Origin of the sequence: uncultured Prevotella sp., from assembly GCF_946407605.1 — a bacterium.
Classification (GTDB): Bacteria; Bacteroidota; Bacteroidia; order Bacteroidales; family Bacteroidaceae; genus Prevotella.
This window is the reverse complement of record NZ_CAMJOS010000021.1, coordinates 1-57,671: the sequence shown is the minus strand read 5'-3', so window position 1 is coordinate 57,671 and position 57,671 is coordinate 1. Positions and strand designations below refer to the sequence as shown.

Genomic DNA, 57,671 nt, shown 5'->3' with positions numbered 1-57,671 from the left:
TCCGCAATGGTTTCGCCTGTCTGTTTTATGGCGGACCAGGCACGGGTAAGACCGAGACCGTCTATCAGTTGGCACGTCAGACTGGACGCAGCATCATGGTGGTGGATGTGCCTCGCATCAAGAGCAAGTGGGTGGGGGAGAGCGAAAAGAATATCAAGGCGCTCTTTGACCGCTATCGTGAACAGGTGAAGCGAGCCCAGGTGACGCCTATCCTGTTGTTCAACGAGGCTGACGCCATTATCGGCATTCGTAAGAACGGGGCACAGAGTGCTGTCGACAAGATGGAGAACAGTATCCAGAATATTATCCTGCAGGAAATGGAGACACTCGACGGCATCATGATTGCCACCACCAACCTGCAACAGAATCTGGACAAGGCCTTCGAGCGCAGGTTCCTCTATAAGATTAAGTTTGACAAGCCAACGGAGGAGGCTCGCGCCAGTATCTGGCAGACGATGATTCCAGAACTCAGCGAACTGGATGTGCACACATTAGCCTCAAAATATGACTTCAGTGGTGGTCAGATAGAGAACATCGCCCGTCACTTTGCCATCGACACCATTCTTCACGGCCATGATGAGGATGTGCTGTCTATGCTCATCAGTCATTGTGACAACGAACGGCTGGATGAGAAAAACACGCGTAGGATAGGTTTTTAGTTATCATCATAATAAAAGAGGTGGCCATCGTGACCACCTCTTTTATATTATAGGGAAAATACTGTCTATTTCGCCTCTTCCATATCACCTTCGATATAGAGACGGGTCATTTCAACGACGCCGTTGGTTCTCACGGTGATGGACTTCTTGAAGTGTCCGGGCAGCTTACCTGTACCGTTGTAGGTCACCTTGATCTCACCTTTTGCACCTGGGGCAATAGGGTCTTTGGTGTATTCGGGTACGGTACATCCGCAAGAGGCAATAGCCTGATTGATAATCAGCGGCGTCTCGCCTGCATTCTGGAATGTAAAGGTGCAACTCACTACCGGTTCCTTCTCTGAGAATTTGCCAAAATCGTGAGTCAGCTTGTCAAACTTGATCTCTGCCTGTTTCTGTGCTGTAGCGAAGGTCAGTCCGCAAATCAGCATCATGGCCATCAATAATACTTTCTTCATACGCAATATTTGGTTTTATATTTTTGACGCAAAAATACTAAAAAGTTCTAAGTGGACGTACTTAAATTAAAGGTTTTTATAATTAGTTAGAAGTTTATAATACTCGGTGGCGCCTAACAGGAAGCACCCTGTGCCGTAGTCTTCGAAGTCAGGAATGCGGGTGTAGCTCAGTGGCTGACCTGCCGACGGGTCCTTGCCAGTGCCCTGCATCCAGCCCAGGAAGCCATCTGTGTGGACGGCCTCTTTTACCATAGCCAGCCAGGCTTTTTCGGCTATAGGACGATAAACGCTCTCCTTCAGATAACCCTGACGCATGCCCCAGCAGATGCCATAGAGGAACAGGGCGGTGCCGCTGGTCTCGGGCATCGCATAGTTGGTGCTCACGAGGCTGGGATTCCAGAAGCCGTCCTCGCGCTGACATTTCCTAAGACCTTCGCTCATCAGGAGGAAGTCCTTCTTCAACTCTTTATAAGTTTTCTCTTTGGGCGACAGTTCATCCATGCATCGTACCAAAGCGGCATATACCCAGCCGTTGCCGCGACTCCAGTAGCACTGCTGTCCGTCGGGCTCTTTGTAGGGAGGCACGTAGTCGGCATCGCGCCACCACAGTCCGTCCTTCGTGTTGAACAGTCCGCCGCCACATTCATTGCGACTCCAGCGGTACATCTTCATGGCGTGGTCGCGATACTTCTCGTCGCCTGTAATCTTATAGACCTGCATATAGACCGGCATCGCCATCTGTATGGCGTCAATCCAAGTCCACCAGCCGTAGAGTGAGGGCTGTGTGCCTTTCGTCTTTGCGGTAGCGTTTTTCTTGTCGTTGGGCGTCTGCATCTGGTGATCCAGGTTTTCCTCCGCCCTCTCCAGAATCTCCTCCTTGTGGTTCTTGAGGTAGCGCATCAGGTAGGTCTGCATGCAGCACTGGTCGTCGGCGTCGCAGGTGTTGATGCCGTTTCGTGGTGTCCAGTGGTGAAACTCTGCCCAGCGGTCTGTGTAGTCCAAATAGCGCTCTTGTGGGTCAATGTCGCAGAGGGCCATCAGTCCTTCGTAGTAGACGGCACGCGTCCAAAGGCTCGACGGCCTCACCTTCTTAACGTTGGTAGGTAGGGTGGGGTCGGCATATTTCGCCATGAAGTAGTCGTTGACTTTCTGCGTGATGCTCAGCACGTCCTGAGCGGTGGTCTGTGCCATGAGGTTGGCAGCCATCAGTATGGTTCCCAGTAGGGTCGTTAGTTTTTTCATGCTGTTAATATTTTCTGCAAAGGTAGTGCAAATCGAGCGAAATACAAAATAAATCAGTATTTATTTTTATTTCCGAGATGCCGCCTACTTTCGAGGCAAAGCCTCAAAGTACGAATAAGTGAGCGAAAATGCAAAGAAAATCTGTTTTCTTTTTGTATTTCCGAATAAAACATATAATTTTGCACGCTGTGAGAAACAAAGAGATATATAAGGTGACGCTTGTAGGCGGTGCAGTCAACGTGCTGCTGCTGGTCTTCAAGTTCGTGGCAGGCATCCTGGGACATAGTGCTGCTATGGTGGCCGATGCCGTTCACTCTTTGTCAGATTTCGTCACCGATATCATCGTGCTGTTGTTTGTCCACATCAGCGGAAAACCCAAGGATAAGTCGCACGACTATGGTCACGGCAAGTACGAGACGCTGGCCATGACCCTGATTGGCGTGGCCTTGTTGGCTGCGGCAATAGGTATCGTCTATAGCGGCGTCATCAAGATTATCGACTGGTTCAACGGACAGTCGTTGGAAGCGCCTGGCATGTTAGCATTATGGGCAGCGTTGTTATCGGTCGTCCTGAAAGAGGCGGTCTATCGCTATTCTATGGTGAAGGCCCGTCAACTGAACTCGCAGGCCGTGGAGGCCAACGCCTGGCATCACCGTAGCGATGCCCTGTCGTCGCTGGGCACGTCCCTCGGTATCGGCGGTGCCATCTTCCTGGGACAGCGGTGGACGGTGCTCGACCCTGTGGCTTCTGTCGTTGTTGGCGCGTTTATCACGAAGGTCGCTATCGACCTGCTGCGCAATGGCATTGGCGACCTGATGGAACAGTCGTTGCCCGATGCCGTTGAGGATGAGATACTCCGCCTGGTGGGTGAGTTGCCAGGAAACGTGATGCCTCACGACCTGTGTACCCGTCGAATAGGTAACCATTATGCCATCGAACTGCATATCCTGATGGATGGCGACATCACCCTTCGTGAGGCTCATGATAAGGCCTCAGAGGTGGAGGATTTGCTGCGCAGTCACTATGGTGAAGAAACCCATGTGGCGGTGCATGTGGAGCCGAAATAGCGTCTTTTTCTTATTTTTGCCGTAAAACATGAGGCTTTTTGGCGAAAAAGATGTAACTTTGCAGCTCGAAAGTAAAAACATATATATAAAGATGTATAGAACAAAGACTTGTGGTGAGCTTCGTCTCACCGATGCCGGCCTTGAGGTAACCCTGGCCGGATGGGTTCAGCGCACGAGAAAGATGGGAGGTATGACCTTCGTCGACCTGCGCGACCGTTATGGATTGACACAGTTGGTTTTTGATGAGTCTAAGGACGCAGCCCTTTGCGACCGTGCCAACAAACTGGGACGTGAGTTCTGTATCCAGATCAAGGGTGTGGTGAGCGAGCGCCAGTCAAAGAACCCCAAGATGCCTACGGGCGATATCGAGATTCTTGTCTCAGAATTGAATATCCTGAGCGAGAGTCTCACACCACCGTTTACCATTGAGGATCAGACCGATGGTGGCGATGATATCCGCATGAAGTACCGTTATCTGGACCTGCGCCGTTCGGCTGTTCGCAAGAACCTCGAGCTGCGTCATAAGATGACCATCCTGATTCGTAACTTCCTCGACGCTCAGAACTTTATCGAGGTCGAGACACCAATCCTGATTGGTTCTACCCCCGAGGGTGCACGTGACTTCGTGGTGCCCAGCCGTATGAATCCTGGTCAGTTCTATGCGCTGCCTCAGTCTCCCCAGACCTTGAAGCAGCTGTTAATGGTCAGCGGTTTCGACCGTTATTTCCAGATTGCCAAGTGCTTCCGCGATGAGGACCTGCGTGCTGACCGTCAGCCCGAGTTCACCCAGATTGACTGCGAGATGTCGTTCGTTGAGCAGGAGGATGTGCTGCAGATCTTCGAGGACCTGGCCCGTCATCTGTTCAAGGAGATTCGTGGCGTGGAGTTGCCCGCTCTGCAGCGTATGACTTGGCACGAGGCCATGCGTCGCTTCGGTTCTGACAAGCCCGACCTCCGTTTCGGTATGGAGTTCGTCGAACTGATGGACGTGCTGAAGGGCACTGGTACCTTCCCCGTGTTCAACGAGGCCAACTATATCGGTGGTATCTGCGTGCCTGGTGCTGCCGACTATACCCGCAAGCAGCTCGACCAGCTCACCGACTTCGTGAAGCGTCCTCAGGTGGGTGCCAAGGGCTTGGTTTACGTGAAGTTCAATACCGATGGCACTGTGAAGTCATCTATCGATAAGTTCTACGAGCCCGAGGTTTGGCAGAAAGTCAAGGAGGCTATGGGCGCCAAGGATGGCGACCTCGTGCTGATCCTCTCTGGCGACAATGCCAACAAGACCCGTGTGCAGCTCTGCACCCTGCGTCTGGAGATGGGCGACCGTCTTGGTCTGCGCGACAAGGATAAGTTCGTGTGTCTGTGGATTGTCGACTTCCCCTTGTTCGAGTGGAGCGACGAGGAGCAGCGCCTCATGGCTACGCACCATCCGTTTACGATGCCCAACCCCGACGATATCCCTCTGCTCGACAGCGCTCCTGAGAAGGTGCGTGCCGTGGCCTACGACTTCGTTTGCAATGGCGTCGAGGTAGGCGGTGGCTCTCTGCGTATCCACGATGGCAAGCTTCAGGAGAAGATGTTCCAGATTCTGGGCTTCACCCCCGAGCGTGCTATGGCTCAGTTCGGCTTCCTCATCAACGCCTTCAAGTACGGAGCACCCCCTCATGCTGGTCTGGCCTTCGGTCTCGATCGTTTCGTCAGCCTTATGGCAGGTCTCGACAGCATCCGCGACTGTATCGCCTTCCCCAAGAACAACAGCGGACGTGATGTCATGCTCGATGCTCCTGGTGAACTGGATCCCAAACAGTTGGAGGAATTGCAGCTGAAAATTGATTTATCGCAAGACAGTGAAAAGTGAGTTTTTCACTGTCCTTGCCACTTCAGTCAGTTGACATACGTCAAGAATAGTTAAAGATTTAAAAGGAATTGTTATAAATCAGTGAGTTTCCTTAACAAAAAGTGGTACTTTTGTCAGCGAATTGATATAATCAACTTCAAGAAGTATTAATTTTTTTAAGCATTATGGCAGAAAAGAAAGCAACGACTAAGAAGGCTGCTGAGGTAAAGGAGACAAAGGTAGCAGCTAAGAAGTCAACAACCGCTAAGAAGGCCGCTCCCAAGGCCGCCGCTAAGGCAACGGTTGCAGTGAACGCTGAGAACATTGGTTTCAAGGCAGGAGATGTTTATCAGGTACTGGCAGCAGCCGAGAAGGCTCTCGCAGTAAAGGAGATTGCAAAGGCTGCAAAGATTTCAGAGGAAGAGACTTTGCTGGGTCTTGGTTGGCTGTTCAAGGAGGGTAAGCTCCTGAGCACTGAGGACAACAAGGTTGTTCTGGCCTAAGAGATTAGCATTAGAGACGATAAGAAAAGGTCGGTAAGCACAGTATTACCGACCTTTTTTAGTGAGATATGATTAACGAGCAACAGATATTGCATATCCTGTCGGAAGTAGGCGAGCGTGGCATCAGCGTTTCTATGTTGACCAAGCATGTCTATAACCTGAACTGCACGCTGTTCTCTCAGCCCGATGTTCAGGATGTCCATCGTCAGGTGCAGCAGTATCTGCTAAAGAATTCCAAGTCGCCCCAGTCGCTTATCGAGAGCACAGGGCGTCGCGGCTATTATCGGCTGAACACGCAGAACAATGCCGATGCCCGTCAGCTCATGTTGGAATTCCAGGAAGAGGTCCTTGAGGAGGAAACAGAAAGCGAGAAACCGCAGGTCGATCTCTCGCTTAGTCTCTTTGATGATTTTTAATCTCTTTCCACTTTGACCTTTGGTCTAGTCTGCTCACGCTCGACCATGTTCAAGCAAGCTTGTCATGGTTCTCGCTTACTCGCAGCCTTCACCCTTCACCTTTCACCTTTCACCTCTTGATATAGCTCCAGCAACTGTTCTGCCGTGAATTTCCATGAGAACAGTGTTGCTCTGGCCAATCCCCATTCTTTTTGTTGCTGATAGAACGTTGCGTCTTGCTCCAGTTTGATGAGCATATCCGCAATCTCGTCTGCCCGTTCTGGATTCACCAGAATGGCATTGATGCCGCCAATCTCTGGCATTGATGAGGTGTTGCTGGTCACCACGGGTGTGCCGCAGGCCATGGCTTCAAGCAGGGGGATGCCGAAGCTTTCACGGAGCGAGGTGTAGAGGAAGGCAAATGCACTATTATAAATATAAGGTAGGTCCTTGTTCTGGATATAGCCGGGCATGAATATCTTCTCGCGGATATTCTCTATGTGGTTGCGGCTGATGATGCCGTTCAGGTATTCCTGATCTAGGTCGGCCATCAATAGCGGCCGCTTCACCTCCGACCGCTCCAGGTATTTCGAATAGGCCACCAGCGTCCGCTCTGTGTTTTTCTTTGGGTCTGTGTTGCCCAGGAAAAACAGGAATCCCTTTTCCGGCATGTATTTTTTGTACACCTCCTGGTCGTCGCTGAGGGGACGGAACCACTCGTTGTAGCCGTTATAAATCATCTTGATCCGCCGTTCGGGTATGTCCAGCTTCTTGATGATATTGTTTCTCTCGAATTCGCTGACGGTAATGATGCGCTCACATTTGTTCAGGATGCGAGGCACCACCAGACGGCGGTATAGCCATCCCATGTTCTGATAGAGCGAACGGTTCTGCTTGTCGCGGGGTTCCAGGAAGATGATGTCATGAAGGGTCAACACAAGGGGAATGTCGCAAAAGATGGGGGCCGTGTTACTGGTGCAGTGCAGTATGTCCACTCCCACTTGTTTGGCGGCTCTCGGTAGTGCAAATTGTTCCCAGAGAGGATACGATGGCGTGTTGATTTCAATGATGTGCACCCTGCTGGAGTCTTCCACACAACGGTCTGGTCCGGGCTTCACAAAGACATAATATTCGTTCTGATGGTCTATCTGTTGTAGCTGCAGTATCTCTTGCAGCACCACATAGTCCATGCCGTGTTTGTTCTTCCGAAATATCCGTTGTGCCTCAATTCCTATCTTCATTTACCAATAACCTTTAACCGATAATCGTTAACCATGAACCATCAAAGTTGCTTGATGACTTTTGCTGGCACTCCTCCAACTAGTGTGTTGTCAGGAACGTCTTTCGTGACTACTGCACCAGCCGCAACAACACAATGGCGACCTATGGTCACACCAGGCAGGATCACCGCATTAGCACCTATCCAGACATCATCTTTTATAATGACTTGTTTAGTTGTAATTCCCTGTTCGCCAATATATTTCGTATTGTCTGTGAAGTTGTGGTTTAGTGCTGTCACAGTGATGCCCTGAGCTAGGTTTACATGACTGCCGATGGTCACCGGACCGATAATCGTATTATGGATTCCGATGCGAGTATGGTCACCAATAATCACATCGCCCACCGCATTGTTGATGCACGAAAACGACTCCACCACGCTCCGTTCACCCAGCGAGAATTTTCTGTAGGGTGGGGTGTCCATCCTCACCGAACCGTATATCTTTGAGTGCCGTCCCCTATGCTGATATAGCGGTGCTAGCATCCGGATATACCATCGCGGTCTCGCATCCCGTTGGTTCATGATGAGATAGTCCAACAGACGCTTCATCTTTGGACTCGATTTCAGTCCTTCTCGCAGTTGTTCTTTATCTTTCATTGATAATACTTTTCCATTGTGAAATAATCGTGTCTATATTAAATCGCTCCGCAATCTTAAGCGCTTTCTCAGATTTAGTTTTCCAATCCAGTCGAGTCGCAGCGTCCAATTGCTGCGCCAATTGCTTGATATCTCCATTCTCGAAATATAATGCAAAGTCCCCCATAATTTCCTTGCTTGTAGGCAAATCCGAGGAGATAATAGGCAAACCATGAGCCATGGCCTCTACCAAAACAAGTCCGAACCCCTCCCATCGAGAGCTTAATACGTAAACCTGAGCCTCAGAGTAATACTTCTGAATATTGTTTGTGAATGGATGTAGATGGACTCTACTTTCCAAATCATAATCGGCAATGAGTTTTTTATAGAGATTCTCTTCAGGGCCTTCTCCCACTATGTCAAGTGTCCATTCGCTATTATCCTTGGCAAATTGCGCAAAGGCTTTAATGAGTAGGTCGAATCCTTTGTGCTGATGTGAAAAACGTCCTACGGCTAAGAATTTCTTAGATGTTCCTAAAGATGGGATTCCTGGAACTAATGTCAGAGGGTTGTAGATGACTTGTGTTGGAAAGTGGAATTGTTTGGCGTCATATTGACAAAGCACAATCGTAGAATCCAACTTCTCAAATTGATACTCATAAAAATTCTTCAGTTCAGGTCCTATGTATAAAGAGTCTTCGCCGAAAAGAGCTTTGTATGAGTTGTGTACCCATCCTAACAGTTTCGCCTTTTTTAATTGACTTTTGCATGTTGCCAGTCTTGCTGCCAAAGGAGCATGTACTCCTATGATGACATCGTAATCTCCATGCTTAAGTTCTTTCGCTAATGCGTTTCTTTTTTCAGAAGGAAATGAACTATGGCTATACAACCTTGATAACAGTTTTGTCTGTGGCAGTAGCTTGCGGTATAGAAAGCTATATGATTTGCAGCAGTAGTTTTTCCAGTGTGGAGTTGAAGGATAATCAAAGAACTGATATTGAATATGTGCTTCTTCTAATCCGTATAGAGTTGTATCTTCTTCCTCTTTTTTGTCGAATGTCACAATGGTCACATCATAATCTTTTGCCAATTCCTTGGCAATAACCGCCGTAACTCGTTGCACCCCGCCAAACGAGAAAATGGAGTCGGTAATAAAGCAGATTCTCTTCTTCATCAACTACAAAGCTACCTTGTACTTCAAATATTTTTCGCAAAATTAGTATTTTTCTCTCGAATTGCAAAGCTGTTTGCATTTTATTTTGTATTTTTGCATCAGAAAACCCTATTCAATGGAAGATAAACGCTATAAGATAGTCTATCTGACGCCTGCACTCTATATGGCAGGCGGCGTGGAGCGTGTCCTGACATTGAAGGCCAATTACTTTGCTGAGCATTTCGGCTATGACATCACCATCATCCTCACTGATGGAAAAGATAAACCGTTGTTCTATCCCCTTTCCGACAAGGTGAAGGTTATCAACTTTGACATTAATTTCGAGGAGCTCTGGACTTGTTCTTTCCTTAAGAAGATCTTTGTATATCTCAAGAAACAGCGTCAGTACAAAAAGCGTGTCAAAGAGGAACTCATGCGTCTCCGTCCTGATATCACCATCAGTCTGTTAAGACGTGAAATCAACTTCATCAATGACATTAAGGATGGCAGTCGGAAGATAGGTGAACTACACATTAATCGTGCCAACTATCGGAATTTCTCAGAAAAAGATAGTAATCCAATAAAAGCTCTTTTCTCAAAATTCTGGATGCATAGCCTTGTTGGTCATTTACGTCAGTTAGACCATTTGGTTGTTCTTACAGAAGATGACAAAAAGTCGTGGGTTGAATTGAATAATGTAGAAGTTATCCCCGATCCTTTGTCTTTTCAACCTACACGACATAGTCAACAGTCAGAAAAACGCGTATTGGCCGTTGGTCGTTATTCTCATGAAAAAGGTTTTGATCTATTGCTTCAAGCATGGAGTAAGGTTGAGAAATCATGTATAGACTGGCGATTAGATGTCTTTGGAGATGGAGATAGGACACCATACGAACAATTGATGTCCGACTTGGGAATTGATAGAAATCGTTGCACACTTCATGGCAGGACAGAGAATGTGGAAGTTGAATATGTAAATAGTAGTCTATTTGTTTGCAGTTCTCGTTTTGAAGGTTTTGGCTTGGTGATGGTTGAGTCGATGGCATGTGGGCTACCAGTTGTTTCTTTTGATTGTCCTTGGGGGCCGCGGTCTATCATTACAAATCATGAAGATGGTGTGTTGGTTGAGTCTGGGAATATAGATAAGCTTGCAGAGGCTATGACGAAGTTGATTCGTGATGATAACCAACGGGTCTCTATGTCTCAGTCGGCTCTGAGAAATGTGGAGCGTTTCTGTATAGAACGCATTGCCCAGCAATGGAAACAGTTGTTTACTTCATTATAATTGCTTATGTCTCATTGGTACGATAAATATCTCTCCATCTACGGAAAACCATTTAAAGAGGTTCCGCAAAGTGTGATTGACGAGACTCATAATCGCTTGGCTGCTTTGCAGAGTCCTGAGCCGTTGGCCTCAATAGTTGTAATTGCCTATAACGAAGAAACTCATCTTCAGGCTTGTTTGTGGGCTATTAGCGAGATCCAGTGCAAATATCCTGTGGAAATTATTGGCGTAGATAACGACTCCAAAGACAGAACAGCAGAGATTTTTGAGAAATCGGGAATACCTTGGTATACTGAGTATCAACATTCCTGTGGCTATGCCCGACGTTGTGGCTTGCAGCATGCTAAAGGTCGCTTCTATTTCGATGTCGATAGTGATACACTCTATCCTCCCCATTACTATGAAATCATGCTTGAGCACTTGCTCAAACCAGGTGTGTCTTGTGTATCTGCCACATGGAGTTATTTCCCGGATGAAAATCACTCAAAGTTAGGACTGAAACTCTTTGAAATGGCTCGTGATCTTTTCCTTTGGATACAGCATTTTAAGAGACCGGAATTGTCGGTTCGTGGTTTGGTCTTTGCCTACAACGCGGATTATGGTCGACAGGAGCCGTATCGAGTAGATATTATAAGAGGTGAGGATGGATCTATGGCATTGGCCTTAAAGAAATATGGTAAGATAAAGTTTGTACGAGACAAAAGGTGTAGGGCTATTACAGGTTATGGAACTATTGGTAATCAGTCTATGTGGAAAAGTTTCATTAATCATGTGAAAGTACAGATGAAAGGTATCACCCGTATTTTCCATAAGACCGACCATTATGAGGATTCAGAGGATAATATTGTGAAACAATAGCATAATATTATAGACTTTCAAAGAGCTCAATCCATTGACTCATAATCTCATTTGGGTAGAATTTTTGAGCTTTTTGATAGGCTTGTTTTCCCATTTTCTGTCTAATACTTTGATTTTCAATCATATAACATATGCCTTCTGCCAATTTTTGTATATTCCCATTTTCTATTAGAAGACCATCTTTCTCATGAGTTATAATATCGGAAGGTCCACATGGACAGGCAAATGAAACGACAGGCAAACCTACAGACATGGCTTCCGCTATGACCAATCCAAAACCTTCGTGTCTTGAACTAAAAACAAATAAGGAGCTTTCTCTATATTTCTCATTAATTTGATGAGTTGGAGGATTACATATGATTTGTTTTTCTAATCCTTTCTTGAGAATAGACTCTTCATATGTTCTTTTCTCTCCTGGACCGAAAATGTTCAAAGTCCAATCCGGATGGCTCTTTGCAACAATTGACCATGCTTCTATTAGTAGGTCATATCCTTTTACCCATGTGTAACTTCCTGCAGCTATGGCAATTTTGTTTTCTAGTGTTGCAGTTTCTCCATGGTATTCATCAATGAAGTTAGGAATGACCATCTTGTTCTTTATTTCAGGCCATTTGTTGTAGTCTTCATGAGTTAAAACGATGAATCGATCTAATTTCTGTATGTTACTAATAAGTGAGTCTGTCCATTTCTTTGTTATATAATGATTAATAAAATTGGGCAGATATTTGTTATGATATTTTCTGTAAAATGTTCTTTCAAAATGAAGCTCACCAATTTTCTTGCTTCCGTCTTTTATGTTGTTAATGAAGTTTATTTCACGACGTAATGCTGATACAGTAATGTCTGGACGGATCTTCATCAGATATTCAGTGAAACGACGTTTATATTTTCGCTGTTTGAGATAGTAGAAAAAGACTTTTTTCAGTGTAGGCATTGTATCTAATTCATCGAAATTGATATCAAAGTTAATCCATTTTACCTTAGGGTTAACATCAAGACTCCATGGGACTCCTGCTTTTTCCGTTAGAATCATATAGATATCATAGTTGGCATGGCAAGCTAAATAATTGATCTTCTGGCACAGGATTTTACTCATGCCAGAAATTCCAACTAGACCTCCAACTACATAAACAATCTTTTTCATATTTTTTCTGCAAAAATATAATAATTAATTGATAGTTGCAAATATATGAAGGAAAATTTTCCATTTTCATTTTTTTTTTGTAAGTTTGCAACAATTATTTGATATTGCAATACATTTTATAATGAAAATATTTTATGTATATACTGCACTTTTAACTAAGGGCGGAGCAGATAGGGTTATTACCGATAAAGCAAATTGGTTAGTGGAACATGGATATAATGTCGCAATTGTGACGGATACCCAATTAGGTCGCCCTCCTGTTTTTCCGCTGTCTCCAAAAGTCAGATTGATTGATTTGGCTATAGATTTTAGTAAGGAGTATGGTCATATTTTTTTTGTGAGAACGATTCTTTACTATTATCTGATGTTCCATTACAAAAGAAAGATGAAAAAACTGTTGTATGAGGAACGTCCTGATATTGTTGTGACTACGTTGGGTCGTGATATTAGTTTCTTACCCAATCTAAAAGATGGTAGTGTGAAAATGGGTGAGGTTCATACTACAAAATATTTTCTGAGAAATTTTCACTTGTTGGAGAGACGTAATGTTTTTTTTAAGTATCTAACGAAATATTTTCGATGGAAGATGGAACGTCAAGTGAAAAAACTTGATGCGTTAGTTTTGTTGGCAGAACAGCATAAAGAAGACTGGAAGAATATGAAATCTTTATTTGTGGTTCCAAATTCGTATCCTTTTTATCCTGATGAGCCAAGTAAATGTACAAATAAAAAAGTTATCATGGTTGGCAGATATAACGATGCAAAAGGCTATGACTATTTGATACCTGCTTGGTCTATTGTACATCAACGTCATCCTGATTGGGTCTTAAATGTATATGGTTCTGGCGAATATTATGAACAAGTGGTATCGTGGATAAAAGAAAAACGTTTAGAGGATTCTATACACCTTCATGAACCTACAGGCCAGATAATGGATAAATATCTGGAGAGTTCAATATGTGTAATGAGTTCTCGATATGAGGGTTTTCCTATGGTTTTGTTGGAAGCCATGGCATGTGGTGTGCCTTGTGTCGCTTTTGATTGTCCTTATGGACCTCGAAATATCATACGCCATGAAGAAGACGGATTATTGGTCGAGTATTTGAATTCTCAGGCATTGGCAGATGGATTATGTCGTCTCATTGAAGATGAAGATGTCAGGAAATACATGGGACATCAAGCGAGATTTAATGTCAAACGCTTTTCTAAAGAATCTGTTATGAACCAATGGAAAAGTATATTTGCAACCATCAATAATAGTAATAATCGTGAGATATAATTTGGGTTCAACTATTTTTAGAAGGGTAATAAAGAATAAAATTGAGCATAATAATTATATAACAATAGCAAAGGCAATTGTTATTATTACTATGGTAATTGGTCATTCAGGGTGTCCGTATGCTTTGGAAAAAGTGATATATTCATTTCATATGCCGTTCTTTTTTGTTTGCTCTGGTTATTTCTTTCATATTCCATCTTCAAAATCTGATTTGTTATCTTTCTATACTAGGAAAGTGAAAGGTATTTATCTTCCTTTTCTGAAATGGTGTTTTTTATTTTTGTTATTACATAATGCGTTTTATTATTTAGATATATATAATAATCAATTTGGTTATCATGGAAGTGTGAGTAATTGGATGACATTTAATACTTTTGTTAGGAGTACAATTCATATGCTATTGCAGATGAATGATATTCCAAGCTTGCTTGGAGGTTTTTGGTTTTTGAAGAACTTGTTTTTTGCATCATTGTTAATCGCATTATTATCTTTTGTTACTAAGCCTTATAAAGTTGGACATAAGTATTTGTTCTTTATCATTCTTGTATTATTAGCGTTTGTGTCCGACATAAAGTATATTGGTTTGTACTTTATTGGTCTAAAAGAGCTACTTTGGAGTTCTGTGTTTTTTTATAGTGGCTTTTTGATGAAAGACGTGATAATTAAACGTCATATGCTATATGTTTGCATCATAACTTTTACGGGAATAAACATCTTGCCTTTTTACCTTCATTTTTATGTTGATGGGGTTGGGATGATGTTTTTGTTCTATATATCAGGAATTACTGGAACAATTCTTATTTTTCATTTATCCAGAATTATGGAATCTTTGGCCTGTATTAAACAGTTTTTATATTATGCAGGTAATCATACCCTAATTATTTTAGGGTTCCATTTTTTAACTTTTAAATTGGTTAGTCTTTTGATTATTGTTTTAAATGGATTGCCAATGGCACATCTGGCAGAACTGCCAGTAATAGAGAACTATAAGAATTATTGGTTTCTTTATTCGATAGTTGGAGTCATTGTTCCTTTAACTATGTCATGGACTTATGAGAAGATATGTTTTTACTTGTATTATAAATGTGGTAAGTGCAAAAAGGCAAAATGATTGTGAAATACATTTTAAATAAATAATACTTATCTTCTTATAAGATAATTTAAAGACTTCAATACGCAGCGAAGATAGCGCTTTGTGGATATCCCATGCTTCCCTTTGTGCCACAGCCAGAACCAACTACGACTCCAGAAATTCTTTCTGATATCAAACTCTATCATATCGTCAATATCTTGATTACCAGATTGTAATGCGCTTTGGCTGATGAGTTGCTTTAGCTTGATGTCTTCTGCATTAGTAGGCTCTTTGTCAGCGATGAACTGTAGTCGCCATTGGATAGAATAGCGAACAGCTTCAATCTTGTCTTCGATACTTTTCATGTCGTGGCTGATAGATAGACCGTTGCCACGATATTGGAATCCTGGTTCTTTGGTGTTGGCAACACCATGACTGGCGGCAGCAATGAAAGCGCTGATATCATCGCTCTGCCAACCATAGGGGAGCTTAAAGAATCCTCCGTTCTTTCTTAGCGTTTCTGTTTTGAAAAGCCAGTCGCCCAAATGGGTGTTGCGAGGATTATACATGAGTGAATAGACTGACTCCCATTCGGGGCGTTCTTCCAATACGCAAACGAAGTTAGAGTCATCATCAATAACCTCGCTTCGGGCATGATATAAATCTAAATCAGGATATTTCTCGATGAGGTCGGCAAAGTCCTGCAGACAATGAGGCGTCAGGTTGTCATCATCGCCCATGCAAATCAGGTATTCGCCAGTAGCATGACTCAGGCAGATGTTCCAGTTGTCCACCACATCCTTGGCGCCGCAATTCTTTTCGTTCTTGAAATAGCGGATGCGTGGATCGCTGTAGTGATGGACGATGCTGTCAAGGTCGTAAGGAGAGGCATCGTTGACAATAACCACCTCATAGTTCTGGTACGTCTGTGCCAGAATGCTGTCAATGGTTTCTTTCAGATACTTGTCCTTGAAAGCAGGTATCGTAACGCTGAATTTGATGTCTTTAGACATTGATTTATTGAGTTATTTCGGGCAAAGGTACAAATAATAGTTGAATTATATACCTATTTCTTCAAATAAATGAAGAGGAATGTTGGAGATTTGGTAGAAATACTTTATCTTTGCAAAAAAATAGGGAACATGAGTGCTTATATCAATATTGGAAATGCAGGATTCCGCTCGGCTCGCAATGGAGAGTATGTTGACAAGTCGGAGCTGATAGCTGTGTTCAATGATACGCTGAACTCCAACTGGAGGTTCCGTTGTATAGATTGAATGATGGCATAAATGTTAACACGTAAAGATTGAAAGTCAATATATGAATTATTCGGTTGATTATATTCCTTCTAAACGTTTATATGATATAAAAGATATATGGAAAACGTTAGAGAATGGGAGGGATATGACTTTGTTCCAGTCATATGATTGGTATAATATGCTTTTGGACTGTTATATTCCAGAAGATACGAATAATTATATTTCAGTTTTTGCAGTAGTCTCATGCGATAACCATCCGTGCATGATTGCACCTCTATGGATAGTAAAACACTCTTTTCGATTCCTAAATAAAAAAGGAATATATCTTTTAGGGCGTGATAGCTATAGCGATTATCTTAATTGTATTTATCGTCAATTTGATGGGAATGCTTTTGATTATCTGATTGCAGATATAATAAAGAAATATAATGTTAGAAACTGTTTGTTTGAACATATTCGAGAATCGACAGATTTTTATCAGTATATTATCCATTCAAATCATATAAATATAGAAGATTTGAGTGAACCCTGTGTGTCGTTAGATGTTCCTTCCTCGTTAGAAGGTTATCAGAGCTTATTAAGCAAGAATGCACGGCAAAATCTAAGAACAGCAAATAACCGTCTTTTAAAAGATGGAAGAAATCTTGTTTTCAACTTTGATGATATGGAAGTTGATAAAAACCGCTGTTTGGAAATAAGAGAATCTAAATTGTCAGAGAAATATGCTAAAGTGTCATCTCTGAGAAAGTATAAATACAGATTCGTAAATAAGCTGTTATATCATTTTCCTCGGTTTGCTCCTATTTTGACTTATTCCAATAGTAAAGTGATGACAGCTAAAGATGAAGAGGGTAATGTGCGTGCTTTTTTTCATTATGCATATGATTCTGATGGACATTGTGTTAGGGTGATGTCTGCAGGCACAGATTTGAATTATGCACGTTACTCTCCGGGTATGTTGTTGATGTATGGCTTCATTAAATGGACAATAGAAGAAGGAAGTGTTCATGTCGTGGACTTTACTCGAGGGGATGAGAAATATAAATTTGTATTAGGTGGGAATTCGAACAATAATCATAATTTATTATTAAGTATTAATAAATAAAATAGTTGTCATGCTTTCCAAGTTATTTAGAAAAGAAGGTGCTTTTGCCGTTGCAGTCTTTGCCAACGATAAACTGACGCTTGAGCAGTTTGACGAGCAGCACTTGGTCTATAAGCGTGACATCAAAGGGCTGTGGAAACCAAAGCCTTTGCTCTATCAGGCAGACTCGTTCCTGTTTGTCAAAGATGATACGCTCTATCTCTTCTATGAGCTTCAGCATTGGGATGATTCAGGTGTCATTGCGATGGTGAAAACCAAAGACTTGACGACTTGGACAGAACCGGTCGTTGTACTGAAACAACCATTCCATCTCTCGTTCCCATACGTCTTCGAGGATGATGGTGTGGTTTATATGGTGCCCGAGTCTCAGGAGAGTGATGCGATTCATCTGTTCCGTGCCGATAATGATGAGTTGACCTCCTTCTCGAAGGTGCGAACTTTGCTGCGTCAGGAGCGTAAGGACGGCATCCATTATAACTTGAACGACAGCCATTTATTTATAAGAGGAAAGGGGAAAGAGGAGTGTGGAAAGAAAACCTATTACCTGTTTACGTCTTATCAAAAAGACTGGATGTATTACCAGGAGTTATATGTAAACGATAATCTCTTGACAGGTGAATTCATCAAGCATCCCTGTTCGCCGATTTGTACCAGCAATGAGTTCGGACGAAATGGCGGCTCGCTGATTGATTATGACGGACGGTTGTTGCGAGTCACTCAGGATTGTCATGCTGATTATGGTGACAATGTGTCGTTGATGGAGATTACGAAACTCAATGAGACTGAGTATGGGGAGCGACTTTTTAGCCAGAATGTGTTGCCTCACAATGCGATATTCCGCGATGGTGGTCACCAGTTGAACATCGCCCGATTTAACGGAAAGTACATCTATGCCACAGACTATAAACAGAACCGTTGGGCGTGGTACAGACTGTGGGTGTCGATACTTGTCAAACTAAAATTGCACGAGCGAAAGGGATGAAGATACTGTTTCTGATATATCACGGTTTCTCTGAGGTGAGCGGTATCTCGAAGAAGATTCGCTATCAGGTGAAGGGCCTTCAACAGAATGGTCATGAGGTGCATCTATGCTATTATGACCAAGGTGACAACGGCCATTGGCAGCGCCTTGTAGAGGTCCACACTTCATCTTCCATCCATCCTTCTCCATCTGTCATAGAGGATTTTGGTACAGGTAAAATGGCCGGTCTTCGCCAGCGTATCAATTACGGTGCTATATATCGTTATTGTGTGGCAAAAGACATTCAGATGGTCTATGCCCGCTGCTTCCAGAATGCAAATCCTTGGCTCAACCGTTTCTTTGGCAAACTGAAGAAGGCTGGTATCAAGGCGTTGATGGAGATACCTACCTATCCTTACGATCAGGAGTTTGAAGGCTTCTCTCGTACAGAGCGTCTTCAGTTGCGAATAGACCAGATGTTCCGCAAGGGGTTGGCTCGTCAGTTAGAGGCCATCGTCACCTTTACCAATCAAGAGCAGATATTCGGTCAACGCACCATTCGGATTAGTAATGGTGTTGACTTGGACAGCATGCCGCTGCATCAGCGTGTGGATACTGCGAAAGAACTGCATTTGATTGGTGTCGCTGAGGTGCACTACTGGCACGGATATGACCGTCTTATTGCAGGACTCGGCGAATACTATAAAAAGTGGAAAGTGGATGGTGGAAAGTGGAAGGAAGTTTATTTCCACATCGTTGGTGGCGTCTGGAAGTCAGAGATGTATGACGATGAACATGCGCCAGGCTTTTCTGAGCTTATTAAGAAATATGGTATCGAAGATAAGGTTATCTTCCACGACCAGCTCTTTGGCGATGCCCTCAATGCTGTCTTTGCGCAGTCGAACTTTGCAGTAGGCAGTCTGGCCCGTCATCGTAGTGGTATCAGCGATATCAAGACACTGAAGAATCGCGAATATGCCAGTCGAGGTATTCCTTTTATATATTCTGAGAATGACAGCGACTTCGACCATCAGCCCTATGTGCTGAAGGCTCCGGCCGATGAGTCGCCCATTGATGTTTCTCGTATCGTGGCGTTCGAGGAACGGCTTAGTATGACCCCACAGGAGATTCGCCAGACGGTGGAGCATCTCTCGTGGAAGGTTCAAATGCAACATGTTGTTGACGAAATCTCAAACCTCCAATCTTAAATCTATGAAGATAGTTTTCCTACATCACGCCAATGTCTGTAAGGGCGGCATCGAACGAATGCTGGCCATGAAAGCCAATCTGCTGGTTGAGCAGTATGGCTGTGATGTGGTGCTGCTGACCTATGAGCAAAACGGGCAGCCCTTCCCATATTCTCTGTCGCCTAATGTGCGATGTGTGGATTTAGGGGTTAGGCAATATCCTGCCTATAAGTTGCCTTATCCTATGCGCTATTTTAGAAAGTTAAGTCTTCGTCGACAGTTGAAAGATGCTTTGAGGGCTTTCTTGAAGAAAGAGAAACCTGGTATTGTGGTCTGCACGGATAAAGATGCTCATGAGATGAATGCGCTTTATCATGCCCATACCTCAGAGAAATTAATCATCGAAGCACATACTGGTATGATTGATCATCAGATGCAGGTACAGCGCACAAATAAGATATTCCGGAAATTGGTAGCCGAGAAGGATATTGCCAGATTGAAACTTGCCGTTTCTCGATTCGATGCACTCATGGCTCTGACGCCAGATGACGCCAAGAGCTGGGGCCCATATATTAAAACGGTGTCCATACCCAATTGCCTGCCTTATCGTCCACATTTGCCTGCTGACCTCTCCGCAGAGAAGAAACGTGTCATCGCTGTTGGTCGCTTGGACTATCAGAAAGGCCAGGATCTTTTGCTAAAAGCTTGGAAGAGGGTAGAGGAAGCTCATCCCGACTGGCGTCTGGACATCTTTGGAGATGGTCAGGAAAAAGCCGCTCTCAACTCTCAACTCTCAACTCTCAACTTGAAAAATGTTACTCTCCATCCTTCTACAACCGATATCTATACCGAGTATCTGAATAGTGATTTCCTGGTCTGCTCCTCGCGTTGGGAGTCCTTCGGCCTGATACTTATCGAGGCGATGTCGTGTGGTATTCCTGCCGTCTCTTTCGATTGCGATAATGGGCCTCGCAGCATCATTGCCGATGGACAGGATGGCCTGCTGGTCAAGAATGGTGATACCGACGACCTTGCTGACAAAATCAACTATCTCATCGAGCATCCTGACCTGCGTCAGCAGATGGGGCGTGCGGCCTATAAGAATGTGTCTCGTTTTAGCGAGGAAGAGGTCTTCAAACGCTATTTGGCTTTCTATAAGAGCCTGTAAGGATTTAGATTATGATTAAGAAAATATTCAGCATACTCTGTCTGATTACAATAAGCCAGACAACCTTTGCCGATGGGAAGTTGACAGGAACGGTGATAGGCACCAAGGAAACGGTGGACTATAATACTTCTCGCAAATCAACAACTGTCAATACTTGTAAGGATGCTTTTGACGGCGATTTGAATACCTATTTTGCGTCATGGGAAAGGAGTTACACCTGGGCCGGATTGGATTTGGGCGAACCTCATGTCATCACAAGGGTGGGGTGGTCGCCTCGAAACGATGGACAAGGTGAGAAACGTGTACAGCTTGGCGTCTTTGAGGGAGCCAATCGTGAGGATTTTATGGATGCCCTGCCTATTTATATTATTACGGAGAAAGGAAAGATTGGTCAGATGTCATATGCCGACGTCAGTTGTTCTCGTGGCTTCCGTTATGTCAGGTATGTGGGTCCTTCGGATGCTCGATGCAATATTGCCGAGTTGGAGTTTTATGGCTATCAGGGCGAGGGTAACGATAGTAGCCTGTATCAGTTGACGAACCTGCCCACCGTCAGCATTCATACACTTGACAACGAGATTCCTTATGATAAAATACATCAGATTGTGTCGCAACTGACCATTATTTCTGATAATGGCACCAAGTTGCTCTCTGAGTCAGGAACGACACGTGAGAGGGGTAACTTTTCGCGCACTACCCCCAAGAAACCTTATCGCATCAAGTTTGACAAGAAACAGCGCGTGCTTGACGCACCTGCCAAGGCCAAGAAGTGGACGCTGATAAACAATTATGGTGATAAAACGCTGATGCGCAACCTGTTAGCCTTTGAGTTGAGTCGTCGGTTAGGCATGACATACACACCATTTGGAACAGCTGTCGATGTGATGCTAAACGGTGAATACAAAGGCTGTTATCAGTTGTGTGATCAGGTGAATATCAACAAGCATCGCGTCAATATCACCGAAATGACCCCTCAGGACAATGAGGGCTCAGCTTTGACTGGTGGCTATTTCGTGGAGATTGATGCCTATGCCGACCAGGAAAAGTCGTGGTTCACCTCAAATAAAGGCAATCCCGTCACCATCAAATCGCCAGACGAGGACAGCATAACGACTAAGCAGAAGGCCTATATCAAGACCTATTTTAATAAAATGGAGAGCCAATGGAAGACCTATCTGGACCTTAACAGTTTCCTGCGTCATTTCCTCGTAGGTGAGTTGTCGGGCAACACCGATACCTATTGGAGCGTGTTTATGTATAAAGAGCGCGATAATGATACGATGTACACTGGTCCTGTTTGGGACTTTGACTTGGCGTTTAACAACGACGACCGCACCTATCCTGTCAACAACAAGAGAGACTACATCTATAGAAGTGGTGGAAGTTGTGCAGGCAATATGCGTAGCTTTGTGGATAAGATTGTGGTGAGTGATGCCAATGCCAAATCACAACTGGTGGAGATTTGGGATGAGGCGCGTCAAGGCGAATTGACCGAGGAGTATATGGTGGCATTTATCGACTCTTTGGAAAACGCTTTGCAGCAATCCCAGGAACTGAACTTCCTCCGCTGGCCTATCATGAATCAGAAGGTGCATCAGAATCCGAGAGTTTGGGGTAGTTATCAGGCTGAGGTGGAAAATGTGCGCACTTATATGAAGGAGCGCATCGCCTGGATGGACAAAAAACTGAATTATACTTTTGTTCCCAACGGCATTGCTGATGTAGCGTTTGATATGTCGAAAAACTATCAGGTGTTTACCCTTTCAGGCCGCTATTGTGGCACGAAGACAGACGGCCTGCGACCTGGCATCTATCTGTTGCGTCAAGGCAAGGCCGTGAAGAAAGTTGTAGTAAAATAACGAAACATGTTGGCTAATTATAAAAAAACGAGATATGAAGGATTTAAAAGAACTGACCCGCTGCGTGTGCGAGGTGGCTCGGCAGGCGGGCGCTTATATAAAAGAGGAACGCGCGAACTTTAATATAAATAGGGTAGAGCGGAAGCACGCCCACGACTATGTGTCGTATGTCGACAAAGGGTCGGAAGAGCGTATCGTCAAGGCCCTGCGAGAGCTGTTGCCCGAGGCCGGTTTCATTACCGAAGAAGGACTGGCTTCGCATAGCGACGAGCAGATGCTCTGGGTGGTCGATCCGCTCGACGGCACCACCAATTTCATTCACGGCTTCGCCCCTTATGCCGTCTCAATAGCCCTGATTGGCGGCAACGAGATTCTGGTCGGCGTGGTCTATGACATCTGTGCCGACGAGTGCTTCTATGCCTGGAAAGACGGTGGCGCTTGGATGAACGGCACGCCGATTTACGTCGGAAATAGCAGCATCGGCGACGCCCTGCTCTGTCTGCAGCTGCCCTACAACAGCGACGCCTACAAGCCCGTCATCACCCGTCTCATCGCCCATTTCTACGGCAATGTCGGCAGCATCCGCATGATTGGTTCCGCTGCTATGGCCCTCTGTTACGTCGCCGCTGGTCGTCTCGACGCCTATGCCGAGCGCTACATCGGCCAGTGGGACTATATGGCTGGCGCCCTCATCGTCAAGGAGGCCGGCGGCTGTGTCACCAACTACGACGGCGCCCCTCACTTCATGACAGGCGATAGCGTCGTCGCCACCAATGGCGTCGTCCATCAGGATCTGCTGGAAGGAATTAAGGCGGCTGGGTCTAAATGAAGTGGTTTTAAAAGTTCATTTTTGGTAGGAATAACCTCTCAACATATTCTTTCTGCTTCTCAAAGGGCATCTTAATACCGCCATTTTCCATGATGGCAGGATATTCCTTCGATTTCTTGGCAAAAGTAGCTCTGAAAGGCGTGCCATTTAGTTCTGCTTCAAGACGCATGGCTCCATTCCCCATTTCTGTCCAGTGAAGGTTCTTGACGGTAATTCCTTTTTCTTCGATGATGTAGTCGAAGAAGAGAGGCTTATAGCCGTTGAGCATTGAGAGAATCTTTGGCGACATTTCTGCAAAATGTTCCTCAATCTTGTCAATCCAATAACTGTCCACGCCAATATCTTTGGCTAGAGGACGGAACTGTGCAACAGTCTCGGCAGTACTTTGAATAATCTCATTCGGATTGGCAATGCTGAATTTCCTTCCAAACTCAACCAAGTCATCGTATCCGATATCAACGGTCTTTCCTCCAATTCTCAGATAGTGGGCAGGATCAAACTTGTTTCCGGGATTGAAGCACGAGAATGTTAAGTCGTATGCTGGTGTTATGTGCCAAGCTCCACCTTCCTCCATCATGAAAGAGAAATTGCGAATATGTGCATCAACATTAGTAGCAAGTATGTTGAATACAGTACGCCTGAAAGTTTCCTCTTTCTCCTTGTATGGAATGTTGAGCCTGTCCAAGACTGTCATCAAATCCTCGTAGTTCCTGGCATTAGGATTCATGGCTGCAAGCGTTTGTGTGTGAATCTTTTTGCCATCCTTCCTGTCATATCGTTGTGTGAGGAAATGCTCGTCGCCATCAATTGGAATCAATTCCGATGGCATCATTGTGATTCCTGCCATTGTCGCAAGTTTATAGTAAACCATTTCCACCTTGGTAAGTGGATAATAGTCTTTCTCTGCGAATTTTAGCAGATAATAAGTATAATCAGGAGGTAGCATGATTTGGCCTGAACGTATCTCTCCGGTTTTGTTGTTCCGTGCAATGACGGCTTTAGTATGCTGTCCGCCAGCCGATGTGCCAACCTCATATAAATTTTCCAGAGTGATGTCTTTTCCGGCAATAACAGTTTCTTCTCTTTTTTCAAGAATCTCCTGAGCCTTGCGATAAAGTTGATCGAGTTCCAGACTCATTTCGCCTGACCCAATTTCCTGTGAAGGCTCAAATTCCAAAGCGCCCATTCCTCGTTTGCCAATGAAGGATAGCTTGTCAACGGCAGTCAGATTATCTTCGTTAAGATTGTTAGCCGAGGCCCATGCTGAGAAAACAGTGTCTCCCCATTTCCCGGGAAGACTGTCGCTGATGAAAGCTGGAAGGCCATAAAAAACTCCATTGTTTGCTTCACCGTAGAAGGGTAGTCTGCTCCTGCGGTCGTGAATTGATGCAGTCAAAGGGGCAATGTCAAGTTCTCCTTTGAGAAAACTCGGCGCATACTCAAAGATGGAACGTTTTCTACTTGCATCCCATGTGAGTCGCCCAACTTCTTTACCCCATATCGTTACTTTAATGTTGTTGTCCATGTCTTACTCTTTTTGGTTTACTTGCTTCTTGCCTGGCCAGTGCATACGGCGAGACAGGAAATACTGGGAGGATATCGGCTATACCATCAGCAAAGTCAATAGCCTTCAAAAGTGCTATAAGATTGCCTAGTTTGATGTCATAAGAATAGCCCTGTTCAAACCTTCTGATGGTCAGAAGACTTACCCCAGATTGCTCAGCGACTTCTTTTTGTGTCATTCTTGCTGCAATCCGATACTCCTTGAATCTTTTGCCTAATGCTTGTATTATTTGCACCGTAGGCGTTGCTTTTATATCCATAATTACTTTGTTTTGGCCACAAAGGTACATAAACTATCTTTAAACGCCAAATATTTTATCTAAAAATTAGTTTGTGAACTCTTAAATTTGATATTTTTCGATCTTTTTCGTCAAGGAGGCCGGCGGCTGTGTCACCAACTACGACGGCGCTCCTCACTTCATGACTGGCGATAGCGTCATCGCCACCAATGGCGTCGTCCATCAGGATCTGCTGGAGGGAATTAAGGCGGCGATATAGTCATTTCTCTCACTTTTTCCTCAAAAAGATTGGTTTTGTTTCCAAAAATCTGCAAATATGGTGATTTTTGGAAACAAAATGGCTCTATTCTATTATACTGCTCCTCATTGGATGTGCTTTTTGCCATGACTTTACTGCAATATGGATCTAGGCTCCATAATGTTTCCACTTTTATTTGACTTTAAAGGTTCATAAACTATCTTTAAAAGCTAAATAATATAGCTAATTATTAGTTTATGAACTTATCTTTTCGTTCGTTTCTTCATCTCTTACGCCATTTCTCTGTCCCTAACTGGCGGCCGCGTTACCAACTATGACGGTGCCCTCACCTCATGACAGGCGATATATGGTTATTTTTTATATGATATAGATATAACAGAAATAAAAGTGGGGAGGATATACGTATTAATAAAAACTGCAAAAGGATAAACGCAAATAAGAATGATAATTGTTGTTACTATACCTACTATCATAGGGTTCAGATTGGGCATAAAAGACTCAAAAAACGAGCTCCATATATCTAATAATGGGATATGAAGGCAAAATATTGGTAAAGAATGTTTTCCGATTTTTGCAAAGATATGACCAATTATGGTTTGTTCTAAATAATATGAAATCTTCAACAATAAAATGCTTCCTATTATCGCTGTAGGGAATAAGATAAATATAGATGTCCCATATTCTCTTACAGAAAGATTAACCTCTCCACATATATATGATAGAATGATATAAACACATACGAAAAATAATAAAAAATAAACATTAAATTTATCCAAGATTGAGAATTTCTTTATTTTTTCACCAACGGCAATGAATATGGCGAGAAAAAACGCAGTATCTATACTCCATGGTAGTAATATAGGAAGAAATGTTAATGTATAACTAATTAATAGACACATTCCTAATAGTATAAATTGCCTTTTGCTTCTTTGAATAACACTCCATATTAGGAAAGATATGAACATTGATGTTAAAAACCAAAGAGGTCCATTTCCAGATCGTAATAAATACACATTACCGGTAGAGTCAATAGGATATAAACACCATCGTGAATAAATGGCTCCTAAGAAATTAACTGGTTGGAATGTCCAATATATAATAAAAAGGATACAAGTAAAAACAATATATGGAATTATTAATGTCAAAAACTTCTTTTTGACATTTACACGGTTTCTAGAACAATATCCGCTAGTTACAAAAAATACAGGAATAAAAAAGGCGCTTGCCCAACTCATTAGAGGTGAATAGGCGTGGCTTAGTATGACCAATAATATACTAACCCCTTTTGTTATGTCAATAAACTCCCAATGAGTATTGATATTCTTTTCCATTATCACTACTTATTTTCTTATATTATTTAGTAGACAAATTCTATTATAATCTTTGAGGGTGTTATTCAAAAAGCAAAGTAAGGGCAATGGTGTTGTTTATTACATGGTTTCTAATGCCCTATAGAACTCTTCTGCATATCTTTCTTTGTCAAAGAACTTGGAATGCTTCAAAGATATTATTGCCATAGCCTCTCGCTTTTCCGGGTTTTCATAGAGTTCAAGGATCGCATTTGCCAGATTCTCAACTATGTTGTCTCTATCAACAATTGTAGCTACACCTTCGCAGATTTCAGGAATGCCTCCACTACGTGTTGTGATGAGTGGTAGTCCTGCTGCCATTGCTTCTACTACGGTTAGGCCAAATGGCTCGTCCCACATTGATGGAATGACAGCAATATCGGCCATTTTTAAATATGATGGTATTTGGCTGTAGTCGATGAAGCCTGTGAATACAATTTGGTCTTTTATGAACTCAACCTCTTGATGGAGTCGATCTACGAATGGGGTGGGGTGCTTGTCCATTCCATAGTTGCTATCTCCAATAATGAGAAGTTTTATTTTACTTTTTGCTAACTGCTTTACAGCTTTTACAAGTGGTAGAATACCTTTCTCTTCGTTCAAACGACCACTATAGACCAATACGAAATCATCTTCAGAGAAACCAATAGCTTCACGTTTAGCGGACTTAGCCCCATAGAACAACTTTGTGTCAATGGCATTGTGAACAGTTATGGCTTTAGCATGCTTTGGAGCTATTTGGTTAACCTTGGCAGTGATGAAATTGGAAATGCAAATGATTCGACCATATCCCTGAAAAATAGTTGGTGCATTCTGAGTCTCAATGTTGAGGAAGTCGTTGTGAAGATGTAAGATACATGTGGGATTAATAAGTTGTTTGTTTAACGTGAGCACATATCCTGGTCGATTCTCAATAATGATGAGGTCGTAGTTCTTTATGTGAATCTGCTTTATAGCTTCGTGCAGATAGTATGCCATAGAATGGTGGTAGTACTCTTGAACATGTGTCAATTGAAATACCCTCTTTTTGAGAATGGCCAAACATCCATTTGTCTTGATATAGACGTAATGGTTGACAGTGGAACGTAATGCCTGATGCTGCTCTACATCAGGATTCCATACGCTAAATACTGTTATGTCGTGCAGCCGATGATGGTCGTTGTAAGATAGGTAGAAATCTATTAACGTCTCTACAGCCCCTCCCTGTACTGCAGGTACGGGCATTATACCGGATGTGAGAATGGCTATCTTCATAGGCTACCAATCGAAAATTTCTTTGCCGTTCTCGAAATGGAAGAAGTCAACAATCTTTGAAAAGCTATCTTCAGTAAACTGTTGTTTATTTGTTTCTATGAAACAAAGAGGAACTTCCCCAATGAATGAAGCCCAGCGGCTATAACTACTATATGGACCGATGATTCTATCGCATAAACTTAACGTATAAAGATCCAAAACCGCACCAGAAGGCTCTTTGTCAAAGCGGCGACAGTTGCAGCCTTCAAATATAATTAGTGGGAAATCTTCATTGGAACTGATAAAGAAGCTCACTTTTCTATCTTTGTATAATTGCATAATGCGCAGCATAAACTGATGGTAGTCCTTCAAACTGTAGAAGAAACGACCATTGTGCCATGTAGCATAGTCACCTCGGCGAATATGTACACCAATAATCAGGTCTGCGGCCTGATGCATTTCTGATAGCATACATTCCGCCTTCTGCATAATTTCATCTTTAGGACGGAAAATTCGTTTTAATTCAGGCAGTGTTTGTTGAATGTAGCGAGTGTCTGTACGAGTTGACCATCCTTTTGTAAATCCGAAGAAACGAAAAATCTTATCCCATGTAGCATTATGAGTTATTTTCCATGACAAGCCTTTATAATTATTCCATCCATTTCCATGCTCCAAATACCATTTGTGCCAAAGTGGAAAATAAATAAATGGACAATGAAGTAGATTTGGAAAATCTTCTATAGTCCAGTCATAAAATATTATTATCATTCTCTTCTTTTTTGCAATACACTGCGCAACAGAAGATACATAAGTCCATAGTCTATTACACGTTTGGCCTGGGGCATCACAGATTATTCTCATAACTGGATTATTATCAATTATCTTAAATGCAAAATTATAAAAAAATGAGATGCTATAAACTAATATAAAACACTTTTTTGCATAATTAAGCGTATTTAACCAAGATTTATCACTTCTGAGGTCGTTTGTAAATACCTAAGAGTAGAGGAAAATAAAATTGACAACATCTTATTATCGGGATAAATAATAATATTATTATAAGGCTCCAGAAGTATTCAATGAAATGGTTTTGAGGAAGATATTTATTAAATAGAAAAACAAAAATGGTATGGAAACCAAGTGTTATAATATTACCTATAGAAAGTGTGTAGATGATATTATTTATTTGTTGACACAATTTGTTTATAATCATTGACATACTATAAATAAAGATAGTACCATTGATAATACCCCATAGATAAAAAAGAAAATAATTTCCATATCCATTAATATATAGCCAAACATTACCATTAATTTTGCCACATATACCAACAGATAAAATACCATAAGTAAACATGCATAATAGTATCTTTGTTGAAGGTTTATAGGAAATAATATGTTGTTTGTATCGTTGAAGAATGAATCCTAAATAAAAAGGTTGATAAGCAACTGTAAGATTAATGATTGCATTGTTTTTATGGATATTATGATAATTTAGCCATATGGCAGCAATCGAAAATACTACAAATAATAGAATGTGCAGTTTTTGGGGGAGATATTGAAAAATAATTCTTAGTAAGATTAGTGTATAAATAAACCAACACGTACCATTACAATTTTGATATCCTTTGAATAAATAAAGCCAATACTGGAAAATACTGAGAAACTCACCAGAGAAAGTGATGTACTCCCAGAAATACATAATGGTTCTTATTAGGAAAAGAGGAATAACATAATTGTAAACGATCTTTCTTGCAAATGTTGAATTGTCATCTTCTTTTTTGCATAGAAATCCAGACAAAAGAAAGAAAAAGGGTACACTAAAGATATATATGAAAGTATAACCAGTCGGAAAAAAGTGCCCGGCAATGATGAAATACATACCAAGAACTTTCATCCAATCTACCCATATTATTCTGTGTTGCTGCATTCAACTATTTTCTTTTGATTGTGAAGATTCTGTCATAGAGTCTTGGTCTTCTTGCAATGAAATATTTCATACCAGGAGTTAGACATGAAAGAAGTAAAAAGTATGATAATAATAGAGGAGGAAAAATAATAATACTATAGAATAACAATTGAAGAATAGATGTAACAGTTGGCTGAATAATGAAGTTTCGTATGATTAAAGATATAAAAACAAATAAAATGAAAATGGAATAATAGATAAACATGTTTCTCCAATAATCCGATACTTTCTTTTTGAAGCCATTATTAAATAGAAAGTATGGTTTCCATAATAATGCAATGAAAATAACACTAAGAATTTTTCCTATCAGAATACCTGAAATACCATAGAACGGGGCAAGACAAAGTGTAATGGTAATATTTGCAATTAGTTCAGTCCATGATGTCCAAACATCTGAGAATAAACCATATGCAGAGATATACATTTCTACTACTCCTCGTGTTAAGAATATGAAGATGTTAAGAATTAGAAGGTATATGATTAAATCGTCTAATCTATATTTTTCTCCAAACCAACAAGTTACGAAAGGTTGCAAGAAAAGAAGTAATCCAAAGATTACAATACCGGCAATGAGGAAACGAATAGCTGTAAGCTCCCAAAATACTTTCATTGTATTTTTGTCATTACCCTCTGCTACAAGATTACCAACTCCTGCACTCATACCGTCACTTAAAATATTGACCAAGAAGTTAAGTTTGCTGGTTATGATTGTGTAATTTCCATAGAATGCGACTTGCGTAATACTGACAAATGCTCCTACGAGAATTTCGTCACTTCGATAGAGAATAAAATCTTTTATCCTGTGAATAAATATCTGGCGGGTTTTCTTTAGAACCTCGGGGTATTTTTTTAGATTCAGTTTGCCTTGTGTCAAATTAACAGTTAGCCATGGATAGAGTTGTTTGATACGGTAATTGAAAATAATAATACCGATTATCGTAAATATTAGTCCTACTAAAACCCATAAAAATAAATTGCGATAATAATAGGCTAATAATATCTGGACAATGCTTTGTACAATCCCAATTGTTTGGAAGTATGCGTTGACTAAGTATTGTTTTTGGTTTGCTCCAACTAATAATTGTTTGTAATTGAATAAATAGCCAGCCATTGAAGTGGCTAAGAATGAATAAAAGGCAAAATATACAAGTGGCAGCCCGAAATCCAGTTTACCGAACCACCATGGAAAGAACAAACTAACGATGAAACCGCCTATACCAATAATAAAGCCAATACAACGATATAGATAGGCAAGTATGGACATGATTTCATTAATTTTTTCATGGTTGTCTTCTTGGAGTGGCTTATACAGGAAATAAACAATACTAGTGCCGATACCAAGTTCTGCCACACTCAAGAAACTCATGATATTTCCGAGCATACCTGTTAATCCGATAAACTCAGCACCAAGACAATCAAGAAAGATCTTCCTTGAGAAGAATGCCAACACTAAAGAAAGCATGTAAAACAACATGCCAACCTTAATATTCATTACGCTTCTGTGTACTCTTTCACTCATTGTCTTGGTATTGAATGTTTGATATCCTCATGAGGTGTATGATGGAATTCTGTGTCTTTATATTTAATATATATAGAGTTTTTTAGCATCCGCCATACGAGACGAGGGAGTGTTAGGAGTTTGCCGAAGATGGCTTTTGTGCGAAGCTGCTTAGGAATGGCAATTAAAATGGCTGCAATCAATACGGCGAACAATGTACACCATAGATAAATGAGGAATGAGGAATGAGGAATAATAAATGATAAAAATGCAAACAGTGGAGTGAGGACAAGGAGGATAGAGCGGGGAATGAGGGCCTGCTGGATAGTCTTGTCGATATAGTTGAAGTTGCCAGTGATGATAGCCTTGGGAATATAAGGGAGCATGCGGACGAAAGCTTGCACCTGACCTGTCATCCAACGGAGACGCTGGCGCTGGAAGGTATCACTATTGCTGACTTTTTCATCCAAGACATGGATATTCTCGGCGTAATGGATATGAACACCTTGTTTCATCAGCAGAGCTTCGAGTTCGCGGTCCTCAACGGCAGAGTCAAGGTGATTGACATTCTCTGCAAACCATTGATAGTCAAAACACATACCGGAGCCAATCAATGCAGAAGACATACCAATTCGGTTATGTCCTTTTCTAAAGATGCTGTTATTGATTTCCTCGCTGATACCATCGAGCGCAGCAATATCATTCTCGGCATTTTTGGCTGTACGGTGGCATTGAATGGCTTCATTTGGACGAACGATATGGCTTAAATCCGAAAGGAAAGAAGGATTTACCACATTATCAGCATCTAATATGACGACGTAGTCGTATCTTTCCACTTTCCACTTTCCACTTTCCACTTTATTTATGGCGAATTGCAGGGCTTTGGCCTTGCTGCTATGCTCAAAGGTGGGCAGTAGTAGAGTAATAGGGAGTTTGGACAACTGCTCGTTAGTCTCTGGTGTCATGTGGTCAGAGATGACAACGACGTGATAACTATCCTTAGGGTAGTCCTGCTGCAGGAATGATTCTACAGAATGAAGGATGACTGCGTCTTCGTGATAGGCGGGGAAAAGAATGAGGAAAGAAGAGAATTCTTGCGTCCCTTCGGTGGCAAGCGAGCAGAGCTCGAGCGGAGAATTGAAAGGTGAAAGTTGAAAGTTGATGGGTGCGCTCGAGCTCTGCTCGCTTGCTACCGAAGGGACGCAAGAAGGGTGAAGGGATTTCTTTGGAAGAAGGGAAGCGAGGGCGAAAAAGAGGACATACGCCACATTGGCTGCTATGATGAGCCATAGCAGTAGGTCAATGATGGTGATGATGGTGCCTATGTTCACTTCTTTTTCTTTTTAAATTCTAATTTATGAATGAGATGACTGAATGTATCTAAGCGATTGCCAGCTTCGTCCCTACCAGCCCTAAAGATGTTAAAGATAGCACCAACTGTAATCAGAGGGGCATTGAGATAATCTCGATCCCAGTGCTTATCGACCAAGTAGTTTGGCGTAGCCAAGGAGAATGCGAATAGTACAATGGCTGCTGCTATCCACCATTTGATTGCCAAAGTTAAATAGATAAATGGAAGTGTCATACTCATAATGGCCATAACGCCCATCATGATGGTGCGTGGAATCAGCATCCATTGAATGATTTTATCTATCTGGTCGTATTGGCTGTTCATAAATCCTGATGGCAGGAAATGGATGTTGTTCAAAAGTGAGTGCAACTGGATGTAGGTCCATCGTCCACGCTGGTTGTTAAAGTCTTTAATATTCCGCGTCTTCTCATCGTACACATGGATGTCTTCAAAATAATCGATAAAGATACCATCGTGCACAAGCATGCCTTCCAACTCCTTGTCTTCTCCAACCATGGAACGAATCTTCATGATGTTTTGTTTGAACCAGACAAAATTAAAAATAGATCCGGAGCTGTTTAATGCTGCGGACAGTCCTACTACCAGATGGGCTGAACGGAAAATGGTATTATTGATTTCTTCGAAAGTGGCATCCATACGAGCTATAGATGTATCGCGATTCCTTGCAACTCGGTGAGTCTGTATGGCTTTCGAACCAGAGGTGTCATAGGCATCGTTGACAAGTTCCAAGAAGTCTGGGTCAACGATATTACCAGCATCGAGGATGATCACTGCGTCATAAATTTTAAACTGGGGTAAATTCAGGATGGCATATTGTAAAGACTTGGCTTTCGAACTTACATCAAAATTCGGTGTTAACAGAGTGATGGGCATCTGGGCTAAGCGCATATTGATCATCTCGCTTTCATGGTCAGCAATGACTACAATATCAAAATTGCGCTGGTTGTAGGTCTGTCCCAAAACAGCATTCACGGTTTCGAGAACTCTCTTGCCGCTTTTGTAAGAGGGTATCAGTACGATATAACGGTTTAGCTCCTTGGCTTTTTTGATTTCTCGATTATGCTTGAAAAGGGCAATGATAGAGAATGCCAATATATATAATACTGTGATTGCGATGGGCAAAAACAGCAAGCCGTCAATGATATATAGTATCCACCAGAAATCCATCTATTCGAGTTGAAAATTGAGAATTGAAAGTTGAAAATTATTTATGTCGCTTCGCTTTGTAATGGCGTGCCTTCTGGCTGAACGAGAAAATCGCGAATGCCCTTGTATGTGGCACGTAAGAGGGTGGGATTGCCTTTTGTGGCATGTTTCATGATGTCTCTCACAGCAACGATGCCAATAAGATAGCAATATGTTATGTATTTTTGTATACCTTGGATGTTGCGCTTGGCAAACAGTAAGCGGTTTCGGGTCAAGTAATATGCCTTCAGAGGGCTTTCCTGACCAGTTGATTGACTTTCTTTGTGGTAGATGGTACAAGCCGGTTCGTACCAAATGTCATATCCTGCCCGCTTAAACATCATGGACCAGTCCAACTCTTCGTAATATAGGAAATAGTATTCCGGCATCAGCCCAACTTTCTCAATGGCTTCACGTTTCACCATCATAGCAGCCCCATGAGCATAAGGGGTTGGGTGAGCTGTGTCATACTGCCCTCGATCTTCCTCACCATATCCGATGGAACGATTTCGCATGGTAACGCGAGAGAGTGGGGTGTAGCCTGCAAATTGGATGGGGTTATTGTCCCAGGCGAAACGAATCTTCGGACAGACGATCCCAATCTTTGGAGAGGACTCCAAACGATTGATAAGATGGCTGAGGTCTGAGGTCTGAGGTCTGATGGCTGAGGGCTGAGGGCTGAATATGGTGTCGTTGTTGATGAAAAAGAGATATTTGCCACGAGCAGCCTTGATTCCTGAGTTATTGCCGCCAGCAAAGCCAAGGTTTTCTTTGGAACGAATAACCTTGACTCCGGGATAGCGGTTCTCGATGATGGAGGCTTCATCTTTTTTAGAAGCATTATCTACCACTATCACCTCCAAATCGTCATTGAAGGGGATGGTGTCAATCAATGCACAGGTGTCGTTGAGTCCATTGTAATTGACAGTAATGATAGACAACCTTATCTCCATGCTAACCATGATTTTATCCTTGATTTATTTTTCTTTTCTTTTTTAAGGCGTATCCTTTCTTCTTGTATGGTTAATAACTTTTCTTCATATTCTAACCATTCTTTCTCAATATAAGGTAATATATAGACAATAGTTAGACCTCCGTAGAAAACTAAACAATTGGGAAATTGCATGAGTACTTGGTTCCCGTATCCACCGAGCTGTTGGGAAACGAATGCACAACAAAAGCCAGCTCCGATACCGCGGAGTGATGGGTTTTTAAGCTTAAACAGGACAATCCGACATGCCCCAATAAGCATAAATCCTGTACAAATTAAAAATATTGTGATTCCAATTATGCCAGTATGAATCCATATATAAACATATTCAGAATCAGGCGGAACTTTTGCCATATATGTATATTTATTATTGACAGGAGCATTTAAATAACCAATACCCATGCCAATGCCCCATGGGGCTTCTTGCATATATTTCTTCATGGCTTGTTGATTAAGTGTACGCTGGTTGGCAGAAGCGTCATTTCTGTCAAAAGCAGAACGCATACGTCTAATTTGTTGGTTGCCATTCCCGATATTTGTAAAAGCAAGGATAAAAACAAATATCCCAAAAAATATAGAAAAAGGAATGGCAATCTTGATTGATTTTGATAGAAAGATATATGCCATGAATCCTGCCATCAAACAAGCGATAGCAGTTCTTGTTCCAGAAGGGAACATTGCCCAAGTACAAGCAGCTCCTATTATTAGAAAGAAATATTTATGTTTCTTTATTTTACTTGTTATGCCAAAAATAATAAAAGCCACTGCTGTAGAAGCTATACCTATACCAAAATTAGCTGCATCACTATAAATTGAAAAATACCTAATTAATGTTCCACCAGCCAAAATATGGGTGCTTCTTCCTCTTGTTTCCATCCACAGATGCTCTGCATCTGTAAAACCAAAAGTTTTTTGCTTCCATGCCCAGATTACAGCAATAAGTGCAAGAATTCCCCATATATATAAATATTTTATCAATATTTGGGGTGTTGTAATATATAATGAGAAAACCAAAAATGCATAAATTAATTGGTACCCCATCATTCTTGCTGCAGCATACCAAGCACCAATATCTATGCCAATACCACATGTATCATTTAGAACCTCCAAAGTGCAAAAACTGCACCAAATAATCAATGTAAAAAACATGAGGTTAATAACACGTTCATAATGAGCTTCTTTTACATCAATTATTAATATTGAAAGTAAAATTATTTCTAAGAGTTCATTATATAAAGATGCTGGTATATTTAAGCTTGGAAAATCCTTCCATTGTACAATATAGTTAACTAGTATAAGAGCCCAAAAAGCAAGCATCCGATATTTAAATGCTACAATAATTAAAAGTATTATTAAAGGAATAGAACATATTATTGCAAACGCATTAAAACCAGAAAAGATAAATTGATAAATCGCTAAAATAAAGAGTAGAAAGAGAAGTGAAACTCTTCCTCCTGTTAAATTGAAATTGAAATTTCTAAAATCATTATTCATGAACAACAAACTACTTCGCTCTATTGTTTTCTGTGGCAGTTAAACCGAGCTGTGAAATGCGATAGACAAAGTTGTTGAATGTTGTATAGGGAGGTAACTGACCAACAAACTCCTCAACGGCATATCGACTGGCCTCTGTCAGATACATAAAGAGGGTCTCATTTTTCTCAATTCTAGACTGAATCTCTTTGAGGGCCTTTTGGTCAACATCTTTCCAGGTACGATTGGCACGGGTAACCATCAAATTAACAGTGCCCATATTCAACAACGAGGTAGAGATAGTGTTATCGTCCAAATTAGGGTACTCTATAATAGCAATCTCGTTGGGCATGATGTCCGGACAGATGTCCTTGATATCAGTAGCCATGAGGTAACGGCTGTCTTCTGCTAAGAAGTCTTCATCATAAGTAAGGCGACGCACCTGAAGACCTAGGCTGAGCCAGTAGTTCTCCAATTCCTGAGCAATATAACTCTTGCCGTTGGCTGCATCGGTGGATAATAGATTAAGCACATTCTGCTGGCCTTCTTTAAAATGGGGAAGGAGCGATTTGCTCAATTGGCGCAAAGCCATATCGCTGATGGTTTTATTGAAACGACGATAGCGCAAGGTGCTTTCCTTGGGGAAGCAGCCCATGACAGGAATCTGTGTGATTTTTTCAGAACGCATACGGTCACGCAATGTACGATCTAACATTTCTATGATTAAGAAATACAATGCCGTCATTACGAAAGCCAAAGCAAAGGAACCAAGTAGAATCATCGATCGATTCGTTGGTTGAGCATTCATGGGGAATACAGGCGGATTCAGAATGCGTAGTACTGCAGTGGACATCTGGAGGTTGCGTTGATGTAGTCGGGCTGCATTGAGAGCTTTAAGCATTTCGATATAGTTAGCTTCAATGAAACCGATATGACGGTCCTTACGGTCTAAAGTGGCACCAATTGGAGAAAAGAAGATGAACTGGTTGTTGATACTTTCTTTCATGATATCCTGTGCACTTAATTCGGCTTTGGTTTGTTCTAACAAAAGAACTTGTTCCAACCATTTTTCAACTAATGCAGATGCTTTAACACCTGTATCTGTGTTGTAGTTGGCAGCCTCAATGGCAAGTGTCAACTCTTTGACTTTCTTGGTGGTTTCTGCTAACTGACGCTCGGCTTTCGCTAATTCCAATTGAGCTTCATTATTGTTGCCACCATTTTCACTACTCATTAATTTGAGGTTGGCAATACGTGACTGCAGTCGAGTAATATCGCGAACTAGTGCTGTGAATTGTTGATTGGATTCTATAATTTTAGCATGATCACCTAATTGTCGCTTCAGATAGGCAATCAAGGCTTCTGTGGTGGCAATATTCATTCGAAGTTCGTTGTCTTTTACCTGTTGCTGGGCCTCGAGTCCGGCTAAAACCTTGGTTTGTTCTCCATAATTAATGATACGGTGCTTGACATTATACTTGATGAGGTCATTTTCTGCTTCTGTCAAGACGCGATATAGACGAGCTACTTCTTTTTCAAAGAACTTAATAACATTGAGAGTCTCACCATATCGCAAGTCACGATATTGGCGGGCAAAAACCTCATTCAAAATGTCTAACGTGTTATAGCATATACCAGGGTCGTTACTAGAGTATGAAATGTCAATAATGTCACTATACTCAAGTTGCAAAACCTTAAGGCGGCTGGTAATACTACTAACGCTGAAATAAGGATGGAAATTTAACAGACCAAACAAGAAATTGTCCTGTGTAGGCTTTTCGTATGCCTTGAGATTTCTGTAGGTTTCCTGTTCGCTGTTCTTATTGATGAGGCTTTTAACCTCTACAGGTACGCTAGCATCCAATTGACGGAAATGTTCAGCCGTAATATAATTGTTATCTTTGTTGGGATTGCCATACATCATACAACGGGCAAATAATCTGAGCGCAACCTCATGAATGGTGTTGTCTGTTTGGATGATTAGCATCAGGTTGGCAATGTTGGTTTGCTGATTACCACCAGTTCCTGTTCCTCCTTCGATGTTGTAGCCTGTTAGCATACCTGTGTAGATAGTTGTCTTGGCATCATAGAGCCGTTCCATGTTGCGGGTCATAAACCATGCCACCACCATAGCAATCAGTGGTAAGATCACAAGATACCACCTTATTTTATATAGAAATCGAACAAAATATCTGAATATATCCATGGCTGGTAATAGAATTTATTTATTTCGGATTGTTAGTCATTTCTGCTTTTTCTGCTTGTTTAGCAGCTTTCTCTTCTTGCTTAGCCTGTTCTTTTTCTAATTTCATTTCTTCTTTGACCGCTTTTTTGATACGCTTTTCCACCTCTTTGTTTTCCTTGTCTATCTGTTTCTTTGATTTTTCGACAGAAGAATCAAGTGTAATGTCGGTAGTTGTATTGGTGATGATAGGTGTATGAGTCAAAATTTCCAAAGTAACAATATCTGTCGTTATTTCTGTTAATAGTGATTGATAGGTGTTAACAGAACCTTGACCTCGTTGTCCTGTATATGCATAATCCTCAATCTGCATATTTCCATGCTGAAATTCTACTTCGTTAAGTGCAGCGGCACCTTGATATGCTGCTGCATTTTCACCAGCGGTTTTGAGGGCAGTCAAGTTATTCGTAATTTTGATATAAAGTGTCACAATTTGCAACTTTAATTGATCGTACGCAGCATCCTTTTGGATTTGGACATTCTCCACTTGTAAACGTTTGCGCTTGACAGCGTGCCCCAAATCCAAAATATCTTCCAAGGGAACACTTACGTTGACCCCCACATTCCAATAACTTTGCTCTGAAGAATGAGGTTGCCATACCATACCAGAACCATAGCCAGTCCCTTGTGCGCCACTCCAAATGTCTGACAGACCATAACTGGCACTAGCGTGACCACTAACGTATGAAAATATATGCTTTTTCTGTTTAACCACCTCGGACTGAGCAATTTCTTGTTCCTTAGCTAAAAGCAGAATGTTGGGATTCTGTTTGGCATTCTCAAAAAGAACAGACAGAGGTGGAAGTTTGAACTCAGAGTAATTGATTTCACTATCTTGGCTAGAGTCAAAGAAACCTGCACTGATGCCGCTGTCATCAGCTGACTGCGCCCATGTGCCGACACAGAAAACAGAAACGAGGATGGATAATGCAACTTTTTTGAACATATTCAAAAAGGATTATTATACATTTTCTTTTTGTACGAATGCAAAGAGCGTACGGAAGATTATCTTCATGTCCAGGCCAAAGCTATAGGTCTGTCCGTAGAGGATATCAAGTTGCTTGCGCTCCTCTGCAGACATGGTACCACCCTTGCCGCGCTCTTCTACTTGCCATAAGCCTGTTAGTCCGGCAGGAGCCATAAAGCGGTCGATGCTGGAGTCGATAGTCAGTTTCTCTGCCTCGTAGAGGGGGAGGGGACGGTTGCCGACAATAGACATATCGCCTTTGAGGATGTTGAATAGCTGTGGCAGTTCATCAATGCTGTATTTGCGGATGAAACGGCCCACTTTGGTGACACGGGGGTCGTTCTCAATCTTGACAAACGCATTGTTGATTTCATCTTCCTTCTGCTTGCTGAAGTCGCTTTCAGCCACCACGAAGTCGTCGCCAATCAGCATAACTTCCTCATCGCTAATCATCATTTCGGCCTCCATACCCAAATCGGGCATCTGCTGCTTAATCTGTTCGCTTGAAGGGGTAGTGGTGAAGACATCGCTTTCGTTTTGACCAGCAGTATATTGGTTGTTGGTCTTGCTCAACTCCTTCAGACGCTTCTCGGCATCTGTGTACATGGAGCGGAACTTCAGGAAATCGAAAATCTTGTAGTTGGTACCTACACGCTTGGACTTAAACAGGGCAGGGCCAGGACTCTCCAACTTGATGGCAATCACCGTAATCAGCATGACAGGAGAAAGTACGATGATGGCAAGCAGGGAGAATACGATGTCGAAGATACGCTTCCAAAGAGGAATCTTGAACTGGAGCACACGCTTCTTGGTGACTTGTGCATCGAACAGAATGGACTCACGGTCGAAGATGAACTGCAACTTCTTGTTGATGACGGTGACGGGGGCGTTGATGTCAAGTGTGTCGTTGATGCCACACTCCTGATAAACCTTGCGTTCCTCGTCGTCCAACTGATTGGTTAGCAGGATGATATAGATGCCGTTACTAATCTTTCGAAGGTAGGTGATTGCTGTGACATCTTCTGATTGAATGGTCTTCTCAAAGAATAAAATGAAGTGGTCGCTGACACCATGCTTCTTGCACTCTTCAGCGGCTTCAAAATAGTTCTTTGTGAATGTCACTTGCCTACCGGGCAGGTATCTCAAGCGCTCTTCAGTCTGAGGATTGTTTCCTAAATATACGACACCTATCATGATGATTAGTTGGGCAGGATTTTTTTGACGCGAATCTTAAGCTCCATGGGGTTGAACGGCTTCACGATGTAGTCCTCGGCGCCAATCTCCAGCAGACGGATACGCTCGCTGGTAGAGTCTTCGCTGGACAACATGATAACGGGGATGTGGCGGAACAGCTCGTTCTGCTTGATCCACTCCAAGAAATCATCACCTCGCATGCCTGGCATACGGATGTCTGAGATAATCAGGTCGGGGGTGTTGCCAGCCTGAAGCCATTTCACGCCTTGAAGACCATCGGGCAACCATTGAACTTCATAGTCACTCATCAAATAGATGGAGAGAACCTTTGCGATTGTCTCCTTGTCGTCAAGTATTAGAATCTTCTTTTTCATATATGAAATTAGTCTTAATATCCTGTTTGAGGATTGTTTTTATTCTGCAAAGGTAAACAAAATATTTGAATTGCCAACAAAATGTTGAAAAAAAATAAGGTTTTAGGCGATTTTGTCCTGTTTTTGAAAATAAATTAGGGAAAAAGACGTTAGTAACGTATCATAATAAACTTATTCAATATTGATTATGGCAACAAGATATCTTTTAGGTTTCGATGTAGGCAGCTCGTCTGTCAAGGCATCGTTGGTTAACGCCGATAGCGGCAAGTGTGTGGCTTCAGCTTTCTTCCCCGAGAAGGAGGCTCCTATCATGGCTGTCAAGGCCGGATGGGCAGAGCAAGACCCTGAGTCATGGTGGAAATACGCCAAGCAGTCATTGCAGAAAATCATGGCTGACAGTGGCGTGAAAGGTGATGAGATTGCAGCTATTGGTATCTCATATCAGATGCATGGCCTGGTCTGCGTGGATAAGGACTTGAAGCCGCTGCGTCCCTCTATTATTTGGTGTGACTCTCGTGCCGTTCCTTATGGTGAAAAGGCTTTCAAGGAGTTGGGTGGCGAGAAATGTTTGTCTCACCTGCTGAACTCACCTGGTAACTTTACCGCTGCTAAACTGGCATGGGTCAAGGAGAACGAGGCTGATTTGTATAAAAAGATATATAAGGTGATGCTGCCAGGTGACTATCTGGCTCTGCGTCTTTCTGGAACTCCCAACACCACGGTAAGCGGCTTGTCGGAAGGCATGTTCTGGGACTTCAAGAATAATGATGTGGCTCAGTTCCTGCTGGACTACTATGGTTTTGACCGTTCGCTGATTGCTGATATCGTTCCAACGTTTAGTGAGCAGTGTGTTGTTTCTGAGGCTGCTGCCAAGGAACTGGGACTGAAGGCAGGTACGCCGATTACCTATCGTGGCGGTGACCAGCCCAACAATGCATTGTCGCTGAATGTGCTGAATCCTGGTGAGATTGCTGCAACGGCTGGAACATCAGGTGTGGTTTATGGTGTGCTGGGTGATGTGAATTACGACCCGAAGTCTCGCGTCAACACATTCGCTCATGTAAACCATACTGCCGACCAGACCCGTTTGGGCGTATTGTTGTGTATCAATGGTACTGGTATTTTGAATGCCTGGGTTCACAGAAATATTACGCCGGGTATTGGATATGCTGAGATGAACGACCTGGCAGCTCAGGCTCCTATCGGTAGTGAGGGCGTAACCATCATTCCGTTTGGCAATGGTGCTGAGCGTGTGCTGGAGAATAAGGAGATAGGCTGCTCAATCAACGGTCTGAACTTCAATAAGCACTCACAGGCTCATCTGGTTCGTGCAGCTCAGGAGGGTATCGTGTTCTCGTTCTGCTATGGTATGGAAATCATGCAGCAGATGGGAATGGACATCAAGAAGATCCACGCCGGTAAGGCAAATATGTTCCTGAGTCCGTTGTTCCGTGATACCCTGGCTGGTGTCAGCGGTGCTACCATCGAGCTCTATGATACTGACGGATCTGTAGGCGCAGCCAAGGGCGCTGGTATGGGTGCCGGTATCTATAAGGATAACAATGAGGCCTTCGCTACGTTGGAGAAGCTGCAGGTGATTGAACCTGACGAGAAACATCGTTCTGACTATGCTGCTGCTTATGCCGCATGGAAAGAAACACTGAAAAAGAATATCTAATGTAAAAAGGTTGGAGAAAAAGTAAGGATGACATTATTGGAAAACGTTCGCAAGGCTTTTGCTTGTGAACGTTTTTTTTATGCTTCGTTTTCGTTTGTCTTCAGTATGATACTGGTGGCACCGATGGTGAAAAGGGTACCATCTTCAATGATGCGCCGCTCTCGAGGCGGAATTTCCACATTATCGACAAAGGTGCCAGTATTGCTGTTGTTGTCACGAAGGGTATAGCGCAGACGGCCTTTCTTGTCGCGACTGATGTTGAGGGTGCAGTGGTTCAGGTCCACGCTGGGGTCAACAGTCTCGAAGGGCGTGTTGATGGGGTTGCCTTTCTGGTAGCGGCCAATGACATTATCACCCATCCGCAAAGGGATGACTTGCTTGTAGTGAAACACGTTCTCGATGACGGTGATGAAACCGTAATGTGCCTCCTCGTCAGGTGATTCAACATTGTTCTCAACTTTCTGAGTGTCACGAAGTTTGGAAACACCAATGCGGATGCCGAACTGCTTGCCGCATTCCGGACACTGAAAGACCAATGACTGGCCAGCCGTATATTTCGTCTCGTCGAACGTGATGTAGTTATCGCATTTCGGACAACGTACTCGCTTCATTATAATAAGGTGTTTGAATAATTACTGATTAACCTTCATTACCCAGGCCTCTCTGAACTGACGGCTCTGCGAACGAAGGTCCTTCAGACTTTGCTGGGCTTCCTCATCTGAGGCATAACTGCCATAGACCACACGTAGGAACTTGCCTTCCATCAGGCGGGCATCGTTGAAACCCTGGTCTTTGAGAAGGTCGATGAAATTGGTGGCGTTCTTCCTGCTGACCTGACTGGCTAAAACGATACAATAGGTCGGAGTGGCAGAAACTTCTTTTGGAGTGGTCATCTCTTTTGATTCAACAGAGGTCTCCGAAGTTATACTCAAGTCGCTTGTAGCAAGTTGTAGTGCAGTCGTATCCATAACGATGGCTTCCTCGGCATGGTGGGTGACGTGTGGCGTGCTGATGGGGATAAATGCACTTTGCTGAACGTCAGTTGTGTCACTATTGGAAATAGGTGCGCTAATCATCAGGAAGGCAACAACGGCAGCGGCTACTGCAGCAACATTACGCAACCATGACATCTTAATGGTGATGGCACCATCGTCTTCTGACTCGGTATCGAGAGTGGTTGTCTGTGGCGTTTCTGGTTCTTCCTCAATAGCCAGAGGTTGCATCTCGAAGGAACTCAGGCCATAGAGGGTGGGGGTCAGTATGCCAGCCTCACAGGGCTCGAAGATCAAGTTGCCTTCTTCGTTCAGTCGTAGGGTGCCGATGTCATTCAACTCGTATTCTCCCTTTGCATCAAGATGCTGACGAACCTCTGCTACTTCAGCCTCAATACGCCGCAGGGCTTCGGGATAGCTGATGTCGTAGGCCTCAATATAAGACTGCACCAAGAGGGAGTCGTTCATCTTGAGTTGTGGATTGAATCCCAAAGTGCGTAAAGGTGGCAGGAAAGTACCGTCCTCTACGTCATAGCGGGCTTCGACATAATGCGCCATGAATCCTCCCAATTCGGGGACGATGACGCAGTCGTTGCTCAGCAACAGAATTTCTATATGTCTTTCTAATTCAATCACGACTGCAAAGGTACAGTATTTTTTCGAGACGGGCAAATAAAAAATGCAAATAATTCTTGCAAAATTCTTAATTCTGATTATTAAGTAGTACCTTTGGTCGAAGCTGCTTTCGTATCTTTGACCTTTGGTCGAAGATAGGCTGCACTTCGGAAAAACAAAAGAAAATGTGATTTCTTTTGGTTTTTCGCTCAGTTTGCACGAACTTTGACCTTCGGTCGAAGCTACTTTCGTTCGGAAATGAAAAGAAAAACAAGTTTTCCTTTTGCATTTCGCTCACTTATTCGTATCTTTGCACCTTGAAATATAATATTGTGATTTATGGAATTTAAGAAAACAGCTATTGAAGGTGTGTATATCATAGAGCCGCGGGTGTTTAATGATGCTCGAGGATATTTCTTTGAGGCATGGAAACAAGAGGAGTTTAATGCTCATATCGGTCAGGTGAACTTCATCCAGGACAATGAGTCGAAGTCGTCACGTGGCGTGCTTCGTGGCTTGCATTATCAGAAAGGTGAGCTGTCGCAGGCTAAGCTGGTGCGAGTCATCAAAGGCCGGGTGTTGGATGTGGCTGTAGATATTCGTAAGAGTTCTCCCACATTCGGACAGCATGTCATGGTGGAGCTGAGCGAGGATAATAAACGTCAGTTCTTCATCCCTCGTGGCTTCGCCCACGGTTTCCTGGTGTTGAGTGAAGAGGCCATCTTTACTTATAAGGTGGATAATGTCTATGCGCCGCAGGCTGAGGCCGGCATTCGTTGGAACGATCCGGCTCTGAATATAGACTGGCCGATAGACCCTCGGGAGGTGCTGACCAGCGAAAAAGACTTGAAGCAACCTTTGCTTAGCGAAGCAGAGTGTTTTGAATAATAGTTATTTAATTATATAAGGTATGAATATTGCAATTGTAGGAACTGGTTATGTTGGCTTGGTGTCTGGAACATGTTTCGCAGAGACGGGCGTCAACGTAACTTGTGTTGATGTGGACGCTCAGAAAATAGAGCGACTGAAGAATGGTGAAATACCTATCTACGAACCTGGACTCGATCAATTAGTTCTCAAAAATGTAAAGGCAGGTCGTCTGAAGTTCACGACGGACCTGGCTTCAATCCTTGATGAGCAGGAAATTGTGTTTTCTGCTGTAGGTACACCGCCAGACGAGGATGGTAGTGCCGATTTGAAATATGTGCTGCAGGTGGCTAAGACCATTGGTGAGAACCTGAACCACTATCTGGTTGTGGTGACCAAGTCGACAGTGCCTGTTGGTACGGCCCGTAAGGTGCGTCATGCCATTGAGGAGGAACTGAAGAAACGTGGTGTGGATATTCCTTTTGATGTGGCTTCAAACCCTGAATTCCTGAAGGAAGGTAATGCCATCAAGGACTTCATGAGTCCTGACCGCGTGGTGGTGGGCGTTGAGAGCGAGAAGGCAAAGAAAGCCTTGACAAAGCTCTATAAGCCTTTCCTGCTCAATAACTTCCGCGTGATCTTCATGGATATTCCTTCGGCCGAAATGACGAAATATGCCGCCAACTCGATGCTGGCTACTCGTATCTCGTTTATGAATGACATTGCCAACCTCTGTGAACGAGTGGGGGCTGATGTGAACATGGTGCGTGCTGGTATCGGTAGCGATACGCGTATTGGACGAAAGTTCCTCTATGCCGGCTGCGGCTATGGTGGTTCGTGCTTCCCCAAGGATGTCAAGGCATTGATTAAGACGGCCGACCAGAACGGCTATTCTATGGAGGTACTGAAAGCTGTGGAGCGTGTCAACGAGAAGCAGAAGTCTGTCTTGTTTGAGAAACTGCAGAAGGCCTATGGGGCTGAGGGTCTGAAAGGTAAGACTATCGCCATGTGGGGTCTCTCGTTTAAGCCGGAGACTGACGATATGCGTGAGTCTACAGCGTTGGTAATGATAGAGAAACTCTTAGAAGCAGGATGCACCATCCGTGCTTATGACCCCATTGCCATGGATGAGTGTAAACGTCGTATTGGTGATAAGGTGGTTTACTGCCGCGATATGTATGATGCCGTGCTCGATGCCGATGCCCTGTTGCTGCTCACCGAGTGGAAGGAATTCCGTTTGCCTACTTGGGGCGTTATCAAGAAAGCTATGCACAAGCCGCTAGTTATCGACGGTCGTAACATATTTGATATTGAAGAGCTTGAGGAAAATGGCTTCGAGTATCACTGCATAGGCAAGTAAAGAGACGTAAAGCACGGAAGTGTCAGTCTTCGCCTAGCCAGTGGTCAATAAGACGGCGGGCGATACTCAGCTTTTCTGGAAGTTTAGGCAGGTTGGTTCGATTGAACCAGCCTGCTTTTAGTAGCTCCTCACGTTGCACATGAATATCACCGCTTTCATAATCGGCGATGAAGCCAACCATCAGTCCGCTGGGGTAGGGCCAGGGCTGTGAGTCGAAGTAGCGGATGTTTTTTATCGTGAGTCCCGTTTCTTCCATGACCTCGCGTTTTACGGCTTCTTCCAGTGTCTCGCCAGTCTCGACGAAACCTGCAATAAGACCATAGAAGTCACTACGGAAATTACGACCTCGGGCCAGCAGAATCTCATCGCCCCGACGAATCAGTACGATGACGGCAGTGGCCAGTTGGGGCCATACTTCTTTGCCGCACATCTCGCAGCGTTTGCTTATGTCGGTATGGAAATGCATCTGACCGCCACACACACCACAGAACTTGGTATTACGGTCCCAGTAGAGGAGCTCTGCACATTTTCCTGCCTTCAAATATAGCGGGTAGGGTAACTTGTAGTAGCTCTGCCGTAGTGGACACATCTCGTAGAGTTGATAGTTGGAAGATGAAAGTGAAGAGTTGGGGCTGCTGATAGGGGGGGCGTCTATGCTGTAGGCTTTCACCTCAATATTATTAAGAGGTGTAATATTGAGGATGGTGGTCCAGGGCTTTATCTCGGTAGGTGGTTCTTCCTGGAGTGGTATGGTATAGGTGTCCTCGCCAGTGCGTTCCAGCATGAGGTCGTCCTTGCAAAATACAAAATAATACTTTTTCATTTCTCAATTCTCATTTCTCAAATAATAGCTTGCGGTCACGTTTGGCAGCAGGTATGGTCCACTCTTCAGGAACGAACTTCCAGTTGTTGCCAGCTTTGGGACTGACGGTGCCTTGGCGTTCAATCTCTTCCATCAGGTAGTGGCGCAGGTCGAGTGGCGACTGGTAGATGATACGTTCGTTTATCTGTTCTTTATGTATGCCTGCACCCTTGATGAGCAGGTCGCCTCCGCCATTACCGCGATAGCTATTCATGACGACTTTATAGGTTTTGTCTTCCTTGAAAGGTTCTCCGTTAGAGAGCTTGGTGATGCTGACTTTTTGTCCGTTGGGCTTGGTGACATCAACGGTGTAGTCGATGCCAGCGGCGGAGTCGAAATTAAAGGAGTAGTTGAGGAAGCCCAGGCGCTGTTGGTCGCCTTTGGTGTTTTCATTGAGCAACAGGAGGTGGTCGTCGGCAGTCTTCATGGTGTTCACCCATCGGCTGTAGCTTTCCTCCAGATGGCCACGAATCTCACGGCCTGTCATGTTAAGGACATAGAGCTGGTTCTCGAAACGGTAGAGCTTGAACATGTCGGCTACGGTGATGTCGCCGGCATCAATCTTACTGTCTAGGGCCAAGGGCGCATTGAAAGAGATATCAGCACCGGAGATCTTGAGCTGCAGACTATGGATGAAGTCTGTGAAGGCGGAGTTGCCAAAGAAGCAGTCACGAGTGGTGACGCCATTTTCAAAACGTCCAATGCGACGTTCTACATATTGTTTGATGCAGTCGATGTCAGACTGGAAATAGGCTGTCATCTGTAAATCTTCGGGCTCACGTCTGATATCAACTATATCGCCCTTGATATTCTTATGTGTCAGCTTGCCGTTCTGGTAAGTCAGTGTGATCTGAGCGTCTGCCACATTGATGGCATTACAAGATGGGTCGAGTGTCAGAACCTTTTGGCCGGCATTGTTTGTAATCCATTCGTTGTGAACGGTGTGGTCGTGCCCATAAAAGATGATGTCAAAGCCAGGCACCTCCTTGGCTACTCGGGCAGAGGCATCTTCCTCAAGGCCGTTAAGAACAAGACCTCCATCCTTGCCGCTGTGAAAAAGACCAATGACTATGTCGGCCTTTTCAACCTCACGGACATAAGGTACCCACTTCTTGGCACATGCAACCATGTCTTGAAAATCCAGACCGGCATATAGCGACTCGTTCAGCCAACAGGGGATAGTGGGTGTCAGCATGCCGATGATGGCTATCTTGACACCATCGCGAACTAATAGGGTATAGGGCTTCAGGTAGGGCTTGCCTGTCTTTTTGTCAATGACATTGGCTCCTAACAACGGGCAGTTTAATTCCTTTGCCCATTTGTCGTAAACGGCATGCCCTGTCTCCACATCGTGGTTGCCAATAGTCTCGGCATCGTATTTCATGTAGTTGATGACTTTTGCGGCAATGTTTTCTTCGTCCTTGGCAACATAGTTCGTCCAATAACAGGTTGGCTGTCCTTGAAGGATATCACCATTGTCAATGAGCAGGACGTTGTCGCCATACTGATGGCGGAGTTTGTTGACATAAGTGTTGACGCAAACCAATGTGCCTTGTAAAGGCTTTCGTTCTACGAAATTATAAGGAAAAAAACAACCGTGAACATCACTGGTCTCAATGATGCGCAGGTTGATAGTCTTGGTCTGTGCCATAGTCGTCGTTGTCGTCAGGCTTAGCAATGCAATGCCTAGTGCCAATATCTTCTTTTTCATGATGGTTGTATTTTGCATGCAAAGATACTAATTCGAAGTCATATACGGAAATAATTGAGCAAAAATGATGATTTTTTCTTATGTCGTTGCTATAAGGTGCTATTTCTGAGTCTTGGCATATTTTTTGCTGTCAGGTAAGAAAAAAGGAGGTGTGAATTATGGCATTCATTGACTATTATAAGATTCTAGGGGTTGATAAGAACATCCCTCAGAAAGATGTGAAAAAGGCCTATATTAAAAGGGCTAAGCAGTTTCATCCAGACTTGCATCCTGACGACCCGAAAGCAAAGGCGAAGTTCCAGGCGTTGAATGAGGCGTATGACGTGATTGGAGATCCAGAAAAACGAAAGAAGTACGATCAGTATGGCGAGCAATGGAAGCAAGCCGATGCCTTTGGTGCCGGTGGCGCTGGAGGTGGCTTTGGCGGATTCTCAGCGGGTAATGGTCGTGGTGGATCGCCGTTCGATGGCTTCGATTTCTCTTCTTTCACTGGTGGCGGAGACGGCGGATTCAGTTCTTTCTTCGAAAACCTGTTTGGTGGTGCATCGGCAGGTCGTCGGGGTGGGGGCTTTGGGGCTCATACGGCTAATGGGGCCTATGGTACCCAAGATACACAAGCCAGTGTAAATATAGATATGTATACTGCTCTATTAGGCGGCGACATAATTGTGGCCGTTCCTGATGGCAGGAAGCTAAAGTTGAAAGTGAAGCCAGAAACCCAGCCTGGCACCAAGGTGAGACTCCGTGGCAAGGGCCAAAACGGAACGGACCTGATAATCACGTTTAATGTGACCCTTCCCGCTTCGTTAAGCCCTCGTCAGCGTCAACTATTGGAAGAGATGCGAAGAGGATAATTTTCAATTTTCAACTTTCAATTTTCAAATCCTTTTAAGAACTTCTCTGCTCGCTGGAGGTCCTCAGGCGTATCGATGCCAACTGTTTCGATATTGGTTACGCCTACTTTGATGCGGTAGCCATTTTGCAACCATCGTAACTGCTCCAGACTCTCTGCTAATTCAAGAGGGCTCTGGGGCAGTTGCGTTATCTCTGCCAATACTTCACGACGGTAAGCATAGAGACCGATATGCTTTAAGAACGGGAAGTGTTTCAGCCAATCGTCATGCTCCTTATTCCTTATATAAGGTATAACGCTGCGACTGAAGTACATGGCATAGCCGTTGATGTCACACACAATCTTGGGAGAGTTGGGGTTGTCTACACCTTCTATGCTCTCAAAAGGCTTACCTAAGGTGCCGATTTGTACCAGAGGGTCGTCGAAGAGATGTTTGAGAGTCTCTAATTGTGCCTTCTGGATAAAAGGCTCATCGCCCTGAACATTGATAATGACATCAGCATCAGTCTGCAATTTGCTGACAGCTTCCTCTATACGGTCTGTTCCGCTCTGATGGTCTGTGCGTGTCATCACTGCCTTGCCGCCAAACGATTCCACAACATTGAAGATACGTTCGTCGTCAGTAGCTACATAGGCTTCGCCAAGCACGCTGATAACTTGTTCATATACTCTTTGAATAACTGGCTTTCCACCAAGCATGGCCAATGGCTTGCCGGGAAAACGGGTTGAGGCATAGCGTGCCGGAATGATTCCAATAAACTTCATGTCCTTAATTATCTATGAATTTTTCGGCAAAGATACAAATAATTCTTAATTCTTAATTCTAAAAACGGCATTTTCTTGTCTGTATGGGCATTTTTTTGTATCTTTGTAGGGTTAAAACTCTGTTGAAACATGAAATTGACTACATATATTCTATCTTTGACTTTTCTGACTTTGTCATCGTCTGTTCAGGCTCAGAAGATTACTTTGGGATCATGTATGACGAAAGACGGAGGTGACTATAACGGAGAAATGGCTGGCGGAAAGCCTCACGGAAAAGGAAAAACGGTTTGGAAGAACGGTAATCTTTATGAAGGTGAATACGTGAAAGGAAAACGTGAAGGTTACGGAATCTATACTTTTACTGATGGTGAGAAGTATGAAGGTCAGTGGCTGCAAGACCACCAGCACGGTCAGGGTACGTTCTACTTCCAGAATAATAATAAGTATGTGGGCCTTTGGTTTAAAGATTACCAACAGGGCTTTGGCGTGATGTACTATTTTAACGGCGATATCTATAGCGGAAATTGGCTTGAGGATAAGCGCGAAGGAGAAGGAAAGTACATGTTTGCCAGTGGTGCATACTATAAAGGACAGTGGAAGGACGACAAGAAAAATGGCCGAGGTTTCTATGACTGGGCTGATGGCTCGACATACGATGGTGAGTGGAAGGACAACATGCGAAACGGAAAAGGCATCTATAAGTATGCTGACGGTGATGTGTATGTTGGCCAATGGCAAAATGATGTGCAGCATGGAAAAGGCATCTACCGCTTCCAGAATGGTGATATCTATGAAGGTGATTATGTAAATGGTAAACGCTCTGGCACAGGTATCTTCAAGTTTGCCAATGGTGACCGCTATAATGGGCAGTTCCTGGATGGTGATAAATACGGACAGGGTACTGTGGTGTGGGTTAATGGTAATTCCTATACGGGACAATGGAAAACTGATAAGCCCAATGGACATGGTAAACTGACGACGAAAGCCGGAGACGTCGTGGAAGGAGAGTTCAAGGACGGACAGCCAGAAGGTGAGTGTATCGGACATCTGGCTGATGGGTCGAAGTTCAAGGCTATGTATAAGAACGGTGTCAGAAATGGCAAGGCCATAGAAGAAGATAAGGACGGCAAACGTTTTGAAGGCAGTTATGCTGAAGGAAAACGTGACGGCGCTTTCGTGGAGAAAGACCGTAACGGTAATATCGTAGCTCAAGGCACATATAGCCAGGGCTACCGTAAGGTTGACAAACAGTAACTTAAACATCATACATTATGATTATCGACACACTGGACAATTTAGGCAAATATCAGGGCATTAATCCGCTGTTTGCCGATGTGGTGGAGTTCTTGAAGAAGAATGACCTCAATGTAATGGAAGACGGTAAATATCCAATCAAAGGTAAAGATCTTTTCCTGAACCTGACAACGGCTAAGGGGAAGGCACCTGATGAGGCCGAGGTAGAAACCCATGTCAAGATGATTGATATTCAGATGCCGCTTGATGGACCGGAGACATACGGATACACACCACTCTGCAACTTGCCGGAAGAAGAATACAATGCAGAGAAGGATGTGGCCATGTATCCCGGACTGATGGCAGAGAGCTTTATTGATTGTCAGCCTGGGATGTTTGCCATCTTCTTCCCACAAGACGGACATGCACCCTGTATCACAATGGCACCTGAGATTAGAAAAGCAATATTCAAGGTTAAAGCATAAAAGACTATGGCAACAACAAAAAAATCCGAGAAAAAAGCTGTAGAACAGCCGAAGCATATAGGGCTCGTTCAGAATGATTCATGGTTGGAACCCTTTGAGGATGCCATTCGTGGTCGTCATGATCATGCCGTATGGAAACTGAATCAGTTGACACGTAATGGCAAAACCTCTTTGAAAGACTTCGCCTCAGGTCATTTGTATTTTGGTCTTCACAAGCAGTTGAGAGGATGGGTATTCCGTGAGTGGGCTCCTAATGCAACAGAAATCTATCTCATTGGTGATTTCAATGACTGGAAAGAAGATGAGAAATATAAGTGTAAGCGTATTGCCGGTACTGGAAACTGGGAATTGAAACTGCGTGAGCGCGACCTGAAACATGGACAGCTTTACAAAATGAAAGTGAAATGGGAAGGAGGAGAAGGCGAGCGTATCCCAGCTTGGTGCCGTCGCGTGGTGCAAGATGAGAATACGAAAATATTCTCTGCTCAGGTGTGGGACCCTGCTAAGAAATATGACTTTAAGAAAAAGAACTTCAAGCCCAAGAAGAACCCGCTGCTCATCTATGAGTGCCATGTTGGTATGGGACAGGATGCCGAGAAGGTGGGTACTTATAATGAGTTCAGGGAGAACGTGCTGCCACGTGTTATCAAGGATGGCTATAACTGTATTCAGGTGATGGCCATTCAGGAACATCCCTACTATGGATCGTTTGGCTATCATGTTTCTTCGTTCTTTGCCCCCAGTAGTCGTTTTGGAACACCTGAGGAACTGAAGCAGCTGATTGATGAAGCCCACAAAAATGGTGTGGCTGTCATTATGGATATCGTACACAGCCATGCAGTAAAGAATGAGGTGGAAGGCTTGGGTAATCTTTGTGGTGATCCTAACCAGTTCTTCTATCCGGGAGATCGCCATGAGCATCCGGCATGGGATTCTCTTTGTTTCGACTATGGTAAGGACGAGGTGATGCATTTCCTGCTCTCCAACTGTCGTTACTGGTTGGAGGAATTCCAGTTTGATGGCTTCCGTTTCGACGGCGTGACCTCTATGCTGTATTATAGTCATGGATTAGGAGAAGCTTTCTGTGGTTATGGTGACTATTTCAATGGTCATGAAGATGATAACGCCATCTGTTATTTGACGCTTGCCAATAAACTGATTCATGAGGTTAATCCTAATGCTATCACCATTGCTGAGGAGGTAAGTGGTATGCCGGGCCTTGCTGCCAAGTTCGAGGATGGAGGATATGGCTTCGATTACCGTATGGCCATGAATATTCCTGACTATTGGATCAAGACCATCAAGGAACAGTCTGATGAGAACTGGAAGCCCAGCAGTATCTTCTGGGAGGTTAAGAACCGTCGTCCTGACGAGAAAACCATCAGCTATTGCGAGAGTCATGACCAGGCTTTGGTGGGTGATAAGACCATTATCTTCCGACTGATAGATGCTGATATGTACTGGCATTTCGCCAAGAAAGATATCAATGGTGTGGTTGAGCGAGGCATTGCTCTCCACAAGATGATTCGTCTGGTGACACTGGGTGCCATCAACGGCGGTTATCTGAACTTCATGGGTAATGAGTTCGGACATCCAGAGTGGATTGACTTCCCACGTGATGGAAACGGCTGGAGTTATAAGTATGCTCGTCGTCAGTGGAGCTTGGTTGACAACAAGGATCTCTGTTATCATTGGTTGGGCGATTTTGATCGTGAGATGATCAATGTGATAAAGACGGTGCGTAATTTCCAGGATAAGCCTGTGGTGGAAATCTGGCATAATGATGGTGATCAGGTTCTCGCATTTATGCGTGGCGATCTGCTCTTTGTCTTTAATTTCTCACCGACGCAGTCGTATACTGACTATGGATTCCTGGTGCCTACGGGGTCTTATGATGTAGTGCTCAATACCGACTCGAAGGATTTCGGTGGCTTCGGATTCGCTGATGATAGCGTGACGCACTTCACCAACTTCGATCCTCTTTATGTCAAAGATCATAAGGAGTGGTTAAAACTGTATATACCGGCCCGTTCGGCTGTTGTTCTTAAGAAGAATTGATGAAGTATCACAATCCCTATAAAAAGAACGGCACCATCACCACGAAGGTGGTGTGTGCCGTTTGTTTTATCATTTTCACCTTCCTTTGGTTATATGAGTTCCAAGCTGATGTGATTGCCATCGCACAGCATACATTGAGTAAAGGGGTAACTCATTATAACCGCACTGCCGGTGCTTTTATTATTACGGGAGTTCTCTGTGTGCTGCAATTGGCTGTGGCGGCTTTTACTGGTCTTTCACGTCGTACTCATGCCTTGACTTACCTGCCGTCGATGCTCCTGCTGGCATTTATATCTGATGTCAATACCGATATTGACGAGCATTATTCCTTGGGGGCTTGGTGTTGGGGTGCTCCACTTGCACTTGCCGTTTGGGGAGGACTTGTTTGGCTTGCCCGACGTATGTCGCCTTATGAAAACGATGATAAGATGCCCTTGGGGATATTCTCGAAACGGGTCTGGGTTAATATGCTTCAGATGGCGGTGATGATGCTTCTTGTGGCGTTGATTGGTAATACGAATGCTGTATTCCATTATAGTGCTCGAGCAGAGATGGCCCTGATGAAAAATGATGTGGATGAAGCTCTTCGTGTGGGAAGTAAGTCTTTGGAGACCAATAAACGACTGACCATGCTGAGAATATATGCCCTCTCAAAAAAGGGACAATTGGGCGAGAAACTTTTCTCTTATCCTGTTGTTGGAACGAGTGAGGATATGCTGCCCATGCATTTGTCTCTTCAGATATTGTCGGCTGATAGTATATGGAAACATCTGGGGGCTATCCCATCACGGACTTGTGAGAATGAAGTGTATTATAAGGCCTTAGAACGAGACTCTTTGGCAACATCGGCTGTGGCAGACTACAGGCTGTGCGGCTGTCTTATTGACCGTCGTCTTGATGCTTTCGTGGACTTATTGCCACATTATTATGAAGTATCAGATTCATTGCCTTTGCCTCGTCATTATCAGGAGGCTTTAGTGCTATACCGTCATCTCCGCACGAATCCTGCTATTGTCTATCAGAACGCTGTCATTGACGAGGATTGGGATAATATGAAACAATTGGAAGCAGAATATCCTGTGCCGTCAGAAAGGAAATATAGAGTGTATGACCGTTATCGCGATTCTTATTGGTATTACTTTTTCTATGAAAAATAAGCAGGTTTCACTTTCTATGTGAAACCTGCCTTACCTTATTATATATTATAGGTATATTACTCGATGACTACGAGTGCATCGTCTTCCATGACACTCTCGCCAATCTTTACACAGATGGCTGTTACCTTTCCGGCTTTCTCAGCCTGAAGGTTGTTGGCCATCTTCATGGCTTCGAGCACTACAACAGTGTCGCCAACCTGAACCTCATCGCCAACTGCTACTTTGATGTCTGTGATAACACCAGGTAATGGCGCTTTGATAGCATTGTTCTTGTTAATGTTTGCGGCAGAGGCAGAAGACTCTGATGCAGATGATTCTGTGGCGGCTGCAGGCTTGCCGAGAACGGGCTTCTTCTTCTCAGGTTCTGGCTCCTTCTCTAATTCTACTTGATAAGCCTCGCCATTGACGGTGACGGTTACGATATTATCTTCAATATTGCCTACGGCTACTTCGTATTTCGTCCCGTTAATCGTATACTTATATTCTTTCATTTTGTATTTCAATAATTAGGGGTGTGCTGTCATTGTCTGGGCATAGCCATTCCATTGCGTGGGGTGCTGGGCAATCGTGATGATGCCCGGCTCCACGTCATGGACATTATTTCCCAGATGCTCATGCAGAGCCATAGCGATGGCAGCATAAACTTCTTTGTTATTCATAATTATCAATTGTCAATTATCTATTATCAATTGTCAATTACATGGGGATGTTTCCGTGTTTCTTGGCGGGCAGAGCATCACGCTTGGTGGCGAGCTGAGCCAGACCGCGACAGATGCGGAAACGAGTGTTGCGTGGCTCGATAACATCATCGATGTAGCCATACTTGGCAGCCTGATAAGGATTAGCGAAGAGCTCGTTGTACTCGTCCTCCTTCTCAGCGATGAATGCCTTAACGTCCTCGCCAGCCTCTTTCTTAGCCTTAGCTTCCTTAGCGTACAGTACGGCAGCAGCACCCGATGCACCCATAACGGCGATCTCGGCTGATGGCCATGCGTAGTTAAGGTCGGTATGCAGCTGCTTAGAGCCCATAACGATGTGTGAACCACCGTACGACTTACGCAGAGTAACAGTAATCTTGGGTACAGTAGCCTCGCCGTAAGCGTAGAGCAGCTGAGCTCCGTGCAGGATAACGGCATTGTACTCCTGACCTGTACCAGGCAGGAATCCTGGAACGTCAACCAGTGATACGATAGGAATATTGAAGGCGTCGCAGAAACGAACGAAACGGGCACCCTTACGAGACGCATTTACGTCGAGTACGCCGGCGTAGCATGAGGGCTGGTTAGCTACGATACCTACGCTCTGACCATTAAACCTAGCAAAGCCCACAATAATATTCTTAGCGAACTTAGGCTGTACCTCGAAGAACTCGCCGTTATCGGTGATAGCTGCGATGACCTTGTACATATCGTATGCCTCGTTGGGATTCTCAGGAATGATCTCGTTCAGAGAGTCCTCCATGCGGTTGATGGGATCTTCGCACTTCTTACGAGGAGCCACCTCCATATTGTTAGAAGGAATATATGACAGGAGGGTCTTCAGCATCTGAATGCCTTCCTCTTCTGTCTTGGCGGTGAAGTGAGTCACACCAGACTTGGTAGCGTGAACACTGGCACCACCCAGATGCTCCTGGTCGATATCCTCGCCCGTAACGGTCTTTACCACCTTAGGACCAGTGAGGAACATATAACTTGTGCCTTCCATCATCAGTGTGAAGTCGGTGAGGGCGGGAGAGTAAACGGCACCACCAGCGCAAGGACCGAAGATACCAGAAATCTGAGGAATGACACCTGATGCAAGGATGTTACGCTCAAAAATCTCAGCATAACCGGCCAATGCATTGATACCTTCCTGAATACGGGCACCACCAGAGTCGTTGATGCCGATGACAGGAGCGCCCATCTTCATGGCCATATCCATGACCTTACAGATCTTCTGACTCATGGTCTCAG

54 protein-coding genes (1 of these 54 running past the window's edge) are annotated in these 57,671 nt (G+C 43.5%); 24 read left to right on the top strand and 30 right to left on the bottom strand.

Annotated features, from left to right (window positions below; genetic code table 11):
* Positions 1 to 659, top strand: the end of a protein-coding gene (locus tag Q0R57_RS09875; protein WP_294746812.1) for an AAA family ATPase. Its footprint begins 988 nt before the window's first position; the window shows 659 of its 1,647 coding nt (coding positions 989-1,647); its start codon lies off the left edge, out of view; it ends in the stop codon at positions 657 to 659.
* Between the two features lie 65 nt (positions 660 to 724).
* Here the strand turns inward: Q0R57_RS09875 and Q0R57_RS09870 are convergent, their stop codons facing one another.
* Together Q0R57_RS09870 and Q0R57_RS09865 are read right to left on the bottom strand one after the other, a co-directional pair.
* Complete coding sequence (locus tag Q0R57_RS09870) at positions 725 to 1,114, bottom strand: DUF1573 domain-containing protein (protein WP_294746810.1); 390 nt, start codon at positions 1,112 to 1,114, stop codon at positions 725 to 727.
* Positions 1,115 to 1,180: 66 nt separating this feature from the next.
* Entirely contained in the window at positions 1,181 to 2,356 is a 1,176-nt protein-coding gene (locus Q0R57_RS09865) for a glycoside hydrolase family 88 protein (RefSeq protein WP_294746808.1), read from the bottom strand.
* 188 nt (positions 2,357 to 2,544) lie between these two features.
* Between Q0R57_RS09865 and Q0R57_RS09860 the strand changes: the two genes are divergently transcribed.
* The 4 genes from Q0R57_RS09860 (at position 2,545) to Q0R57_RS09845 (ending at position 6,182) form a co-directional block, all read left to right on the top strand.
* A complete protein-coding gene (locus tag Q0R57_RS09860; RefSeq protein WP_294746805.1) occupies positions 2,545 to 3,423 on the top strand; it encodes a cation diffusion facilitator family transporter in 879 nt (292 codons plus the stop codon).
* A gap of 91 nt (positions 3,424 to 3,514) precedes the next feature.
* Entirely contained in the window at positions 3,515 to 5,284 is a 1,770-nt protein-coding gene (gene aspS / locus Q0R57_RS09855; RefSeq protein WP_294746803.1) for an aspartate--tRNA ligase, read from the top strand.
* Between the two features lie 164 nt (positions 5,285 to 5,448).
* Positions 5,449 to 5,766 carry a winged helix-turn-helix domain-containing protein gene (locus Q0R57_RS09850; RefSeq protein WP_294746800.1) on the top strand — a complete coding sequence of 106 codons (318 nt, stop codon included), beginning with the start codon at positions 5,449 to 5,451 and terminating at the stop codon, positions 5,764 to 5,766.
* Between the two features lie 68 nt (positions 5,767 to 5,834).
* Entirely contained in the window at positions 5,835 to 6,182 is a 348-nt protein-coding gene (locus Q0R57_RS09845; protein WP_294746797.1) for a hypothetical protein, read from the top strand.
* Between the two features lie 95 nt (positions 6,183 to 6,277).
* On the opposite strand, the gene Q0R57_RS09840 is transcribed toward Q0R57_RS09845, so the two are convergent.
* Genes Q0R57_RS09840 through Q0R57_RS09830 form a run of 3 tightly spaced genes read right to left on the bottom strand, consistent with a single transcriptional unit; the run spans position 6,278 to position 9,190 of the window.
* A complete protein-coding gene (locus tag Q0R57_RS09840) occupies positions 6,278 to 7,402 on the bottom strand; it encodes a glycosyltransferase family 1 protein (protein ID WP_294746794.1) in 1,125 nt (374 codons plus the stop codon).
* Positions 7,403 to 7,443: 41 nt separating this feature from the next.
* Positions 7,444 to 8,037 carry an acyltransferase gene (locus Q0R57_RS09835; RefSeq protein ID WP_294746791.1) on the bottom strand — a complete coding sequence of 198 codons (594 nt, stop codon included), beginning with the start codon at positions 8,035 to 8,037 and terminating at the stop codon, positions 7,444 to 7,446.
* On the bottom strand, positions 8,027 to 9,190 hold the full coding sequence (locus Q0R57_RS09830; protein WP_294746789.1) for a glycosyltransferase family 4 protein: 1,164 nt from the start codon (positions 9,188 to 9,190) through the stop codon (positions 8,027 to 8,029). The genes Q0R57_RS09835 and Q0R57_RS09830 overlap by 11 nt, the downstream gene beginning before the upstream one ends.
* Before the next feature lie 115 nt (positions 9,191 to 9,305).
* On the opposite strand from Q0R57_RS09830, the gene Q0R57_RS09825 reads away from it, so the two are divergent.
* Complete coding sequence (locus tag Q0R57_RS09825; RefSeq protein WP_294746786.1) at positions 9,306 to 10,454, top strand: glycosyltransferase family 4 protein; 1,149 nt, start codon at positions 9,306 to 9,308, stop codon at positions 10,452 to 10,454.
* Between the two features lie 6 nt (positions 10,455 to 10,460).
* Complete coding sequence (locus Q0R57_RS09820) at positions 10,461 to 11,312, top strand: glycosyltransferase family 2 protein (protein WP_294746783.1); 852 nt, start codon at positions 10,461 to 10,463, stop codon at positions 11,310 to 11,312.
* Positions 11,313 to 11,319: 7 nt separating this feature from the next.
* On the opposite strand, the gene Q0R57_RS09815 is transcribed toward Q0R57_RS09820, so the two are convergent.
* Positions 11,320 to 12,456 (bottom strand): glycosyltransferase family 4 protein, encoded by a 1,137-nt coding sequence (locus tag Q0R57_RS09815; RefSeq protein ID WP_294746781.1) that lies wholly within the window; start codon positions 12,454 to 12,456, stop codon positions 11,320 to 11,322.
* A gap of 85 nt (positions 12,457 to 12,541) precedes the next feature.
* Between Q0R57_RS09815 and Q0R57_RS09810 the strand changes: the two genes are divergently transcribed.
* Both Q0R57_RS09810 and Q0R57_RS09805 read left to right on the top strand, forming a co-directional pair.
* On the top strand, positions 12,542 to 13,735 hold the full coding sequence (locus Q0R57_RS09810) for a glycosyltransferase family 4 protein (protein ID WP_294746778.1): 1,194 nt from the start codon (positions 12,542 to 12,544) through the stop codon (positions 13,733 to 13,735).
* Positions 13,725 to 14,846 (top strand): acyltransferase family protein, encoded by a 1,122-nt coding sequence (locus Q0R57_RS09805; RefSeq protein WP_294746775.1) that lies wholly within the window; start codon positions 13,725 to 13,727, stop codon positions 14,844 to 14,846. The genes Q0R57_RS09810 and Q0R57_RS09805 overlap by 11 nt, the downstream gene beginning before the upstream one ends.
* 29 nt (positions 14,847 to 14,875) lie before the next feature.
* On the opposite strand, the gene Q0R57_RS09800 is transcribed toward Q0R57_RS09805, so the two are convergent.
* Positions 14,876 to 15,820: a glycosyltransferase gene (locus tag Q0R57_RS09800; protein ID WP_294746773.1), complete on the bottom strand. Its 945-nt coding sequence runs from the start codon at positions 15,818 to 15,820 to the stop codon at positions 14,876 to 14,878.
* Between the two features lie 129 nt (positions 15,821 to 15,949).
* Between Q0R57_RS09800 and Q0R57_RS09795 the strand changes: the two genes are divergently transcribed.
* Genes Q0R57_RS09795 through Q0R57_RS09765 form a run of 7 tightly spaced genes read left to right on the top strand, consistent with a single transcriptional unit; the run spans position 15,950 to position 23,175 of the window.
* On the top strand, positions 15,950 to 16,084 hold the full coding sequence (locus Q0R57_RS09795) for a hypothetical protein (RefSeq protein WP_294746771.1): 135 nt from the start codon (positions 15,950 to 15,952) through the stop codon (positions 16,082 to 16,084).
* Between the two features lie 43 nt (positions 16,085 to 16,127).
* The gene (locus Q0R57_RS09790) at positions 16,128 to 17,171 is read left to right on the top strand and encodes a GNAT family N-acetyltransferase (protein WP_294746768.1); all 1,044 of its coding nucleotides are present in this window, start codon (positions 16,128 to 16,130) and stop codon (positions 17,169 to 17,171) included.
* Positions 17,172 to 17,181: 10 nt separating this feature from the next.
* Positions 17,182 to 18,153 carry a hypothetical protein gene (locus Q0R57_RS09785; RefSeq protein ID WP_294746765.1) on the top strand — a complete coding sequence of 324 codons (972 nt, stop codon included), beginning with the start codon at positions 17,182 to 17,184 and terminating at the stop codon, positions 18,151 to 18,153.
* The gene (locus Q0R57_RS09780; RefSeq protein WP_294746762.1) at positions 18,150 to 19,340 is read left to right on the top strand and encodes a glycosyltransferase family 1 protein; all 1,191 of its coding nucleotides are present in this window, start codon (positions 18,150 to 18,152) and stop codon (positions 19,338 to 19,340) included. Before Q0R57_RS09785 ends, Q0R57_RS09780 begins: the two co-directional genes overlap by 4 nt.
* Before the next feature lie 4 nt (positions 19,341 to 19,344).
* Positions 19,345 to 20,487: a glycosyltransferase family 4 protein gene (locus Q0R57_RS09775; RefSeq protein WP_294746758.1), complete on the top strand. Its 1,143-nt coding sequence runs from the start codon at positions 19,345 to 19,347 to the stop codon at positions 20,485 to 20,487.
* A gap of 11 nt (positions 20,488 to 20,498) precedes the next feature.
* Positions 20,499 to 22,346, top strand: a complete 1,848-nt coding sequence (locus Q0R57_RS09770; protein ID WP_294746755.1) for a CotH kinase family protein — start codon at positions 20,499 to 20,501, stop codon at positions 22,344 to 22,346.
* 34 nt (positions 22,347 to 22,380) lie between these two features.
* The gene (locus Q0R57_RS09765; RefSeq protein ID WP_294746752.1) at positions 22,381 to 23,175 is read left to right on the top strand and encodes an inositol monophosphatase family protein; all 795 of its coding nucleotides are present in this window, start codon (positions 22,381 to 22,383) and stop codon (positions 23,173 to 23,175) included.
* A 7-nt stretch (positions 23,176 to 23,182) separates the two neighbouring features.
* On the opposite strand, the gene Q0R57_RS09760 is transcribed toward Q0R57_RS09765, so the two are convergent.
* From Q0R57_RS09760 to Q0R57_RS09695, 15 genes are all read right to left on the bottom strand, one after another.
* A complete protein-coding gene (locus Q0R57_RS09760; protein ID WP_294746749.1) occupies positions 23,183 to 24,700 on the bottom strand; it encodes a type II toxin-antitoxin system HipA family toxin in 1,518 nt (505 codons plus the stop codon).
* Positions 24,684 to 24,998, bottom strand: a complete 315-nt coding sequence (locus Q0R57_RS09755; protein WP_294746746.1) for a helix-turn-helix transcriptional regulator — start codon at positions 24,996 to 24,998, stop codon at positions 24,684 to 24,686. The genes Q0R57_RS09760 and Q0R57_RS09755 overlap by 17 nt, the downstream gene beginning before the upstream one ends.
* A 588-nt stretch (positions 24,999 to 25,586) precedes the next feature.
* Positions 25,587 to 26,567, bottom strand: a complete 981-nt coding sequence (locus Q0R57_RS09750) for an acyltransferase family protein (RefSeq protein WP_294746744.1) — start codon at positions 26,565 to 26,567, stop codon at positions 25,587 to 25,589.
* A 99-nt stretch (positions 26,568 to 26,666) separates the two neighbouring features.
* Entirely contained in the window at positions 26,667 to 27,839 is a 1,173-nt protein-coding gene (locus Q0R57_RS09745) for a glycosyltransferase family 4 protein (RefSeq protein ID WP_294746741.1), read from the bottom strand.
* 3 nt (positions 27,840 to 27,842) lie between these two features.
* The gene (locus tag Q0R57_RS09740) at positions 27,843 to 28,586 is read right to left on the bottom strand and encodes an alpha-1,2-fucosyltransferase (protein ID WP_294746740.1); all 744 of its coding nucleotides are present in this window, start codon (positions 28,584 to 28,586) and stop codon (positions 27,843 to 27,845) included.
* A gap of 202 nt (positions 28,587 to 28,788) precedes the next feature.
* Complete coding sequence (locus Q0R57_RS14750) at positions 28,789 to 29,748, bottom strand: acyltransferase family protein (protein ID WP_366516844.1); 960 nt, start codon at positions 29,746 to 29,748, stop codon at positions 28,789 to 28,791.
* A 4-nt stretch (positions 29,749 to 29,752) separates the two neighbouring features.
* Positions 29,753 to 31,306 carry a sugar transporter gene (locus tag Q0R57_RS09735; protein ID WP_294746737.1) on the bottom strand — a complete coding sequence of 518 codons (1,554 nt, stop codon included), beginning with the start codon at positions 31,304 to 31,306 and terminating at the stop codon, positions 29,753 to 29,755.
* On the bottom strand, positions 31,303 to 32,616 hold the full coding sequence (locus tag Q0R57_RS09730) for a glycosyltransferase family 2 protein (RefSeq protein ID WP_294746734.1): 1,314 nt from the start codon (positions 32,614 to 32,616) through the stop codon (positions 31,303 to 31,305). Before Q0R57_RS09730 ends, Q0R57_RS09735 begins: the two co-directional genes overlap by 4 nt.
* Positions 32,613 to 33,824 (bottom strand): glycosyltransferase family 2 protein, encoded by a 1,212-nt coding sequence (locus tag Q0R57_RS09725; protein WP_294746730.1) that lies wholly within the window; start codon positions 33,822 to 33,824, stop codon positions 32,613 to 32,615. The genes Q0R57_RS09730 and Q0R57_RS09725 overlap by 4 nt, the downstream gene beginning before the upstream one ends.
* Positions 33,825 to 33,865: 41 nt before the next feature.
* Complete coding sequence (locus Q0R57_RS09720) at positions 33,866 to 34,795, bottom strand: glycosyltransferase family 2 protein (protein WP_294746727.1); 930 nt, start codon at positions 34,793 to 34,795, stop codon at positions 33,866 to 33,868.
* Positions 34,786 to 36,327: an O-antigen ligase family protein gene (locus Q0R57_RS09715; protein ID WP_294746724.1), complete on the bottom strand. Its 1,542-nt coding sequence runs from the start codon at positions 36,325 to 36,327 to the stop codon at positions 34,786 to 34,788. The genes Q0R57_RS09720 and Q0R57_RS09715 overlap by 10 nt, the downstream gene beginning before the upstream one ends.
* A 10-nt stretch (positions 36,328 to 36,337) precedes the next feature.
* Positions 36,338 to 38,512, bottom strand: a complete 2,175-nt coding sequence (locus Q0R57_RS09710) for a hypothetical protein (protein WP_294746721.1) — start codon at positions 38,510 to 38,512, stop codon at positions 36,338 to 36,340.
* A 19-nt stretch (positions 38,513 to 38,531) separates the two neighbouring features.
* On the bottom strand, positions 38,532 to 39,494 hold the full coding sequence (locus tag Q0R57_RS09705; RefSeq protein WP_294746719.1) for a TolC family protein: 963 nt from the start codon (positions 39,492 to 39,494) through the stop codon (positions 38,532 to 38,534).
* 15 nt (positions 39,495 to 39,509) lie between these two features.
* Complete coding sequence (locus Q0R57_RS09700) at positions 39,510 to 40,709, bottom strand: sugar transferase (RefSeq protein ID WP_294746716.1); 1,200 nt, start codon at positions 40,707 to 40,709, stop codon at positions 39,510 to 39,512.
* Between the two features lie 5 nt (positions 40,710 to 40,714).
* Complete coding sequence (locus tag Q0R57_RS09695; protein WP_294746713.1) at positions 40,715 to 41,083, bottom strand: response regulator transcription factor; 369 nt, start codon at positions 41,081 to 41,083, stop codon at positions 40,715 to 40,717.
* A 187-nt stretch (positions 41,084 to 41,270) separates the two neighbouring features.
* Between Q0R57_RS09695 and Q0R57_RS09690 the strand changes: the two genes are divergently transcribed.
* Complete coding sequence (locus tag Q0R57_RS09690) at positions 41,271 to 42,761, top strand: FGGY family carbohydrate kinase (RefSeq protein WP_294746709.1); 1,491 nt, start codon at positions 41,271 to 41,273, stop codon at positions 42,759 to 42,761.
* A gap of 77 nt (positions 42,762 to 42,838) precedes the next feature.
* Here the strand turns inward: Q0R57_RS09690 and Q0R57_RS09685 are convergent, their stop codons facing one another.
* The gene (locus Q0R57_RS09685) at positions 42,839 to 43,372 is read right to left on the bottom strand and encodes an FHA domain-containing protein (RefSeq protein ID WP_294746706.1); all 534 of its coding nucleotides are present in this window, start codon (positions 43,370 to 43,372) and stop codon (positions 42,839 to 42,841) included.
* A gap of 21 nt (positions 43,373 to 43,393) precedes the next feature.
* Complete coding sequence (locus Q0R57_RS09680) at positions 43,394 to 44,389, bottom strand: SPOR domain-containing protein (protein WP_294746703.1); 996 nt, start codon at positions 44,387 to 44,389, stop codon at positions 43,394 to 43,396.
* A 318-nt stretch (positions 44,390 to 44,707) separates the two neighbouring features.
* Between Q0R57_RS09680 and rfbC the strand changes: the two genes are divergently transcribed.
* Positions 44,708 to 45,256, top strand: a complete 549-nt coding sequence (rfbC, locus tag Q0R57_RS09675) for a dTDP-4-dehydrorhamnose 3,5-epimerase (RefSeq protein WP_294746700.1) — start codon at positions 44,708 to 44,710, stop codon at positions 45,254 to 45,256.
* Between the two features lie 22 nt (positions 45,257 to 45,278).
* A complete protein-coding gene (locus Q0R57_RS09670; RefSeq protein ID WP_294746697.1) occupies positions 45,279 to 46,595 on the top strand; it encodes a UDP-glucose/GDP-mannose dehydrogenase family protein in 1,317 nt (438 codons plus the stop codon).
* Positions 46,596 to 46,617: 22 nt separating this feature from the next.
* On the opposite strand, the gene nudC is transcribed toward Q0R57_RS09670, so the two are convergent.
* Entirely contained in the window at positions 46,618 to 47,418 is an 801-nt protein-coding gene (nudC, locus tag Q0R57_RS09665) for an NAD(+) diphosphatase (protein ID WP_294746693.1), read from the bottom strand.
* 10 nt (positions 47,419 to 47,428) lie between these two features.
* Positions 47,429 to 49,168, bottom strand: a complete 1,740-nt coding sequence (locus Q0R57_RS09660; RefSeq protein ID WP_294746689.1) for a bifunctional metallophosphatase/5'-nucleotidase — start codon at positions 49,166 to 49,168, stop codon at positions 47,429 to 47,431.
* A gap of 158 nt (positions 49,169 to 49,326) precedes the next feature.
* On the opposite strand from Q0R57_RS09660, the gene Q0R57_RS09655 reads away from it, so the two are divergent.
* A complete protein-coding gene (locus tag Q0R57_RS09655; RefSeq protein ID WP_294746687.1) occupies positions 49,327 to 50,022 on the top strand; it encodes a DnaJ domain-containing protein in 696 nt (231 codons plus the stop codon).
* A gap of 17 nt (positions 50,023 to 50,039) precedes the next feature.
* On the opposite strand, the gene kdsB is transcribed toward Q0R57_RS09655, so the two are convergent.
* Entirely contained in the window at positions 50,040 to 50,786 is a 747-nt protein-coding gene (gene kdsB / locus Q0R57_RS09650; RefSeq protein ID WP_294746684.1) for a 3-deoxy-manno-octulosonate cytidylyltransferase, read from the bottom strand.
* A gap of 129 nt (positions 50,787 to 50,915) precedes the next feature.
* On the opposite strand from kdsB, the gene Q0R57_RS09645 reads away from it, so the two are divergent.
* Genes Q0R57_RS09645 through Q0R57_RS09630 form a run of 4 tightly spaced genes read left to right on the top strand, consistent with a single transcriptional unit; the run spans position 50,916 to position 55,719 of the window.
* Complete coding sequence (locus tag Q0R57_RS09645) at positions 50,916 to 52,040, top strand: phosphatidylinositol-4-phosphate 5-kinase (protein ID WP_294746681.1); 1,125 nt, start codon at positions 50,916 to 50,918, stop codon at positions 52,038 to 52,040.
* Positions 52,041 to 52,057: 17 nt separating this feature from the next.
* Positions 52,058 to 52,504, top strand: a complete 447-nt coding sequence (locus tag Q0R57_RS09640) for a YhcH/YjgK/YiaL family protein (RefSeq protein WP_294746678.1) — start codon at positions 52,058 to 52,060, stop codon at positions 52,502 to 52,504.
* 6 nt (positions 52,505 to 52,510) lie between these two features.
* On the top strand, positions 52,511 to 54,562 hold the full coding sequence (locus Q0R57_RS09635) for an alpha amylase C-terminal domain-containing protein (protein ID WP_294746675.1): 2,052 nt from the start codon (positions 52,511 to 52,513) through the stop codon (positions 54,560 to 54,562).
* A complete protein-coding gene (locus Q0R57_RS09630) occupies positions 54,562 to 55,719 on the top strand; it encodes a DUF6057 family protein (RefSeq protein WP_294746847.1) in 1,158 nt (385 codons plus the stop codon). The genes Q0R57_RS09635 and Q0R57_RS09630 overlap by 1 nt, the downstream gene beginning before the upstream one ends.
* Before the next feature lie 56 nt (positions 55,720 to 55,775).
* On the opposite strand, the gene Q0R57_RS09625 is transcribed toward Q0R57_RS09630, so the two are convergent.
* The 3 genes from Q0R57_RS09625 to Q0R57_RS09615 all read right to left on the bottom strand — a co-directional run.
* Complete coding sequence (locus Q0R57_RS09625) at positions 55,776 to 56,210, bottom strand: biotin/lipoyl-containing protein (protein ID WP_294746672.1); 435 nt, start codon at positions 56,208 to 56,210, stop codon at positions 55,776 to 55,778.
* A gap of 15 nt (positions 56,211 to 56,225) precedes the next feature.
* On the bottom strand, positions 56,226 to 56,378 hold the full coding sequence (locus Q0R57_RS09620; RefSeq protein ID WP_294746669.1) for a hypothetical protein: 153 nt from the start codon (positions 56,376 to 56,378) through the stop codon (positions 56,226 to 56,228).
* Between the two features lie 37 nt (positions 56,379 to 56,415).
* Positions 56,416 to 57,671 (bottom strand): acyl-CoA carboxylase subunit beta (locus Q0R57_RS09615; protein ID WP_294746666.1); only part of this gene is annotated, 1,256 nt, incomplete at its 5' end.

Bases quoted from the DNA above. Each gene is read 5' to 3' on its own strand.
- Q0R57_RS09870 (WP_294746810.1), bottom strand. From the start codon at position 1,114: ATGAAGAAAGTATTATTGATGGCCATGATGCTGATTTGCGGACTGACC.
- Q0R57_RS09865 (WP_294746808.1), bottom strand. From the start codon at position 2,356: ATGAAAAAACTAACGACCCTACTGGGAACCATACTGATGGCTGCCAAC.
- aspS (WP_294746803.1), top strand. From the start codon at position 3,515: ATGTATAGAACAAAGACTTGTGGTGAGCTTCGTCTCACCGATGCCGGC.
- Q0R57_RS09850 (WP_294746800.1), top strand. From the start codon at position 5,449: ATGGCAGAAAAGAAAGCAACGACTAAGAAGGCTGCTGAGGTAAAGGAG.
- Q0R57_RS09845 (WP_294746797.1), top strand. From the start codon at position 5,835: ATGATTAACGAGCAACAGATATTGCATATCCTGTCGGAAGTAGGCGAG.
- Q0R57_RS09840 (WP_294746794.1), bottom strand. From the start codon at position 7,402: ATGAAGATAGGAATTGAGGCACAACGGATATTTCGGAAGAACAAACAC.
- Q0R57_RS09835 (WP_294746791.1), bottom strand. From the start codon at position 8,037: ATGAAAGATAAAGAACAACTGCGAGAAGGACTGAAATCGAGTCCAAAG.
- Q0R57_RS09830 (WP_294746789.1), bottom strand. From the start codon at position 9,190: ATGAAGAAGAGAATCTGCTTTATTACCGACTCCATTTTCTCGTTTGGC.
- Q0R57_RS09825 (WP_294746786.1), top strand. From the start codon at position 9,306: ATGGAAGATAAACGCTATAAGATAGTCTATCTGACGCCTGCACTCTAT.
- Q0R57_RS09820 (WP_294746783.1), top strand. From the start codon at position 10,461: ATGTCTCATTGGTACGATAAATATCTCTCCATCTACGGAAAACCATTT.
- Q0R57_RS09815 (WP_294746781.1), bottom strand. From the start codon at position 12,456: ATGAAAAAGATTGTTTATGTAGTTGGAGGTCTAGTTGGAATTTCTGGC.
- Q0R57_RS09800 (WP_294746773.1), bottom strand. From the start codon at position 15,820: ATGTCTAAAGACATCAAATTCAGCGTTACGATACCTGCTTTCAAGGAC.
- Q0R57_RS09795 (WP_294746771.1), top strand. From the start codon at position 15,950: ATGAGTGCTTATATCAATATTGGAAATGCAGGATTCCGCTCGGCTCGC.
- Q0R57_RS09790 (WP_294746768.1), top strand. From the start codon at position 16,128: ATGAATTATTCGGTTGATTATATTCCTTCTAAACGTTTATATGATATA.
- Q0R57_RS09785 (WP_294746765.1), top strand. From the start codon at position 17,182: ATGCTTTCCAAGTTATTTAGAAAAGAAGGTGCTTTTGCCGTTGCAGTC.
- Q0R57_RS09780 (WP_294746762.1), top strand. From the start codon at position 18,150: ATGAAGATACTGTTTCTGATATATCACGGTTTCTCTGAGGTGAGCGGT.
- Q0R57_RS09775 (WP_294746758.1), top strand. From the start codon at position 19,345: ATGAAGATAGTTTTCCTACATCACGCCAATGTCTGTAAGGGCGGCATC.
- Q0R57_RS09770 (WP_294746755.1), top strand. From the start codon at position 20,499: ATGATTAAGAAAATATTCAGCATACTCTGTCTGATTACAATAAGCCAG.
- Q0R57_RS09765 (WP_294746752.1), top strand. From the start codon at position 22,381: ATGAAGGATTTAAAAGAACTGACCCGCTGCGTGTGCGAGGTGGCTCGG.
- Q0R57_RS09760 (WP_294746749.1), bottom strand. From the start codon at position 24,700: ATGGACAACAACATTAAAGTAACGATATGGGGTAAAGAAGTTGGGCGA.
- Q0R57_RS09755 (WP_294746746.1), bottom strand. From the start codon at position 24,998: ATGGATATAAAAGCAACGCCTACGGTGCAAATAATACAAGCATTAGGC.
- Q0R57_RS09750 (WP_294746744.1), bottom strand. From the start codon at position 26,567: ATGGAAAAGAATATCAATACTCATTGGGAGTTTATTGACATAACAAAA.
- Q0R57_RS09745 (WP_294746741.1), bottom strand. From the start codon at position 27,839: ATGAAGATAGCCATTCTCACATCCGGTATAATGCCCGTACCTGCAGTA.
- Q0R57_RS09740 (WP_294746740.1), bottom strand. From the start codon at position 28,586: ATGATAATAATATTTTATGACTGGACTATAGAAGATTTTCCAAATCTA.
- Q0R57_RS14750 (WP_366516844.1), bottom strand. From the start codon at position 29,748: ATGCAGCAACACAGAATAATATGGGTAGATTGGATGAAAGTTCTTGGT.
- Q0R57_RS09735 (WP_294746737.1), bottom strand. From the start codon at position 31,306: ATGAGTGAAAGAGTACACAGAAGCGTAATGAATATTAAGGTTGGCATG.
- Q0R57_RS09725 (WP_294746730.1), bottom strand. From the start codon at position 33,824: ATGGATTTCTGGTGGATACTATATATCATTGACGGCTTGCTGTTTTTG.
- Q0R57_RS09720 (WP_294746727.1), bottom strand. From the start codon at position 34,795: ATGGAGATAAGGTTGTCTATCATTACTGTCAATTACAATGGACTCAAC.
- Q0R57_RS09715 (WP_294746724.1), bottom strand. From the start codon at position 36,327: ATGAATAATGATTTTAGAAATTTCAATTTCAATTTAACAGGAGGAAGA.
- Q0R57_RS09710 (WP_294746721.1), bottom strand. From the start codon at position 38,512: ATGGATATATTCAGATATTTTGTTCGATTTCTATATAAAATAAGGTGG.
- Q0R57_RS09705 (WP_294746719.1), bottom strand. From the start codon at position 39,494: ATGTTCAAAAAAGTTGCATTATCCATCCTCGTTTCTGTTTTCTGTGTC.
- Q0R57_RS09700 (WP_294746716.1), bottom strand. From the start codon at position 40,709: ATGATAGGTGTCGTATATTTAGGAAACAATCCTCAGACTGAAGAGCGC.
- Q0R57_RS09695 (WP_294746713.1), bottom strand. From the start codon at position 41,083: ATGAAAAAGAAGATTCTAATACTTGACGACAAGGAGACAATCGCAAAG.
- Q0R57_RS09690 (WP_294746709.1), top strand. From the start codon at position 41,271: ATGGCAACAAGATATCTTTTAGGTTTCGATGTAGGCAGCTCGTCTGTC.
- Q0R57_RS09685 (WP_294746706.1), bottom strand. From the start codon at position 43,372: ATGAAGCGAGTACGTTGTCCGAAATGCGATAACTACATCACGTTCGAC.
- rfbC (WP_294746700.1), top strand. From the start codon at position 44,708: ATGGAATTTAAGAAAACAGCTATTGAAGGTGTGTATATCATAGAGCCG.
- Q0R57_RS09670 (WP_294746697.1), top strand. From the start codon at position 45,279: ATGAATATTGCAATTGTAGGAACTGGTTATGTTGGCTTGGTGTCTGGA.
- nudC (WP_294746693.1), bottom strand. From the start codon at position 47,418: ATGAAAAAGTATTATTTTGTATTTTGCAAGGACGACCTCATGCTGGAA.
- Q0R57_RS09660 (WP_294746689.1), bottom strand. From the start codon at position 49,168: ATGAAAAAGAAGATATTGGCACTAGGCATTGCATTGCTAAGCCTGACG.
- Q0R57_RS09655 (WP_294746687.1), top strand. From the start codon at position 49,327: ATGGCATTCATTGACTATTATAAGATTCTAGGGGTTGATAAGAACATC.
- kdsB (WP_294746684.1), bottom strand. From the start codon at position 50,786: ATGAAGTTTATTGGAATCATTCCGGCACGCTATGCCTCAACCCGTTTT.
- Q0R57_RS09645 (WP_294746681.1), top strand. From the start codon at position 50,916: ATGAAATTGACTACATATATTCTATCTTTGACTTTTCTGACTTTGTCA.
- Q0R57_RS09640 (WP_294746678.1), top strand. From the start codon at position 52,058: ATGATTATCGACACACTGGACAATTTAGGCAAATATCAGGGCATTAAT.
- Q0R57_RS09635 (WP_294746675.1), top strand. From the start codon at position 52,511: ATGGCAACAACAAAAAAATCCGAGAAAAAAGCTGTAGAACAGCCGAAG.
- Q0R57_RS09630 (WP_294746847.1), top strand. From the start codon at position 54,562: ATGAAGTATCACAATCCCTATAAAAAGAACGGCACCATCACCACGAAG.
- Q0R57_RS09625 (WP_294746672.1), bottom strand. From the start codon at position 56,210: ATGAAAGAATATAAGTATACGATTAACGGGACGAAATACGAAGTAGCC.
- Q0R57_RS09620 (WP_294746669.1), bottom strand. From the start codon at position 56,378: ATGAATAACAAAGAAGTTTATGCTGCCATCGCTATGGCTCTGCATGAG.